At 73.7% G+C, this 57,052-nt stretch carries 48 protein-coding genes and 1 pseudogene (1 of these 49 cut by a window edge); 25 read left to right on the forward strand and 24 right to left on the reverse strand.

Going from position 1 to position 57,052, the window contains the following annotated elements:
• Positions 1 to 450 precede the first annotated feature (450 nt).
• A complete protein-coding gene (locus tag ACL02U_RS21250) occupies positions 451 to 984 on the reverse strand; it encodes a DUF4232 domain-containing protein (protein ID WP_412792459.1) in 534 nt (177 codons plus the stop codon).
• 103 nt (positions 985 to 1,087) lie between these two features.
• Positions 1,088 to 1,735, reverse strand: a complete 648-nt coding sequence (locus ACL02U_RS21255) for an HD domain-containing protein (protein ID WP_412792460.1) — start codon at positions 1,733 to 1,735, stop codon at positions 1,088 to 1,090.
• Between the two features lie 211 nt (positions 1,736 to 1,946).
• Here ACL02U_RS21255 and ACL02U_RS21260 point away from each other — a divergent pair, with 211 nt between their 5' ends.
• A complete protein-coding gene (locus ACL02U_RS21260; RefSeq protein ID WP_412792461.1) occupies positions 1,947 to 2,978 on the forward strand; it encodes a GlxA family transcriptional regulator in 1,032 nt (343 codons plus the stop codon).
• A 156-nt stretch (positions 2,979 to 3,134) separates the two neighbouring features.
• On the opposite strand, the gene nirD is transcribed toward ACL02U_RS21260, so the two are convergent.
• From nirD to ACL02U_RS21290, 6 genes are all read right to left on the reverse strand, one after another.
• Positions 3,135 to 3,584 (reverse strand): nitrite reductase small subunit NirD, encoded by a 450-nt coding sequence (gene nirD / locus ACL02U_RS21265; protein WP_412792462.1) that lies wholly within the window; start codon positions 3,582 to 3,584, stop codon positions 3,135 to 3,137.
• A complete protein-coding gene (gene nirB / locus ACL02U_RS21270) occupies positions 3,581 to 6,247 on the reverse strand; it encodes a nitrite reductase large subunit NirB (protein ID WP_412792463.1) in 2,667 nt (888 codons plus the stop codon). Before nirB ends, nirD begins: the two co-directional genes overlap by 4 nt.
• A complete protein-coding gene (locus ACL02U_RS21275) occupies positions 6,247 to 7,461 on the reverse strand; it encodes an NAD(P)/FAD-dependent oxidoreductase (RefSeq protein ID WP_412792464.1) in 1,215 nt (404 codons plus the stop codon). The genes nirB and ACL02U_RS21275 overlap by 1 nt, the downstream gene beginning before the upstream one ends.
• A 435-nt stretch (positions 7,462 to 7,896) precedes the next feature.
• Positions 7,897 to 8,562, reverse strand: coding sequence for a class F sortase (locus ACL02U_RS21280; RefSeq protein WP_412792465.1), 666 nt, complete (start codon positions 8,560 to 8,562; stop codon positions 7,897 to 7,899).
• A gap of 118 nt (positions 8,563 to 8,680) precedes the next feature.
• Positions 8,681 to 9,214 carry a hypothetical protein gene (locus ACL02U_RS21285; protein WP_412792466.1) on the reverse strand — a complete coding sequence of 178 codons (534 nt, stop codon included), beginning with the start codon at positions 9,212 to 9,214 and terminating at the stop codon, positions 8,681 to 8,683.
• Positions 9,215 to 9,804: 590 nt separating this feature from the next.
• A complete protein-coding gene (locus ACL02U_RS21290; protein ID WP_412792467.1) occupies positions 9,805 to 11,460 on the reverse strand; it encodes a M4 family metallopeptidase in 1,656 nt (551 codons plus the stop codon).
• A 134-nt stretch (positions 11,461 to 11,594) separates the two neighbouring features.
• Here ACL02U_RS21290 and ACL02U_RS21295 point away from each other — a divergent pair, with 134 nt between their 5' ends.
• On the forward strand, positions 11,595 to 12,026 hold the full coding sequence (locus ACL02U_RS21295) for a gamma-glutamylcyclotransferase family protein (RefSeq protein WP_412792468.1): 432 nt from the start codon (positions 11,595 to 11,597) through the stop codon (positions 12,024 to 12,026).
• 143 nt (positions 12,027 to 12,169) lie between these two features.
• On the opposite strand, the gene ACL02U_RS21300 is transcribed toward ACL02U_RS21295, so the two are convergent.
• From ACL02U_RS21300 to sigJ, 3 genes are all read right to left on the reverse strand, one after another.
• Positions 12,170 to 14,392: a molybdopterin oxidoreductase family protein gene (locus ACL02U_RS21300; RefSeq protein WP_412792469.1), complete on the reverse strand. Its 2,223-nt coding sequence runs from the start codon at positions 14,390 to 14,392 to the stop codon at positions 12,170 to 12,172.
• A 101-nt stretch (positions 14,393 to 14,493) separates the two neighbouring features.
• Entirely contained in the window at positions 14,494 to 15,105 is a 612-nt protein-coding gene (locus ACL02U_RS21305; RefSeq protein WP_412792470.1) for a vancomycin high temperature exclusion protein, read from the reverse strand.
• 321 nt (positions 15,106 to 15,426) lie between these two features.
• Positions 15,427 to 16,311, reverse strand: coding sequence for an RNA polymerase sigma factor SigJ (sigJ, locus tag ACL02U_RS21310; RefSeq protein ID WP_412792471.1), 885 nt, complete (start codon positions 16,309 to 16,311; stop codon positions 15,427 to 15,429).
• A 70-nt stretch (positions 16,312 to 16,381) separates the two neighbouring features.
• On the opposite strand from sigJ, the gene ACL02U_RS21315 reads away from it, so the two are divergent.
• Positions 16,382 to 16,858, forward strand: coding sequence for a carboxymuconolactone decarboxylase family protein (locus ACL02U_RS21315; RefSeq protein WP_412792472.1), 477 nt, complete (start codon positions 16,382 to 16,384; stop codon positions 16,856 to 16,858).
• A 187-nt stretch (positions 16,859 to 17,045) separates the two neighbouring features.
• Here the strand turns inward: ACL02U_RS21315 and ACL02U_RS21320 are convergent, their stop codons facing one another.
• Positions 17,046 to 17,255, reverse strand: a complete 210-nt coding sequence (locus tag ACL02U_RS21320) for a DUF397 domain-containing protein (protein ID WP_412792473.1) — start codon at positions 17,253 to 17,255, stop codon at positions 17,046 to 17,048.
• Positions 17,252 to 18,079, reverse strand: a complete 828-nt coding sequence (locus tag ACL02U_RS21325; protein ID WP_412792474.1) for a helix-turn-helix domain-containing protein — start codon at positions 18,077 to 18,079, stop codon at positions 17,252 to 17,254. The genes ACL02U_RS21320 and ACL02U_RS21325 overlap by 4 nt, the downstream gene beginning before the upstream one ends.
• Positions 18,080 to 18,184: 105 nt before the next feature.
• Between ACL02U_RS21325 and ACL02U_RS21330 the strand changes: the two are divergent.
• From ACL02U_RS21330 to ACL02U_RS21365, 8 genes and pseudogenes are all read left to right on the forward strand, one after another.
• Positions 18,185 to 18,436: pseudogene (locus ACL02U_RS21330) on the forward strand (hypothetical protein); the annotation flags it as partial.
• 505 nt (positions 18,437 to 18,941) lie between these two features.
• On the forward strand, positions 18,942 to 19,808 hold the full coding sequence (locus ACL02U_RS21335) for a radical SAM protein (RefSeq protein WP_412792475.1): 867 nt from the start codon (positions 18,942 to 18,944) through the stop codon (positions 19,806 to 19,808).
• Between the two features lie 18 nt (positions 19,809 to 19,826).
• Positions 19,827 to 20,972 (forward strand): methyltransferase domain-containing protein, encoded by a 1,146-nt coding sequence (locus tag ACL02U_RS21340; RefSeq protein ID WP_412792476.1) that lies wholly within the window; start codon positions 19,827 to 19,829, stop codon positions 20,970 to 20,972.
• A gap of 128 nt (positions 20,973 to 21,100) precedes the next feature.
• Positions 21,101 to 21,997: a sirohydrochlorin chelatase gene (locus tag ACL02U_RS21345; RefSeq protein WP_412792477.1), complete on the forward strand. Its 897-nt coding sequence runs from the start codon at positions 21,101 to 21,103 to the stop codon at positions 21,995 to 21,997.
• A gap of 83 nt (positions 21,998 to 22,080) precedes the next feature.
• Positions 22,081 to 23,484: a deoxyguanosinetriphosphate triphosphohydrolase gene (locus ACL02U_RS21350; RefSeq protein WP_412792478.1), complete on the forward strand. Its 1,404-nt coding sequence runs from the start codon at positions 22,081 to 22,083 to the stop codon at positions 23,482 to 23,484.
• Between the two features lie 157 nt (positions 23,485 to 23,641).
• Positions 23,642 to 24,907 (forward strand): NAD(P)/FAD-dependent oxidoreductase, encoded by a 1,266-nt coding sequence (locus ACL02U_RS21355; RefSeq protein WP_412792479.1) that lies wholly within the window; start codon positions 23,642 to 23,644, stop codon positions 24,905 to 24,907.
• A 29-nt stretch (positions 24,908 to 24,936) separates the two neighbouring features.
• Positions 24,937 to 26,835 carry a DNA primase gene (dnaG, locus tag ACL02U_RS21360; RefSeq protein WP_412792480.1) on the forward strand — a complete coding sequence of 633 codons (1,899 nt, stop codon included), beginning with the start codon at positions 24,937 to 24,939 and terminating at the stop codon, positions 26,833 to 26,835.
• A 218-nt stretch (positions 26,836 to 27,053) separates the two neighbouring features.
• Positions 27,054 to 28,460, forward strand: coding sequence for an RNA polymerase sigma factor (locus ACL02U_RS21365; protein WP_412792481.1), 1,407 nt, complete (start codon positions 27,054 to 27,056; stop codon positions 28,458 to 28,460).
• A 47-nt stretch (positions 28,461 to 28,507) separates the two neighbouring features.
• On the opposite strand, the gene ACL02U_RS21370 is transcribed toward ACL02U_RS21365, so the two are convergent.
• The 3 genes from ACL02U_RS21370 to ACL02U_RS21380 all read right to left on the reverse strand — a co-directional run bounded on the left by ACL02U_RS21370 (position 28,508) and on the right by ACL02U_RS21380 (position 33,978).
• Complete coding sequence (locus ACL02U_RS21370) at positions 28,508 to 30,436, reverse strand: ABC transporter ATP-binding protein (protein WP_412792482.1); 1,929 nt, start codon at positions 30,434 to 30,436, stop codon at positions 28,508 to 28,510.
• Positions 30,436 to 32,169 carry an ABC transporter ATP-binding protein gene (locus tag ACL02U_RS21375; RefSeq protein WP_412792483.1) on the reverse strand — a complete coding sequence of 578 codons (1,734 nt, stop codon included), beginning with the start codon at positions 32,167 to 32,169 and terminating at the stop codon, positions 30,436 to 30,438. Before ACL02U_RS21375 ends, ACL02U_RS21370 begins: the two co-directional genes overlap by 1 nt.
• A 354-nt stretch (positions 32,170 to 32,523) precedes the next feature.
• The gene (locus ACL02U_RS21380) at positions 32,524 to 33,978 is read right to left on the reverse strand and encodes an FGGY family carbohydrate kinase (protein ID WP_412792484.1); all 1,455 of its coding nucleotides are present in this window, start codon (positions 33,976 to 33,978) and stop codon (positions 32,524 to 32,526) included.
• A gap of 587 nt (positions 33,979 to 34,565) precedes the next feature.
• Between ACL02U_RS21380 and ACL02U_RS21385 the strand changes: the two genes are divergently transcribed.
• The 5 genes from ACL02U_RS21385 (at position 34,566) to ACL02U_RS21405 (ending at position 41,504) form a co-directional block, all read left to right on the forward strand.
• Positions 34,566 to 36,464, forward strand: a complete 1,899-nt coding sequence (locus ACL02U_RS21385; protein WP_412792485.1) for an AMP-dependent synthetase/ligase — start codon at positions 34,566 to 34,568, stop codon at positions 36,462 to 36,464.
• A 194-nt stretch (positions 36,465 to 36,658) separates the two neighbouring features.
• The gene (locus ACL02U_RS21390) at positions 36,659 to 37,090 is read left to right on the forward strand and encodes an ATP-binding protein (RefSeq protein WP_412792486.1); all 432 of its coding nucleotides are present in this window, start codon (positions 36,659 to 36,661) and stop codon (positions 37,088 to 37,090) included.
• A 108-nt stretch (positions 37,091 to 37,198) separates the two neighbouring features.
• The gene (locus ACL02U_RS21395; protein ID WP_412792487.1) at positions 37,199 to 37,585 is read left to right on the forward strand and encodes an STAS domain-containing protein; all 387 of its coding nucleotides are present in this window, start codon (positions 37,199 to 37,201) and stop codon (positions 37,583 to 37,585) included.
• Between the two features lie 209 nt (positions 37,586 to 37,794).
• Positions 37,795 to 39,168, forward strand: a complete 1,374-nt coding sequence (locus ACL02U_RS21400) for an NAD(P)/FAD-dependent oxidoreductase (RefSeq protein WP_412792488.1) — start codon at positions 37,795 to 37,797, stop codon at positions 39,166 to 39,168.
• A gap of 83 nt (positions 39,169 to 39,251) precedes the next feature.
• A complete protein-coding gene (locus ACL02U_RS21405; protein ID WP_412792489.1) occupies positions 39,252 to 41,504 on the forward strand; it encodes an FUSC family protein in 2,253 nt (750 codons plus the stop codon).
• 186 nt (positions 41,505 to 41,690) lie between these two features.
• On the opposite strand, the gene ACL02U_RS21410 is transcribed toward ACL02U_RS21405, so the two are convergent.
• The 3 genes from ACL02U_RS21410 to ACL02U_RS21420 form a co-directional block, all read right to left on the reverse strand.
• The gene (locus ACL02U_RS21410; RefSeq protein ID WP_412792490.1) at positions 41,691 to 42,122 is read right to left on the reverse strand and encodes a hypothetical protein; all 432 of its coding nucleotides are present in this window, start codon (positions 42,120 to 42,122) and stop codon (positions 41,691 to 41,693) included.
• Positions 42,123 to 42,260: 138 nt separating this feature from the next.
• Entirely contained in the window at positions 42,261 to 43,091 is an 831-nt protein-coding gene (locus ACL02U_RS21415) for a SigB/SigF/SigG family RNA polymerase sigma factor (protein ID WP_412792491.1), read from the reverse strand.
• A 175-nt stretch (positions 43,092 to 43,266) separates the two neighbouring features.
• Positions 43,267 to 43,704 (reverse strand): ATP-binding protein, encoded by a 438-nt coding sequence (locus ACL02U_RS21420; RefSeq protein WP_412792492.1) that lies wholly within the window; start codon positions 43,702 to 43,704, stop codon positions 43,267 to 43,269.
• Positions 43,705 to 43,905: 201 nt separating this feature from the next.
• On the opposite strand from ACL02U_RS21420, the gene ACL02U_RS21425 reads away from it, so the two are divergent.
• Positions 43,906 to 44,103: a hypothetical protein gene (locus ACL02U_RS21425; RefSeq protein WP_412792493.1), complete on the forward strand. Its 198-nt coding sequence runs from the start codon at positions 43,906 to 43,908 to the stop codon at positions 44,101 to 44,103.
• A gap of 398 nt (positions 44,104 to 44,501) precedes the next feature.
• A complete protein-coding gene (locus tag ACL02U_RS21430; protein ID WP_412792494.1) occupies positions 44,502 to 44,954 on the forward strand; it encodes a cyclic nucleotide-binding domain-containing protein in 453 nt (150 codons plus the stop codon).
• A 14-nt stretch (positions 44,955 to 44,968) separates the two neighbouring features.
• On the opposite strand, the gene ACL02U_RS21435 is transcribed toward ACL02U_RS21430, so the two are convergent.
• Together ACL02U_RS21435 and ACL02U_RS21440 are read right to left on the reverse strand one after the other, a co-directional pair.
• A complete protein-coding gene (locus tag ACL02U_RS21435) occupies positions 44,969 to 46,486 on the reverse strand; it encodes an MFS transporter (protein ID WP_412792495.1) in 1,518 nt (505 codons plus the stop codon).
• Between the two features lie 78 nt (positions 46,487 to 46,564).
• Positions 46,565 to 47,176 carry a LysE/ArgO family amino acid transporter gene (locus ACL02U_RS21440; RefSeq protein WP_412792496.1) on the reverse strand — a complete coding sequence of 204 codons (612 nt, stop codon included), beginning with the start codon at positions 47,174 to 47,176 and terminating at the stop codon, positions 46,565 to 46,567.
• 77 nt (positions 47,177 to 47,253) lie between these two features.
• Between ACL02U_RS21440 and ACL02U_RS21445 the strand changes: the two genes are divergently transcribed.
• Positions 47,254 to 48,219, forward strand: a complete 966-nt coding sequence (locus ACL02U_RS21445; RefSeq protein ID WP_412792497.1) for a LysR family transcriptional regulator ArgP — start codon at positions 47,254 to 47,256, stop codon at positions 48,217 to 48,219.
• Positions 48,216 to 48,566, forward strand: a complete 351-nt coding sequence (locus tag ACL02U_RS21450) for a DUF488 domain-containing protein (protein WP_412792498.1) — start codon at positions 48,216 to 48,218, stop codon at positions 48,564 to 48,566. Before ACL02U_RS21445 ends, ACL02U_RS21450 begins: the two co-directional genes overlap by 4 nt.
• Positions 48,567 to 48,695: 129 nt before the next feature.
• Here ACL02U_RS21450 and ACL02U_RS21455 read toward each other — a convergent pair whose 3' ends face one another.
• Entirely contained in the window at positions 48,696 to 50,369 is a 1,674-nt protein-coding gene (locus tag ACL02U_RS21455) for an FAD-binding dehydrogenase (protein WP_412792499.1), read from the reverse strand.
• A 13-nt stretch (positions 50,370 to 50,382) separates the two neighbouring features.
• Positions 50,383 to 51,012 carry a TetR/AcrR family transcriptional regulator gene (locus ACL02U_RS21460; RefSeq protein ID WP_412792500.1) on the reverse strand — a complete coding sequence of 210 codons (630 nt, stop codon included), beginning with the start codon at positions 51,010 to 51,012 and terminating at the stop codon, positions 50,383 to 50,385.
• A gap of 152 nt (positions 51,013 to 51,164) precedes the next feature.
• Between ACL02U_RS21460 and ACL02U_RS21465 the strand changes: the two genes are divergently transcribed.
• From ACL02U_RS21465 to ACL02U_RS21475, 3 genes are all read left to right on the forward strand, one after another.
• The gene (locus ACL02U_RS21465; RefSeq protein WP_412792501.1) at positions 51,165 to 51,791 is read left to right on the forward strand and encodes an alpha-ketoglutarate-dependent dioxygenase AlkB; all 627 of its coding nucleotides are present in this window, start codon (positions 51,165 to 51,167) and stop codon (positions 51,789 to 51,791) included.
• Positions 51,792 to 51,885: 94 nt separating this feature from the next.
• Entirely contained in the window at positions 51,886 to 52,632 is a 747-nt protein-coding gene (locus tag ACL02U_RS21470; protein ID WP_412792502.1) for an MBL fold metallo-hydrolase, read from the forward strand.
• Between the two features lie 72 nt (positions 52,633 to 52,704).
• Positions 52,705 to 53,940: a DUF4032 domain-containing protein gene (locus ACL02U_RS21475; protein ID WP_412792503.1), complete on the forward strand. Its 1,236-nt coding sequence runs from the start codon at positions 52,705 to 52,707 to the stop codon at positions 53,938 to 53,940.
• Between the two features lie 4 nt (positions 53,941 to 53,944).
• Here the strand turns inward: ACL02U_RS21475 and ACL02U_RS21480 are convergent, their stop codons facing one another.
• Positions 53,945 to 54,817 carry a universal stress protein gene (locus ACL02U_RS21480; RefSeq protein ID WP_412792504.1) on the reverse strand — a complete coding sequence of 291 codons (873 nt, stop codon included), beginning with the start codon at positions 54,815 to 54,817 and terminating at the stop codon, positions 53,945 to 53,947.
• A 214-nt stretch (positions 54,818 to 55,031) separates the two neighbouring features.
• On the opposite strand from ACL02U_RS21480, the gene ACL02U_RS21485 reads away from it, so the two are divergent.
• Together ACL02U_RS21485 and ACL02U_RS21490 are read left to right on the forward strand one after the other, a co-directional pair.
• Positions 55,032 to 56,708 (forward strand): FAD-dependent oxidoreductase, encoded by a 1,677-nt coding sequence (locus ACL02U_RS21485; protein WP_412792505.1) that lies wholly within the window; start codon positions 55,032 to 55,034, stop codon positions 56,706 to 56,708.
• Positions 56,705 to 57,052: the 5' end (the start) of an ATP-binding protein gene (locus ACL02U_RS21490; protein ID WP_412792506.1), read on the forward strand. 1,116 nt of this gene lie beyond the right edge of the window; only the first 348 of its 1,464 coding nucleotides appear in the window; the start codon lies at positions 56,705 to 56,707; the stop codon falls past the right edge of the window. Before ACL02U_RS21485 ends, ACL02U_RS21490 begins: the two co-directional genes overlap by 4 nt.

Here is a 57,052-nt window from a genome sequence, read left to right on the forward strand (position 1 = left end):
CCTGCGTTCCGTGTAATTCAGTGTCCTAGAGTCACGAATCTGGGGTCTGACCTGCGCGGACATGGGTGAGGGCGCCTGAGAGGCGTTTCTCTAGGCGCTGGTGTTCGTGCTGGTCAGCGGGGTGTGGGTTCGAGCGCGATGATCTGCTTCGGTGCGGGGATGTTGAGCTTGGCCAGCAGGTCGGTCTGGGGCTTGGTGAGGGTGGTGACCTGGCGGAACAGGCCGGTGGGGCCGGTGAACGTGCCGAGGTGGAGCCGGTCGAGCTCGCGGCGGACGGCCGTCCAGGTCGCGCCGGTGGTGGTCTCGGTGATGCGGATCAGTAGGAGGGCGAGCCAGCAGATCTCATTCTGAACGCGCGGCCCGGTGCGGCCGGCTTCCCGCCGAGAAAGCCGGCCGTACGTCCTGTGCGGGGCGCTGCCCTGCTTTGCCGATGCGTGCCGGCTTCCGCTGTCAGAACGCCCCGTGGGTGTTGACCGGGCCGACGTCGAAGATGCCGGAGCAGGCCTTGAAGGAGGCCGGGACGAGGACCGCGGTGCGGGAGGCCGGCGGGTAGACCCGGAGGTAGCTGCCGGTGCGCTCGCAGGCTCCGCCGACCGGGCCGTTCGCGGTGCGCACCACCGCGGAGGCGGACTCGGCGGGCCGCAGGACGACGGTGGAGTAGGAACGGCCGCTGCGGTCGGCGGCCGGGCCGATCTGCCGGTGCGCGGTGTCCAGGACGCTGACGCCCGGGTACCCGCGGAGGGCGCAGTCGTGGGTGGCGGTGTTGGTGAAGCGCAGGGTCTGGTAGAGGGAGCCCGCGGCGGCCTGCTTGCCGCCGAGGGAGACGTACAGGTCACCCACGGTGCAGGTGGGCGTACCGCTCGACGGGTCGGCCGAGGCCGGGGCCGCGCCCCAGGCGCCCGCGGCGGCGGCCAGCCCGGCGAGAGCGGCGGTGAGCGACGCGGTCACGGTGCGCCGCGTGCGGTGCTTCGTGTTCAGGAGCATGAAGAATTCGCCTCCAAGGGGGCGAAAGGGTTCCTGTGGTCACTTTGTTGGATGGGTTCCCGGAGCGGATGGTTGTAGGCGCCCTCCATATATTTTTCCGGGATCACACCCCCCAGCGGGACGACGCGGCCGCTGTCTCCAGCGTCGTCGGGGTGCCGTGCGGTCCCCGTTCGCGGGCGAGTTCCCCGGCGATGGTGAAGCGGGGGGCGTTCTGCGGAGCGCGTGCGGCGTGCCGGACGATGTCGTCGACCAGTGCGCTGACCATGTTCAGCCGGGGGTGGTGCCGGTGCGCGGCCTCGCCCTGGGCCTCCGTCACGAAGTCCGCCGCGATCCCGAAGTCGGCGACCACGCCACCGCGGGTGAGGCGGGCCAGCGCGCTCCGGCGCTCGGCGATGCCCGGCGAGGAGTGCAGGGTGATCGCCTCCCAGACCTGGTCGACGTCCGCGGCGGCGCAGCCGTGGGTGGTGAGGAAGTCGGCGGCCATGTCGGCGCCTTCGACCTCGAACCGCTGCCGGCCGGGAGCCGAGGGCGAGGTGCCGAGGTCGTGCAGGACGCAGGCGTGGAAGAGGAGGTCGGGGTCGAAGTCGGCGCCGGCCGCCAGGCCTTCGTGCTCGGCGAGCAGCACGGCGAACAGGTAGCTGCGGATGCTGTGGTTGGCGACGGGCTCGCTCTCGTGCCGGCGGGCGTGTGCGAGGGTGCGGCGGGCCGCGGGGGTGTCGGGCAGTGCGGGGAGGAGCTGCGAAGTGGTCACGGTGCGAGACGCTAGGTGCCGGGGCCGGCCCGCGGGCAGTGGCATGGATGCCATGCAACCGTAGGATCGTGCCATGTCCGCCGTGCCCCGTCGCCCGCAGCCCGATGCCAGCGGAACCCGCGCCGGAAGCGGAACCCGCACCGGAACCCGATCAGGATCCGGATCCGGCACCGGATCCGGCGCCGGGTGCGGATCAGGGAGCCGGCACCGGGTGGTCGTGGTCGCCCTTCCGGACGTGCTCCCGCTCGACCTGGGTATTCCTCTGCAGGTCTTCGGCAGCTGGCCCGAGGGCCCCTACGGGCTGACGGTGTGCACCGAGAACCCGGGACCCGTCCGGGTGCACGGCTCTCCGTCGCTGTCCGTCGAAGACGGGCTGGAATGCCTGGAGGCGGCCGACACCGTCGTCGTACCCGGGCAGTCCGTTCCCGGGCAGCCCTCGGCCGAGCTGTGCGCCGCGCTGACCGGGGCGGCTGCGCGCGGTGCTCGGATGGTGTCGATCTGCACCGGCGCGTTCGTCCTCGCCGCGGCCGGTCTGCTCGACGGGCGGCGGGCCACCACGCACTGGCAGTACGCGGCGGCTCTGGCCGAGGGGTATCCCCGGGTGGAGGTCGAGCCGAGGGCGCTGTACGTCGACGAGGGGGAGGTCCTCACCTCCGCCGGTGTGGCCGCGGGACTGGACCTGTGCCTGCATCTCATTCGGAGGGACCACGGAGCCCACCTGGCCAACCGGCGCGCGCGGGCACTGGTGGCGGCTCCCCACCGCGACGGGGGCCAGGCCCAGTACATCGACCTCCCGGTGCGGACGGGCCGTTCCGGTGGTGGGCCGGCACAGGTGCAGGAGTGGGCGCTGCTCAACCTGCACCGCCCGCTCACCGTCGACCGGTTGGCGCAGCGGGCCGGGGTGTCCCGCCGGACGTTGATCCGGCGCTTCCACGCCGAGACGGGGCAGCCGCCCATGCGATGGCTGCTGGCGGCCCGGATCAGCCGGGCGCGGGAGCTGCTGGAGTCCACCGAGCTGACGGTGGAGAGTGTGGCGCGGCACTGCGGCCTCGGCACACCGGCGAACCTGCGCACCCTGTTCAAGGAGCACGTGGGCGTCACCCCCAGCGACTACCGCCGCACGTTCCGCGGCACCGCGGACGGCGACCGTGCCCCGGCCGACCGGCCTTCCGTCGGGAGTGGGGTGCCGGTCCCGGAGGGGCTCGCAGGGCCGGACCTGCTCGGACCGGACGAGCTGGGGTAGGGCACAGGGTGCGGAGCACGGGGCGTACCCGCCGGGGCGGGGGCGGCAGGCCGCGCACGCGCGGCCCCCGCCCCCGCCCACCGCGACCCCCGTCGCGGCCGCTCCCCCGCGACGGCCGCCCCCGTCCGCCGAGGCCGGGACTGAGACCGCCCCGCCTCAGGCGGTGCGCACCTCGTACGTCGCCACCCGCACCGAGGCGTCGTCCAGGCACTCCCCGGTGCGCAGGTCGAAGCGCTGCTTGAGCAGCGGGGAGGCGACGAAGGGGCGGCCGCGGTGGGTGCCGGTCAGGCCGCGGGAGAGGACGGCGGCGCCGGTGAACGGGTCCCGGTTGTCGACGGCGTACAGCTCGCCGTCCCGGCCGCGGAACAGGGCGGCCTGGCGGCCGTCGGGCAGCAGCGCGGCCACGCCCCGGCCGGGCGCCAGCCGGTGCAGCTCGCACACGGTGAGCCAGCCGGCCTCCCCCTCCTGCCCGCGCTGCCCGCCGGACGCCCCGCGTCGCCCCTCGGGGCGTCCGGCGGGCCGCGCCCCGGGTCCCTCGGGGGCTTCGGACTGCTCGTCCAGCCGGAGCTGGACCCTCAGGTCGGTCGTCTCGGGTGCCAGGGTCATCGCGGGGCGCTTCCTTCCAGGGCGGCTTCCTCGGATTCGGCGGAGCCCGCACCGTTCGGGGCGTCCGCGGGCCGCAGGCCGATGGCCAGCAGCGGCAGGTCGGGCTTGATCTGCTCGCGTTCGGGGACGAAGCCGACGACCGGGTCCGGGGTGTCGGGGGCGTTGACGAAGGAGACGAACCGGGCGAGTTTCTCCGGGTCGTTGATGGTCTCGGCCCACTCGTCGCGGTAGTGCGCCACGTGGTCCCGCATCAGCCGCTCCAGCTCCTCGCAGATGCCGAGGGAGTCGTGGACGACGACGTCGCGTACGTGGTCCAGGCCGCCCGGGATCCGCTCCAGCCAGGTCGAGGTGCGCTCCAGGCGGTCGGCGGTGCGGATGTAGAACATCAGGAACCGGTCGATCAGGCGGACCAGTTCGGCGTCCGACAGGTCCTGCCCGAGCAGGTCCGCGTGGCGGGGGGTGGCGCCGCCGTTGCCGCCGACGTACAGGTTCCAGCCGTGCGAGGTGGCGATCACGCCGAAGTCCTTCGACTGGGCCTCCGCGCACTCGCGGGCGCAGCCGGAGACCGCCGACTTCAGCTTGTGCGGCGAGCGCAGGCCTCGGTAGCGCAGCTCCAGGTCGATCGCCATGCGGACGGAGTCCTGGACGCCGTACCGGCACCAGGTCTGGCCGACGCAGGACTTCACGGTGCGCAGCGCCTTGCCGTAGGCGTGGCCGGACTCGAAGCCCGCGTCCACCAGGCGGGTCCAGATCAGCGGGAGCTGCTCGACCCGGGCGCCGAACATGTCGATCCGCTGACCGCCGGTGATCTTCGTGTAGAGGCCGAAGTCGCGGGCGATCTCGCCGATCACGATGAGTTTCTCCGGGGTGATCTCACCGCCGGGGATGCGCGGGACGACGGAGTACGAGCCGTTGCGCTGCAGGTTGGCGAGGAAGTGGTCGTTGGAGTCCTGCAGGGTGGCCTGCTCGCCGTCCAGGACGTAGCCGCTGGCGCCGATCGTGGGGGCGAGGGAGGCGATGACGGAGGCGACGGCCGGTTTGCAGACCTCGCAGCCGTCGCCGCCGCGCGCGTCCTCCCGGCCGAAGCGGTCCAGGAGTTCCCGGTAGGAGGTGATGCGCAGGGCGAGGACGATCTCGTACAGCTCCTCGCGGGTCTGCGCGAAGCAGCCGCACAGGCCCTTGTCGACCTCGATCCCGTTCGCCTCCAGCTCGGCGTCGACGAGTTGGCCGAGCACCTTCACGCAACTGCCGCAGCCGGTACCGGCCTTGGTGCACTTCTTCACCGCGGGCACGCTGGTGCAGGAGTGCTCGGTCACCGCGCCGCGGATGGTGCCCTTGGTGACGTTGTGGCAGGAGCAGATGACCGCGTCGTCCGGCAGCGCGGACGGGCCGAGCTGCGCGGACTCCCCGGCGCCGGCCGGCAGTACCAGCGATTCGGGTGCCACCGGCGGGACGGAGCCGGTCAGTGCGCGCAGCGTGCCGTAGGCCTCCGCGTCGCCGACCAGGATTCCGCCGAGCAGGGTGCCGTCGCGGCCGACGACGAGCTTCTTGTACAGGCCGGCACGGGAGTCGGAGTAGACGACGTCCAGGCAGTCCTCGGCGGTGCCGTGCGCGTCGCCGAACGAGGCCACGTCCACGCCGAGCAGTTTCAGCTTGGTGGACAGGTCGGCGCCGGTGAACGCCGACCGGTCCGCCTCGTCGTCGGCGATCGCCGCGGCGGCCGCCACGGCCTGCTCGTAGCCGGGCGCGACCAGTCCGTACACCCGGCCGTCGACGGCCTGCGCGCACTCGCCGATGGCGAACACGTGCGGGTCGGTGACCGTGCGGCAGTGCGCGTCGACGGTGATGCCGCCGCGTTCGCCGACCGCGAGGCCCGACTCGCGGGCGAGCTGGTCGCGGGGGCGGACGCCGGCGGAGAACACCACCATGTCGGTGGCGACTTCGGACCCGTCGGACAGCTTCATGCCGGTGACCGCACCGGAGGCGCCGGTGACGATCTCCTGGGTGCCGGTGCCGGTGTGCACGGTCAGGCCCATGCCCTCGATGGTGCGCAGGAGCGCGGCGCCGCCTCCGTCGTCGACCTGGACCGGCATCAGCCGCGGCGCGAACTCCACGATGTGCGTGGCCAGTCCGAGGCCCTTCAGGGCGCCCGCCGCCTCCAGGCCGAGCAGTCCGCCGCCGACCACCGCACCCGTGGTGGCGTGCGCCTTCGCGTACTCCTCGATGGCGAGGAGGTCCTCGATGGTGCGGTAGACGAAGCAGCCGGCGGCGTCCTTGCCGGGCACCGGCGGTACGAACGGGTAGGAGCCGGTGGCCAGGACGAGGACGTCGTAGCCGACGGTGCGTCCGGAGCGGCAGGTCACCGTGCGGGCCTCGCGGTCGACGCTTTCGGCCGGGTCGTCGAGGTGCAGCTCGATACCGTGCTCGCGCAGGAACTCCGGTTCCGACAGGGACAGTTCGTCGGGGGTGCGGCCGGAGAAGTACGAGGTGAGCTGGACGCGGTCGTAGGCCGGGCGCGGCTCCTCGGCGAGCACCACGACGCGGTGCGTGGCGGTCAGGCCGCGCTCGGCGAGCGCTTCGAGGAAGCGCTGGCCGACCATGCCGTGGCCGACGAGCACGAGCGTGGGGCGGGGCGGGTCCCCCGCAGGTGCGGTCGTGGACATCAGGAGCCTCCATCGTTGGTGAGCAGGTGGAGCAGGGGGCCGCCGTCCGCGGGGAGCGGCTCTGCTCCCTCCCAGGCCCGGGCGAGCGTGCCGACGGTGCCGAGCGCGCCGACGAGGACCCCGCCGACCAGCCGGTCGTCGCGGACGACGACCTTGCGGTAGGTGCCACGGGTGGCGTCGGCGAGCTGCACGACGTCGTCGCCCGGCAGGGGGACGGTCTCCCCGAACGCGGCGAGGTCGAGGGAGTCCTGCCCGGCGAGCGTGAGCCGGGTCAGGGCACGGGTGCCGGTGTAGCGGGCGGCCGGGTCGCCGGCCAGCAGCGCGGCGAGCGCGTCGGCCTGTTCCAGGGCGGGCGCCGCCAGGCCGTACACGGTGCCGTCGTGCTGGGCGCAGTCGCCGATCGCCCGGATGTGCGGGTCGCTGGTGCGCAGTTCGTCGTCGACGAGGACGCCCTTGCGGACGGCGAGCCCGGCGTCCTCGGCGAGACCGGCCCGGGGACGGACCCCGCAGGCCAGCACGACGAGGTCGGCGTCGAGGGCGTAGCCGTCGGCCAGTTCCACGCTGCGGACCGCGCCTTCGACGCACCGCACGTCGCGGACCCGGCACTCGGTGTGGACCTCGACGCCCAGGTCGGCCAGGTGGCGCCGGACCAGCGCGGAGGCGTCCGGGTCGAGCTGGCGCTCCATGAGCCGCTCGGACTGCTGGGCGAGGACGACCTGCGCGCCGCGCCGGGCGAGGGCGCGGGCGGCGGACACCCCGAGCAGGCCGCCGCCGATGACGACCGCCTTCGCCCCGGGGCGCACCGCCTCGGACAGGCCGAGGCAGTCGTCCATGGTGCGGAAGGCGTGCACCCCCTCGGGCAGCACGCGGTCCGGGGTGAACAGCCCGCGCAGCGGCGGCAGCACCGGGTTGGATCCGGTGGCCAGCACCAGCGTGCCGTAGGGGATCCGGGTGCCGTCGGCGCAGTGCAGCGTCCGCTCCCGGCGGTCGATGCCGGTCACCCGGGCCCGGACCAGTCCGGACGGAGCCGGGAGGGCGATGACGTCGGGGCTGTAGCGGCCGGCCAGTACCTCGGCGAGCAGCACCCGGTTGTACGGGCGGTGTTCCTCCTCGCCGAGGAGCAGTGCGGGCACGCCCAGCTCACCCAGCCGCCGGGCGAGACGTACGCCCGCGAGGCCGGCGCCGATCACCACCACACGCGTATTCGAGGTCATGTCCCTGAGCGTGCGGTGCCGGTGTTACCCGGTGGGATCACCTCTGTTTCCCGGGAGGAACGCTGCCCTCAGCGGCCGCGCGCGGCGGATGTGAGGCTCCCGGCCAGGCGGCGGGGGCCGCCGGTGAGGTCGGGCGGGGGCGCCGCGCGGTCGTGGCGGCGGCGGGGCGGGCCGGACCTTCGGGACACGTGCGGACGCCATCGTCTACGAAGCGGGGCCGGGGCCGGGGCCGAAACCGGGCGCGGCGGGGCCGGTGTCCTGGTTCCCGCAGGTCGCCCGGGCGCCGGCGGCGGTGTCCCGGAGCCGGCAGGTCACCGGGGCGGTGTCCCGGAGCCGGCAGGCCACCGGGGTGGTGGCGCGGGGCCGAGCCGGGGTGGTGGCGTGGGGCCGAGCCGGGGTGGTGGCGCGGGGCCGAGCCGGGGTGGTGGCGCGGGGTCAGCGGCTGCCGGTGAGGTGGGCGAAGACGACGACGTTGCCGCGGTAGCCGGTGGCGGGCGAGTAGCCGCCGCCGCAGGTGATGACCCGCAGTTCGGGGCGGTCGGCCGGACCGTAGACCTTCTCGTCGGGGAAGGCGGCGGCGTCGTACTCCTCGACCGCGTCGACGGTGAACAGGGCCGTCGTCCCGTCGCGCCGGTCCACGTCGATCGCGGCGCCCTTGGTCAGTGCGCCCAGGGCGTAGAAGACGGCGGGGCCGTCGGCGTTGTCGACGTGGCCGGCGACGATCGCGGTGCCCGTCTCGCCGGGGGTGGTGCCGGCCCGGTACCAGCCGGCCAGGTTCGGCTGCCCCGCCGGCGGTACGTCCAGGCTGCCGGCGGGGGTGAGCCCGAGCCCGGTGAGCGGGGCGTCCACACCGATCGCGGGGATGCGGATCCGGTCGGGCGGCGAGGGCGGCAGTGCGGGTGCCGGTGAGGCCTCGGAGGCGGGCGCGGAGGCGGTTCCGGTGTGCGGGGCGGCGGCCGCCTCGGCGGGGGAGGGCTGCGGTGGGGCGTGCGTGGCGGTGCCGCTGTGCAGCAGCCACGCGCCCGTGCACAGCGCGGTCACGGTGACCGCGGCTATCGCCCGGTTGGCGGGCCGGCGGCCGCGGGACGCGCTCACGTTCATGAGGGAACCCCTCTCCTGCTCCTGACGGGCGGCCCCGTGCCCCTCCGGGCCGCGAGGGGCGTCGGACCCGGAGGGGAGGGATGTGCGGTACCTGTGGACGGGCAGCGGAGGGTGCCCGTCAGATCCCGCCGCCTCTCGCCCGGCGGTGCAGGAGCCAGGTACCGCCCGCGGCGGCGACGGCGAGAGCCGCCACGCCCGCCGCGGTCTGCACGGGGTCGGGGCCCAGTGCGCCGCCGACCCCCGTCTTGACGCTTCCTCGGGGGCGCACCTGCTCGCGGGGCCGGGTCAGCGCCACCACCAGGTCGCCGCGTACCTCCCGGCCCGCCCGGGCGCACCGTGCGACGATCTCGTACGTGCCCGGCTGCGCGCTCGGCGGCACCCGGAACCGTCCGGCGGCCCCGTCCTCGCGGTCCGGCGCGAGCGGGAACCGGCCGGCGCCCACCGCGCTGGCGTCGCCGGCCGCGGTGTCGCCGTCCCCGCATCCCGCCATGCTGACGGTGACGTCGTCGCCGGGGATCGCGGTGGACGGGTACACCTCCAGGCCACTGCTCGTCAGGCCGCTGCTCGTGCCGCCGTACACGGGTGCCGCGGCGCCGCCCAGTGCTGCGGCGGCCAGAGCGGTACCGGCCAGCAGCCCGGCGGTGCGTCGCATCGGTGCTCCCTCGAGCCGTCGTCGGTCGTCGGTCGTCGGTCGTCGGCGGGAGCATGCCCGCGGCGCCCACCGGCGCAGGCGTTCGCGGTCCCCGCCCCTCCGAGGTAAGCGGCAGGCGGACCGGCGCGCTTCCTGATCCCGCGTCAGAATTGCGGTGAACGGGTGGCGCCGGTTCCGCGCCCCGCCTCGCAAGGGCGGCGTTCAAGCAGGTCACCGGGGCGATGCGGGTGTGCCCGGCGGGAAACCCGAAGGGCGGAAGCCGCGCGGGTGAACGGGTGAACGGGTGAGCGGGTGATCCGGCGTGCGGATGCGGCCCGCGACCCGGGGAGCGGGGCCGGGCAGGCCGTGGCCGACCGGGCAGTCGGGGCCGGCCGCGGGCGTCCGGGCCGGGCTCAGGGCGCGGAGCGGCCCAGGGAGGCCTGGTGCGGGCGCCACGGGACGGGGACCCGGACGGCGTCGCGGGCCGCCCCGGTGCGCTCGGCACCGGGGCGGCTGTCGCGGGAGGGTGCCTCAGTGCACGTCGGCCTCAGTGCACGTTTACCTCAGTACACGTCGGCCTCAGTGCACGTCGGTCTCAAAGCACGTCGGCATCAGTGCACGTTGACCGCGTTCCACGCGGCTCCGACCGCCGCGTACTCCGTGCTGCCGGTGCCGTACAGGTCCTTCGCCGCGGCGAGCGTCGCGGTGCGCGCGCCCGCGTAGTTCGTCGACGAGGTCATGTAGACGGTCAGCGCCCGGTACCAGATGTCGCCCACCTTGTCCCGGCCGATCCCCTGGACCGTGGAGCCGTCGTAGGTGGGCGAGTCGTAGCTGACGCCGTTGATGGTCTTCGGGCCGCTTCCCTCCGCCAGCAGGTAGGCGAAGTGGTTGGCGACGCCGGACGAGTAGTGGACGTCCAGGTTGCCCACCGAACTGCTCCAGTAGTCGGCGGAGTTGCCGTCCCGGGACGGCTTGTCCATGAAGCGGAGGGCGGCCTGGCCGAAGCCGGAGCGGACGATCTTCTCGCCGATCAGGTAGTCGCCCGGGTCGGAGGGGTTGGCGGCGTACCACTCGACCATGGTGCCGAGGATGTCGGACGTCGCCTCGTTCAGGCCGCCGGACTCGCCCGAGTAGTTCAGCGCGGCGGTCTTCGACGTCACGCCGTGCGTCATCTCGTGCCCGGCCACGTCGAGCGCCACCAGCGGGCCGAAGGTGGAGCCGTCGCCGTCCCCGTAGGTCATGCAGAAGCAGCTGTCGTCCCAGAAGGCGTTGTTGTAGCCGTTGCCGTAGTGGACGCGGTTGTACGAGCCCTTGCCGTCGCCGGCGATGCCGTTGCGGCCGTGGACGTTCTTGTAGTAGTCCCAGGTCTCGTTGGTGCCGTACTGCGCGTCGACGGCGGCCGAGGCGCGGTCCGCGGAGGTCCCGGAGCCCCAGTGGTCGTCCGCGTCGGTGAACAGCGTGGCGGGCGCCCGGACGAAGCAGATGCCGAAGAAGCACAGGTCCGTCTTGTTCTCGGCGTCACCGGTGTAGGTGCTGCCGCGGGTCGGGTCCTTGAGCTGGTACGTCGATCCCGAGACGGTCGTCTCCAGGGCCACCTTGCCGCTGTAGAGCGACTGCCCGTCGCCGGTGGCGGTCTCGATGGAGTCCCAGGCGTCGATGCGGGCGCCGGTGGTGGCGTCCGTGAGGACCGTCCGGGCGACCGGGTTGCCCTGGCTGTCCCGGGCCACGGCGTTGGTGCGCCAGGCCAGGCGCGGGGCGCCGTGCAGGGCGTCGACGACGAGCTGCGGCTTGGCGGTGATCTGCTTCAGGGTCTGGCCCGGGTGGGCGGTGCGCAGCGCGTGCACGGCGAGGCCGGCCGCCTTCGGGGCGGGCAGCGCGGGCGTGGTGCTCGGCAGGGAGAGGGCGCTCGTGGTGGCGCGCGAGGCGCTGCGGTAGGTGCCGTCGGGCGCCAGGTGGACGACGAAGTCGCCGCCCAGGACGGGGAGTCCGCGGTAGGTGCGGTCGTAGCGCACGTGCTGGGCGCCGTCCGCGTCGACGATCACGTCCCGGACCTCGGCGCGCTGTGCGGAGGTCAGGCCGAGCGCCTGCGCGCGGGCGGACAGGACGGAGGTCGCGTGGTCGATCGCGGTGGCCCGGGTCGGCCCGTCGGCGGCGTCCGCGGTGGGGGTCAGGACGGCGGCCAGCAGGGCGGCGGTGGCGGTGGCCACACCGGCGGCGGCGAGGCGGGAGTGACGGGAACCTCGGACGTGCTGCCGTATCGGTCTCATCAGTCTCCTCTGGGGAGGCGCCCTGGGTGGGGGCGCGTGGGGGGTCGAGCTGATGTCCCCTCTGTTTTTAAAGGTTCATGTCAAGTCGGTCCATAGCGCAATCGGGTGGTCCGTGAGGGGTCAGAATCGGTTCCGTGAGTCTTCCGTTCTTCGTCTACGGCACACTCCGCCCCGGCGGACGCCACCACGACCGGTTCCTGCACGGCCGCACCCTGCGCGAGGAACCGGCCCGCACCACCGGGTTGTTGCTGTACGAGGGGCCCGGCTTCCCCTACGCGGTCGAGCAGCCGCCCGGCGGCCCCCGGGCGACCGTCCGCGGCGACCTGGTCACCGCGGCACCGCAGGCCTACGACGAGCTCCTCGCCGCCCTCGACCGCCTGGAGGACTTCACCCCGGGCGACCCCCGCAACCTCTACGACCGCGTCACCCGCGACGTGGAGCGGGACGCCGACGGCACCGCCGTCCAAGCCTGGGTGTACGTCGCCGCCCCCGCCGTCGCCGCGCGCCTGCGGGCGAGCGGCACCCCCGTCGCGGGCGGGGACTGGCCGGCGCGCCCGCGCCCTTGACGCCGGTACGGGTCAGTCCGGTGGGCCGGCGTCCCGTCGGGCGGCGGGGCAGTCCGGTAGGCCGGCGTCCCGTCGGGCGGCGGGGCAGTCCGGTAGGCCGGCGTCCCGTCGGGCGGCGTCCCGTTCCACGACCCCGGTACGGGTCAGCCAGCCCGGCCGGCGTCCCGTCGGGCGGCGTCCTGCTCCACCTTCTCCACCCGCACCGCGCACACCTTGAACTCCGGCATCCGCGACGTCGGGTCCAGCGCCGGGTTGGTGAGCGTGTTCGCGCGTCCCGCGCCCGGCCAGTGGAAGGGCATGAAGACGGTGTCGGGGCGGATGGCGGTGGTGACGCGGGCCGCGGCGACCGCACGCCCCCGCCGCGACTCCACGGCCAGCAGGTCGCCCTCGGCGGCCCCCAGCCGGTCCGCGAGCCTCGGGTGCAGCTCCACGAACGGGCCCGGCGCGGCCCGGTTCAGCTCCGGCACCCGGCGGGTCTGCGCGCCGGACTGGTACTGCGACACCACGCGGCCGGTGGTCAGCAGCACCGGGTAGGCGTCGTCGGGCTCCTCGGCGACCGGGCGGTGCGCCACGGGCACGAACCGGGCCCGGCCGTCCGGGGTGGCGAAGCGGTCCAGGAACAGGCGGGGGGTGCCGGGATGCGGGTCGGGCGGCGTTCCGTCCCGGGCGGGGTCGTCGTCGGGCAGCGGGGCGCCGTCCAGGGCCGCGTCCTCGCCGTCCTGCACGCCGGCAGCGGGCGCCGGGCAGGGCCAGAAGACGCCGTCGCCCTCGGCCAGCCGCCGGTAGCTGATCCCGGAGTAGTCCGCGGGACCGCCCGCGCTGGCCCGGCGCAGCTCCTCGAAGACCTCCTCCGGGTCCGTCGGGAACTTCTTCTCCAGGCCCTCCCGTTCGCCGAGCCGGGCGGCCAGTTCGTGCATCACCCGCAGGTCGCTGCGGACGCCGTCCGGCGGGGTGATCGCCTGCCGGCGCAGCACCACCCGGCCCTCCAGGTTCGTCGTCGTGCCGGTCTCCTCCGCCCACTGCGTCACCGGCAGGACGACGTCCGCGAGGGCCGCCGTCTCCGACAGCACCACGTCGCAGACCGCCAGGAAGTCCAGGGACCGGATGCGCTCCTCCACGTGCGCGGCGCGCGGCGCGGACACCACCGGGTTGGAGGCCATCAGCAGCAGCGCCCGCACGTCCCCGCCCAGCGCGTCGAGGAGCTCGTAGGCGCTGCGGCCCGGCCCCGGCAGCGAGTCCGGGTCCACCCCCCACACCTCCGCCACGTGCCGCCGCGCCGCCGGGTCGTCGAGCTTGCGGTACCCGGGCAGCTGGTCGGCCTTCTGGCCGTGCTCCCGCCCGCCCTGCCCGTTGCCCTGCCCGGTCAGGCAGCCGTAGCCGGACAGCGGGCGCCCCGGACGGCCCGTCGCCAGGCACAGGTTGATCCACGCGCCCACCGTGTCCGTGCCCTTGGACTGCTGCTCCGGCCCGCGGGCCGTCAGCACCATCGCCGACTCCGCCGCGCAGAACATCCGCACCACCTCCCGCAGCTGCGGCACCGGCACACCGGTGATCCGCTCCACGTACTCCGGCCAGTGCGCCATCGCCGCCGCCCGCGCCTCCTCCCAGCCGGTGGTGCGCTCCCGCACGTACTCCTCGTCCACCCGGCCCTCGGACACCACCAGGTGCAGCAGTCCCAGGGCGAGCGCCAGATCGGTGCCCGGGCGGGGCGCCAGGTGCAGGTCGGCGTGGTCGGCGGTGCGCGTGCGGCGCGGGTCGACGACGATCAGCTTGCCGCCGTTCTCCCGCAGCTCGGTGAAGTAGCGCAGCGCCGGCGGCATGGTCTCCGCCGGGTTCGAGCCGACCAGGATCACGCAGCCGGTGCGGGGCACGTCCTCCAGCGGGAACGGCAGGCCCCGGTCCACACCGAACGCCTTGATGCCCGCCGCCGCGGCCGACGACATGCAGAACCGCCCGTTGTAGTCGATCTCCGAGGTGCCGAGCACGATCCGCGCGAACTTGCCCAGCGCGTACGCCTTCTCGTTGGTCAGCCCGCCGCCCCCGAACACGCCCACCGCGTCCGCACCGTGTGCCGCGCGCACCGAACCCAGGCCCGCCGTGATCCGCTCCAGCGCCTCCTCCCAGGTGGCCGGCACCAGCTCGCCGCCGTCCGACCGCACCAGCGGCGACGTCAGCCGCACCCCGGACGACAGCAGCTCCGGCGCCGTACGACCCTTCCCGCACAGTGCGCCCCGGTTCACCGGGAAGTCCGCGCGCTCCGTCAGCTCGACCGTGGGCCCGGCCGTCCCGGCGGGGGCGGGCGTCAGGTTCATCCCGCACTGCAGGGCGCAGTACGGGCAGTGCGTGGGCGTCGCGGTGCTCTCCATGCCCCCAGCGTGCGGCGCCGGTGTTACACGGCAGGTCGGCGCCTGTTACACGGCCGGGACACCGACCTCCCCGCGCGGGTGCGGGCACCGTGAGGATCCGGTCATCCGGCCGCCGCCAGCGCCCGCGCCACGCCCGGCTCCCTCGGGCCGAGGAAGTGCGGATCGGGCCGGAACACCGCCTCCAGGGCCGCCTTGTCCGCGGCGAACACCTCCCGGACGGCGCCGTAGTACCAGGTCGCGTCGTGCCGGTCGGGAACCCCGACCCCGTAGGACCGCACGCCCGCCGCCTCGCACAGCGCCACCGCCCGCCGGATGTGGAAGCCCTGACTGATCAGGACGGCCCGCTCCACGCCGAACACCTTCTTCGCCCGGACACACGAGTCCCAGGTGTCGAAGCCCGCGAAGTCCCTGACCACACGGGCCGCGGGCACACCGCTGCGGACCAGGTAGGCCCGCATCGCGTCCGGCTCGTCGTAGTCGCGCCGGCTGTTGTCGCCGGTGACGAGGACCACCTCGATGCGGCCCGCCCGGTACAGCGCGGCCGCCGCGTCCAGCCGGTGCGCCAGGTACGGCGACGGCTCCCCGTCCCACAGCCCCGCCCCGAAGACCACGGCGACCTCGGTACGCGGCACGTCGCCGGGCGCGCGCAGCCGGCTCCCGGTCGCCGTGAACAGCCACGCCGACGGCAGCAGGGCCAGCACGCACCCCGCCATCACAGCCTGCACCAGCCGCCGCCGGCCCCGCCGGGTGCGCGGCAGACGGAGGCGGGGCAGACGGCTGCCGGGTAGGGAGAAGCGGGGTGCCTGCGGACGTGGCGGGCGGAGGCCGGTCAGGCGGGGGAGGGGCGGGCGGAAACGGCGTGGTCGCGGGCGGCGCATCGGTCGGATCCTCACGGTCGGTGTCGTCCGTCAAGGACGCGGCACGGGGGCGGTCCGGTTCGCGGGGTGGTCCGCGATCCGGTTCGTGGGGCGGAGGACCGGCGCCCCGGTCCGTGCCCGGCCGGACCGCCCCGGTTCGTACGGGCCGCCCGGCGGTCAGACGGTCATACGGAGTGAGGCGAGCCGGTCGGGGTCGGTGAGGATGTCGAGCGCGGTGATGCGGCCGTCCCGGATGGTGAACGACATGACGGAGAGCGGCCGGCCGTCGGTGAAGGAGACGACGCCTGGGGTGCCGTTGACCAGGACGAGGTGTGCGTCCGCCGCGTAGCGGGCGAAGGTGATCGCCTGGGAGGCCACGTCGTCGGCCCCGCGTCGCAGGATGCTCGGGACGAGCGTGCCGCCGTCGGAGCGGGCGACCACGTCGGGCGCGAGGACGGCCAGGAGCGCCTCGAAGTCGCCGCCGCGAGAGGCGGCCAGGAAGGCGTCCACGACATCGCGCTTGCGGGTAGGGTCCGTGTCCGCCGCCGGGGCGGCACCCTGAACCCGGCGGCGGGCGCGGCTGGCGAGCTGCCGCGTCGCGACCGCGGTCCGGCCGAGGACGGGGGCGATGTCGTCGAAGGGCACGTCGAACATGTCGTGCAGGACGAAGGCGAGTCGCTCGGCCGGGGAGAGAGTGTCCAGAACGACCATGAGCGCGATGCCCACCGAGTCCGCGATCAGAACCTGCTGCTCGGGGTCGACGCGGGCCGACGCGGTGACCACCGGGTCCGGCAGCCGGACCGACCCATCCCGCTCGGGCAGCGGCTCCTCGCGTCGCGACGTCCGCGAGCGCAGCATGTCCAGGCAGATCCGACCCACGACCGTGGTGAGCCACGCCCCCAGGTTCCTCACCTCGTCCACATCGGTGCGGCCGAGTTTGAACCACGCTTCCTGAACGGCGTCCTCCGCCTCGGCGAGCGACCCCAGCATCCGGTACGCCACCGCCCGCAGCCCCGCCCGCTCGGCCTCGAAACGGTCGGCCAGAGAAGAACTCCCGCTCACCTGTCACACCCCCGTATCCGGATCCGTCGATCCGGTGACAGACACTAACGGAGCACCAGGAGAGCATCGGATGAACCCCGCGACCGCCACCACCGCCCGGATGAAGAACCCCGCTCTCGTCCTGCCGGACGCCATGAAGGGCATCCAGAACATCTACCAGGCCATGTACCAGGGAGGCGTCTCCCCGCAGACCCTGGAACTGGTCCACCTGCGGGCCAGCCAGATCAACGGCTGCAGCGCCTGCGTGTTCGCCGGCGTCGCCGGCGCGAAGAAGCACGGGGAGAGCGAGGAACGACTCCACGCCGTGGCCGCCTGGCGCGAGGCCCCCTTCTTCACCGACGAGGAGCGCGCCGCCCTGGCCCTGACCGAGTCCGCCACCCGGATCGCCGACCGCTCCGGCAAGGCCGTCCCCGACGACGTCTGGAACGAGGCCGCCGACCACTTCGACCAGGAGCAGCTCTCCGCGATCATCCTGATGATCAGCCTGACCAACTTCTTCAACCGCATCAACACCACCATCGAGGAGCCCGCCGGCACCACCTGGTGACCAGTGCACCGCGCCCCTCGCCCCGCGCCCCTCGCCGGGCAACCGGGGCTCCGGGCGCGCAACCCGCCGGGCACGACGGTGCCGGTGGCCGCGGAACTCCGCCACCGGCACCGGCCAGGAGACACATCCTCACCGTGCCGGCCGCGACGAGGCTGCCGCGAGCGGGTGCTGCGCGGGGGCCGACTCGTCAGAAGCCGCCGAACTCCCCACCCCTGACGCCCGCCACGAAGAAGGCGAACGACTCGGCGGGGAGGCCCAGCACGGGGCCGGCCGGATTCTTGGAGTCACGGACGGGGACCACGCCACGGGACGCGGCGAGGTTGATGGCGACCTCGACGCACTGGCCGCCGTTGCCGCTGTAGGAGGACGTGACCCAACGGGGCGATTCGGTCGTCACGGAGTGCCCTTTCGAAGCTCTTCGATCATGGCTACGGACGCCGCTTGCGACAGCGCTTCGGCTTGCAGTTGATGGTAGGCCGCCAGTATCGGAAGTACGAACGTGCTTTCCCGTTCGAGATGGCCCCGATGGGTGGACTCGGCATAGGAGACCAGCGAGCGGTCCGGCATCGTGAGAACCGTGACGGGCAGGCTGAACGGTCTGCGTGCTCCCATGGAGAACGGTGCGACCTGCAACATCGTGTTGGGCTGCTCGGCGAAGTCCAGCAAGCGGGCGAACTGGGCATCCATGGTCGAGGGGGCTCCCATCGGACGGCGGATGCAACTTTCGTCAAGTACCGCGGTGATCAAGGGGGACGGCGACCGATCGAGGCTGTTCTGCCGCTGCGCCACCAGTTCAACCCGCTCGTCGGCCTGCTCACAGGTGATCGCTTCCCGCCGTACCGCGTCGGCTTCCAATGCCGCCGCGTACTCGAGTGTCTGCAGAAGCCCAGGGACGACGCCCACTTCGTACAGCCGAATCTCCGCCGCCCGCGCCTCGAGCGAAACGTACTCCGGGAACCCCTCGATGAGAGCGGTATGACGAGCGGCCCGACTCTGTCGCTCGAACATGTCTCCGGCGCCGAGTGCTCTGTCAAGACTTGCCGCAAATCGACGAGTTGGAGGGCGACGACCGGTTTCCACAGCGGAAATGTGCGCCCCGGAGCATCCGACACGCGTCGCCAGCTCATCCTGCGTCCATCCTCTCTGATCCCGCAGTGTGCGAAGTAGCTTCCCGAACCGCGCGCTTGGTGATGCCTCGGGGTCCAGCTCTTTCCGGTTCACCGGTCACCGCCCAACTCAACAAGCAGGTCTCGTAAGTTGAAGACAACCCGACTCTAGGTCACGCTGAATCCCTTGGTAGTGGAACCACTACGGAGAGGAATGATGGTGTCCGGAGAGAACGTTCCCGCGGAGCGGCAGGAACCCCCACCTGCTCCGGCTCTCGGCACGCTGATGGTGGACGCGCAGGAGCGGGTGGGAGAGTTCCGGGGCGCGTGGTGCGGAGCCTGGTCCCTCCGCCCCGTGACCGGCGGTGCCGAATGGACTGTTGATCCTCGGGAAGTGCGGCCCGCGGACTCGGCGGAGCGCCTGCGCGCCGAGACGGCCCGCGTCAACGCGCGCAGCCGGGGTGAGCGGCTGGTGGCAGCCTCGGCCCGCCGCAGGTTCGCCTTCGTCGACTGGACGCTGCGGCCCGATCGCGACGATGACGCCCCGCCGCTGACGTACGCGTTCCGGTGCCTCGCGCTCACCGGGGACGACACCGGTTGCGGTGCCAGGTCTCCCGTGAGCGAGGACCCGACCGCACCGCAGACCTGGGCGTTCGCCCACATGCGCGAGCACCCCGAACACACCGGCTATGCGGAGGTGATCGAACGCCCGTGGGTCATGTGGCGGGGCCGGCCGTCATGAACAGCGGGCAGGAGTCAGGCGGGCAGTGCGATGCGCGCGACACCTCAGGGACAGGCGGACGGTTGCCCACCTTGCATCCACGCTGATGCCCCGTAGACATGGCGTCTTGAAACCTCGCCCCCGTACACGACCAGGCCCGCGGCCCGACTCCGTTCTCTGCTCGTCTGCGACGGCTCCATCGATCCCGCCCATCCCCGCGTACTCCGAACCCCCAAAACCGAAAGGCCCCCACACCGTGACTGCCCTTCTTGAACCGCCCGCCGGAAGTCCTTTCGCCGGTATCCGCTCCCTGGAACTGGAGATCACCGGCAAGTGCCCGCTCGCCTGCACCCACTGCCTGTCCGAGTCCGGCCCGCAATCGAGTCACGGCACGATGGCACCCGCGGACTGGCACCGTGCCATCACGGATGCTGCCGCGCTCGGCGTCCGCACCGTGCAGCTCATCGGCGGTGAGCCGACCGTCCACCCGTACTGGCGGGACTTGACCGAGCAGGCGCTCTCTCTCGGGCTGCACGTGGAGATCTACAGCAACCTGTTCCATGTCGCCCCCTCCTGGTGGGACGTGTTCACCCGCGCGGGTGTGACTCTCGCGACGAGCTACTACAGCGACGACCCCGCCGAACACGACAGAATCACGGGGCGCGCGGGCAGCCACGTCCGCACCCGGTGCAACATTCGGGCAGCCGTCGACCGCGGGATCGTGCTCCGGGCCGGAATCGTGGACATCCTGCCGGGGCAGCGCGTCGCCCCCGCACGCGCCGAGCTGGAATCCATGGGTGTGAAGCACATCAACACGGACCGTGTACGCGCCGTAGGGCGTGCCCTGCTGCCAGGGCAGACCCCGACCTGGGACGAGATGTGCGGCAGGTGTACCCGCGGACGCGCCGCCGTCCTTTCGAACGGGGACGTGGTCGGGTGCGTCCTCTCGCGGAACTTCCCGGCGGGAAACGTGCGGGAAACCCCACTCGCCGAGCTGTTCAAATCCACGGCGTGGGCGGAACTCCGCGCGAGGGTGCCACCGTTGCGCGTGAACGCCTGTCCGCCCAACGATTCCGGCGACTGCGACCCGGCCAACACGGAAGCCTGCGACCCCGCGTACTGACCTGGAAGGCTCGGCAACATGGAATGGCGCACGAGAGCGGCACGACTCGCGGACCAGGTGACCGACCCTGACTCACGATGGCTCGCCCCAGTGGCGCAGGTCGCCCGACACACGCTGGTGCCCCGCTGGTGGGACACGGACGGCACGGGCCGATGGGTGGTCCGTGACGGGCCGAGCAACCCGCAGGCATGGAGTGACGCCGCCTACGCGGACCGGTCCCTGATCACACGGGTGGGCACACTGCACGCCGACCACGCCGATCCCGGAGACCAGCCCGAGGGACTTCCCACGTCGTCCGCGACGATGCCGAGCCTGGTGGTGCGGATGCTCCGACACGCGCGACCGGGGGACGGACTGACCCTGCTGGATCTGGGCACCGGAGCCGGCGGGCTCACCGCGTATGCCTGCCACCGACTCGGGGACGACCACGTGACGAGTCTCGACGTGGACCCGTACCTGGTCGGTGCGGCGCGGGACCGGCTCGCGGGCATGGGGTACCGACCCAGGATGGTGACGGCGGACGCCACCGAGAACGTGCCGGGCTCGTATGACCGCATCGTGTGTACAGTCGCGCTCGCCCCCGGTCCGGGACTCCGTGCGGTGCTCGCCGCCCTGGAACCCGGCGGACGCATCGCGACGACCTTGGCACGCACCTCCCTGATCATCACCGGTTGGAAGGACCGGGACGGGGATGTGGTGGGCACGGTCGCGCGGGACATGGCGGGGTTCATGCTCGCCCGGTCCGCTGAGGCCTACCCGCCCGCCCCCACCGGACTTTTCGCCCTCGCCCGTGAGGCGGACGGGGACGTGGCGGGCACGGGCCGCTATCCCGTGGTGGACGTGGCGAACGCCTGGGAACTCCGGTCCATGCTGGAAGTCACCACGCCGGGCGTGGAACTGGGATACGAGGCCAGGGGGCGGACACGAACCGCCTACCTGGTGCACCCGGACGGATCATGGGCACGCGCGTCCGCCGAGTGGACCGACCCGCCGACCGTGCACCAGGGCGGTCCGCAACGCCTGTGGGAAGCCCTGGAACGGATTCGCAACCGGTTGAACGCGGAGGGCTCGCTGCCGCTGCTGGGAGCCCGCGTGCGCATCACACCCGACGGGGTGTGTCATCTGAGCCGCGGTCGGTGGCGTGCCTCGTTGGGAGTCCAGTAGCTCCGCGACGCCGGTCCGCCGGGAGCGCTCGCCCCCTCACACCCCCCGCACCCCCCGCGTGAATCCCCGGAAAACGCCCGTCACGGTCACGCAACGGGCGCGCAACCTTCTTCCGGCAGGCTCTGTCCATGACGGCGTCGAACCACTCGCGCGACGAGTCCCTCCCGTGCCCCGGCCGTCCGGCCGGTGCTCCTCTCGACAGTACGGCGCACCTCATGGACCGGATCCGCACCCAGCTCGCCGGCCAGCTCAGCCTGGTCACCCCCGACGGCCGCCGCCGTCCGGGCCCGCCCGCACTGGTGCTGGTGGCGCACGGCAGCCGCGACCCGCGCGCCCTGGACACCGCGCACAGCCTGCTGGAGCGGATCCGGGAACTGCGCCCCGCGCTGCCGGTCCGCCTCGGGCACATCGAGCTGAACGAGCCGCTGCTGACGGACACCCTCGCGGGCCTGGGCAGCGCCCCCGCCGTCCTGGTGCCGCTGCTGCTGGCCCGCGGCCACCACGTCAAGCGGGACATCCCGCGGGCGGCCGCCGCGTCCCGGGTGCGCGCCCGGCTGGCGGCCCCGCTGGGCCCGCACCCACTGCTGGTGGAGACGCTGTACGCGCGGCTGGTGGAGGCCGGCTGGCGCACCCGTACCAGTGAGGCCGAGCGCCGGGCGAGCGCGGTGGTGCTGGCCGCCGCGGGCTCCCGCGACCCCGACTCGGCCGCAGACACCCGCCGTACCGCCCGCCTGCTCGCCGAACGCCTCGGGGTGCCCGTCCGGCCGGCGTACGCCTCCGCCGCCACGCCCACCGTCGACGCCGCGGTACGCGCCCTGGCCGCCCGCGGCCGGCACCGTGTCGCCGTCGCCTCCTGCTTCGCCGCGCCGGGCCGGTTCGCCACCCAGTGCGCCAAGGCCGCACCCGGGATCGCCGCCGCCCCGCTGGGCGACCACCCGGCGATGGCCCGCCTGGTGCTGCACCGCTACGACCAGGCCCTGGCCCACCCGGAAACGGCGGCGGAACCGGCGCTGGCGTCGGCCTGAACCCTGCGTCGCCCCGCCGGTCCCAGCCCGGTGTCCCGCCCGGCGCACCCCGCCGACCAGCGGCGGCGTCTACTGTTCGGGGCATGGAAGGGACCGCCCCGCAGGCCTACGAGAACCACATCCCGCCCTCCGGCTACACCGCGGCCGACGTCGAGCGCTGGGTCGCCGAGCCGGACAAGCGGCCCGGCCGCACCGCCTTCCAGCGCGACCGCGCCCGCGTGCTGCACTCCGCCGCGCTGCGCCGCCTGGCCGGGAAGACGCAGGTGGTCACGCCCGGCAGCATGGGCCAGGCCTGGGACGCGAGCCCGCGTACCCGGCTCACCCACTCCCTGGAGTGCGCCCAGGTCGGCCGGGAGCTCGGCGCCGCGCTCGGCTGCGACGCGGACCTGGTCGAGGCGGCCTGCCTCTCCCACGACCTGGGCCACCCCCCGTTCGGCCACAACGGCGAGCAGGCGCTGAACGAGTTCGCCGAGGACTGCGGCGGCTTCGAGGGCAACGCCCAGTCGCTGCGGCTGCTGACCCGGATCGAGCCCAAACGGTTCACCGCCGAGCGTTCCGTCGGCCTCAACCTCACCCGGGCCGTCCTCGACGCCGCCACCAAGTACCCCTGGCCGCGCGGCGGGCACCCCACCGACCCGGCGTCGGCGAAGTTCGGCGTGTACGAGGACGACCGCCCCGTCTTCGACTGGGTCCGCAAGGAGGCACCCGGCACCCGCGCCTGCTTCGAGGCGCAGGTCATGGACTGGGCCGACGACGTGGCGTACTCGGTGCACGACGTGGAGGACGGCCTGCACGCCGGGCACATCGACCCCAACTGCCTGCACGCCGCGCCCGAGCGGCAGGAGGTCTTCGCGGTCGCCGCCGACCGGTACGCCCCGCCCGGCACCGACCCCGCCGAACTCGACGCCGCCCTCGACCGGCTCCAGGACCAGGACTGGTGGCCGCACGGCTACGACGGCACCGCGGCCGCGCAGGCCCGGCTGAAGGACGCCACCAGCCAGCTCATCGGCCGCTTCTGCCTCGCCGCAGAGGGCGCCACCCGCGCCGCCTGGGGCCCCCGCCCGGGCAGCCGGGGCGGCGGGGGAGCCGGGGGAGCCCGGGAGGCCGGAACAGCCCGGTGGGTCGGGGGAGCCGAGGGGACCACGGGGTCCGGCGCGACCGCCGGGCGGCTCACCCGGTACGCCGCCGAACTGGTCGTGCCCCGTGAGACCCGGCTGGAGTGCGCGGTCCTCAAGGCGGTCGCCGACCGGTACGTGATGCAGCGCGCCGAGCAGGAGCGGTTGCGGGCCGACCAGCGGATCGTCGTCGCCGAGCTGGCAGAGGCGCTCACCGCCCGCGCCCCGGACGGGCTGGACCCCCAGTTCCGCGCCCTGTTCGACGCCGCCGGCGACGACCGCGCCCGCAAACGGGTGATCGTCGATCAGATCGCCTCGCTCACCGACGCCTCGGCGCGTTCCCTGCACGCCCGGCTGACCGCGCATCGGTGACACCGCGGTGGGCATGTATGCCCGGAAACCGCCCGAACCGGAGCAGGAACGAACCCGAACGTGACCCTCCGTGGCCTGATCGGGCCACTCCCCCTTCCCCCATCACCCTGCGTGCGGGACGCTCCCATGTGGCGGCACCGTAAAGAGGAGGCATCAAGTGGTCGACGCGGATCAGACATTCGTCATCGTCGGAGGCGGCCTGGCCGGCGCGAAGGCGGCCGAGACGCTCCGCGCGGAGGGGTTCAACGGGCGCGTGATACTGATCTGCGACGAACGCGACCACCCGTACGAGCGCCCTCCGCTGTCCAAGGGCTACCTGCTCGGCAAGGAGGAACGCGACAGCGTCTTCGTGCACGAGCCCGCCTGGTACGCCCGCAACGACGTCGAGCTGCACCTCGGCCAGACCGTCGACACCGTCGACCGCGCCGCGAAGACGGTCCGCTTCGGCGAGGACGGCGGCACCGTCCGCTACGACAGGCTGCTGCTCGCCACCGGCGCCGAACCCCGGCGCCTGGACATCCCGGGCACCGACCTGGCCGGCGTGCACCACCTGCGCCGCCTCTCGCACGCCGAACGGCTCAAGGGCGTGCTCGCCTCCCTCGGCCGGGACAACGGCCACCTCGTGATCGCGGGCGCCGGCTGGATCGGCCTGGAGGTCGCGGCGGCGGCCCGCGAGTACGGCGCCGAGGTCACCGTCGTCGAACCCGAGCCGACCCCCCTGCACGGCGTGCTCGGCCCCGAGCTCGGCGGGCTCTTCGGGGAACTGCACCGCGAGCGCGGCGTCCGCTTCCACTTCGGCGCCCGGCTGACCGAGATCGCCGGCCAGGACGGCATGGTGCTGGCCGCCCGCACCGACGACGGCGAGGAGCACCCCGCGCACGCGGTCCTCGCCGCGATCGGCGCCGCCCCGCGCACCGGCCTCGCCGAGGCGGCCGGACTGGAGATCGCCGACCGCGCCCACGGCGGCGGCATCGCCGTCGACGAGCGGCTGCGCACCTCCGACCCCGACATCTTCGCCGCGGGCGACGTGGCGTCCTTCCCGCACGCCCTGTTCGACACCCGGCTGCGCGTCGAGCACTGGGCCAACGCCCTCAACGGCGGCCCGGCCGCCGCCCGCGCCATGCTCGGGCTGGACGTCGTCTACGACCGCGTGCCCTACTTCTTCTCCGACCAGTACGACCTCGGCATGGAGTACTCCGGCTGGGCGCCCCCCGGCACCTACGACGAGGTGGTCATCCGCGGGGACGCCGGGAAACGCGAGTTCGTCGCCTTCTGGGTGAAGGAGAACCGGGTGCTCGCCGGGATGAACGTCAACGTCTGGGACGTCACCGAGCCGATCCAGCGGCTGATCCGCTCCGGCGCCCCGGTCGACACCGAGGCACTGGCGGACCCGCACGTTCCGCTGGACGGGCTCGTCCCGTAGCTGTCGTCCTGCCCCCGTAGACTTCACGCGTGGCAGGACGGATCAACGACGAGGACGTGAAGGCGGTCAGGGACGCGGTCCCGATCGACGCCGTGGTGTCCGAGTACCTCCAGCTGCGCAACGCGGGCGGCGGCAACCTCAAGGGCCTGTGCCCCTTCCACGACGAGAAGTCACCGTCCTTCCAGGTCAGCCCCAGCAAGGGACTCTTCCACTGCTTCGGCTGCCAGGAGGGCGGCGACACCATCACGTTCGTGATGAAGGTCGACCACCTCTCCTTCTCGGAGTCCGTCGAGCGCCTCGCCGCCCAGGCCGGCATCACCCTGCGCTACGAGGAGGGCGGCTACAACCCGGCCCACCAGCGCGGTGAGCGCATCCGCCTGGTCGAGGCCCACAAGATCGCCGCCGAGTGGTACGCCGAGCAGCTCGCCACCTCCCCCGAGGCGGAGACCGGCCGCGTCTTCCTCGCCGAACGCGGCTTCGACCAGGCGTCCGCCGTGCACTTCGGCGTCGGCTACAGCCCCCAGGGCTGGGACCACCTCACCCGCTACCTGCGCGGCAAGGGCTTCTCCGACAAGGAACTGGTGCTGTCCGGCCTCGCCCAGGAGGGCCGCCGCGGCCCCATCGACCGCTTCCGCGGCCGGCTGATGTGGCCGATCCGCGACATCGGCGGCGACGTCGTCGGCTTCGGCGCCCGCAAGCTCTACGAGGCCGACAACGGCCCCAAGTACCTCAACACCCCCGAGACCGCGATCTACCGCAAGTCCCAGGTCCTCTACGGCATCGACCTGGCCAAGAAAGACATCGCGAAGAGCAGCCGCGCGGTCGTCGTCGAGGGCTACACCGACGTCATGGCCTGCCACCTCGCCGGCGTCACCACCGCCATCGCCACCTGCGGCACCGCCTTCGGCGGCGACCACATCAAGATCCTCCGCCGGCTCCTGATGGACAACGGCTCGGCCCGCGTCATCTTCACCTTCGACGGCGACGCGGCAGGCCAGAAGGCTGCCCTGCGCGCCTTCGAGGACGACCAGAAGTTCGCCGCCGAGACCTACATCGCCGTCGCCCCGGACGGCATGGACCCCTGCGAGCTGCGCCTCGCCAAGGGCGACGAGGCCGTCGCCGACCTGGCCGAACCCCGCACCCCGCTGTTCGAGTTCGCGCTGCGGCAGATCGTCGCCCGCTACGACCTCGACACCCCGGCCGGGCGGGCGTCCGCGCTCGACGAGGCCGCGCCGGTCGTCGCGCGGATCAAGAACAGCGGCGCCCAGCACGAGGTCGCCGTCCAGCTCGCCGGCATGCTCGGCATCCTCGACACCCAGTTCGTCGTCCGGCGGGTGGCCCAGCTCGCCCGCTGGGCGCGCGAGCGCGGCGGCCGCGCCCCCCAGCAGGCCGCCCCCCGCGAGCAGTGGGCCGCCCCCGCCGCGGCGGCTCCCCGCGGCCCCGCCCTCAACCTCCGCAACCCCGTCTTCGCCACCGAGCGCGAGCTGCTCAAGCTCGCCCTCCAGCGCCCCGAACTGGTCTCCCCGGCCTTCGACGCGTACGGCGTCGACGAGTTCACCGCGCCGCCCTACGCCGCCGTACGGCAGGCCGTCCTGGAGGCCGGGGGCGCCGAGTGGGGCGTGCAGGACCCGCAGGAGTACCTGATCCGGGTCCGGGAGGCCGCCCCCGACGACGCGGTGCGGGCGATGGTGACCGAGCTGGCGGTGGAGGCGATCCTGCGCCGGACCGTCGACGAGAACTACGCGGGCGAGCAACTGGTCACCGTGCGCCGGCGGGCCGTGGAACGCCGGGTCCGCGACATCCAGGGCCGGCTCACCCGCCTCGGCACCGTCGACGACCCGGCCGAACTGGCCGCCGTGCAGAACGAGCTGTGGGTCCTCCAGCAGTACGACCAGGCACTGCGGGAGCACGGCGCGACCGCGCTGTGAGCACCCCCTCCGGCTGACCCCGGCCACCGGGTGCACTGCCCGCTCCGGACCGGGGCCGCCGCCCCCGGCCGGGACGACCACCCGGGCGCACGGCCCGTTCGGGACCGCGCCGCGGCCGCCGCCTCCCGGCCGGGATAACCACCGGGTCACGAACCGGATGCAAAAAGTCACCGCACGCCCCTCGTTTCGGCGATGTGTCGTACTCCACACTGGGTCCGGTGCCTGAGTCCTCGGAGCGCGGCCGGCCCGTCTCCCACGGGCCGCACACCCCCGCGGTTCCGCTCATCGCGTACGGGACGGACAGCGGCGAGGCCGCCGACTCCGCTCCCGAAGTACCGCTGCCGCACCCTTACGCAGCGATCACCCTGGAGGTCGCCCCCGTGCAGACCCGGACCCTCGCCCAGACCGACGCGCGTACCGCCCTCGCCCCGGACGGCCCGGCGCCGGACGCCGACAGCGACGTCCTGCTCACCGTGCCCCCGCAGGGCCGGACCGCACCCCGGCCCGCGGCCCCCGCCGGCCCGCAGGCCGCCCCGGACGCCGTGGAGCCGCCCGCCGGAACCGCGGACGCCTCCGCGGCCGCCGAGCCCGCCGCCCCGGCCGCCGAGTCAGTGGAGCCGGCCGCCGCCCCGGCCGCCGAGTCAGTGGAGCCGGCCGCCGCCCCGGCCGTGGAGCCCGCCGAGCCGCCGCGCCCCGCCCGTGCCGACACCGGCGGCCCCTCCTCGGACCTGTTCCGGCAGTACCTCCGCGAGATCGGCCGCATCCCGCTGCTCACCGCGGCCGAGGAGGTCGACCTCGCCCGCCGGGTCGAGGCGGGCCTGTTCGCCGAGGAGAAACTGGGCGGCGCCGCCGACCTGGACAGCCGGCTCGCCCTCGACCTGGACCGCCTGGTCGTCATGGGCCGCCTCGCCAAACGCCGCCTCATCGAGGCGAACCTGCGGCTCGTGGTGTCCGTGGCGAAGCGGTACGTCGGCCGCGGACTGACCATGCTCGACCTGGTCCAGGAGGGAAACCTCGGCCTGATCCGGGCCGTCGAGAAGTTCGACTACGCGCGCGGCTACAAGTTCTCCACCTACGCCACCTGGTGGATCCGCCAGGCCATGTCGCGGGCGCTGGCCGACCAGGCCCGCACCATCCGCGTCCCGGTGCACGTGGTGGAACTGATCAACCGGGTGGTCCGGGTGCAGCGCCGGATGCTCCAGGAACGCGGCTACGAGCCCACCCCGCAGGAGGTCGCCGCCCAGCTCGACCTGCCGCCCGAGCGGGTCGGGGAGGTCCTGCGCCTGGCCCAGGAACCCGTCTCGCTGCACGCCCCGGTCGGCGAGGAGGAGGACGTCGCCCTCGGCGACCTCATCGAGGACGGCGACGCCACCTCGCCGGTGGAGTCGGCGGCGTTCCTGCTGCTGCGCGAGCACCTGGACGCGGTGCTCTCCACCCTCGGCGAACGCGAACGCAGGGTCGTCCAGCTCCGGTACGGCCTCGTCGACGGACGCCCGCGGACCCTGGAGGAGATCGGCCGCATCTTCGGCGTGACCCGGGAGCGGATACGGCAGATCGAGTCCAAGACCCTCAACAAGCTCCGCGACCACGCCTTCGCCGACCAGCTCCGCGGCTACCTGGACTGACCCGGAGGCCGCTCCCCGCGGGGAGCGCCCTCCGGCCCGCGGTCCGGTCAGTCCACCTCGGCGACCGCCTGCGCGAACTGCGCCCGGTACAACCGGGCGTAGGCCCCGCCCGCGGCCAGCAGCTCCTCGTGCGCACCCTGCTCCACGATCGACCCGTTCTCCATCACGAGGATCGTGTCCGCGTCCCGGATCGTCGACAGCCGGTGCGCGATGACGAACGAGGTGCGCCCGTGCGCCAGCTTCGCCATCGCCTTCTGGATCAGCACCTCGGTCCGGGTGTCGACGGAGCTGGTCGCCTCGTCCAGGACCAGGATCGCCGGATCGGACAGGAACGCCCGCGCGATGGTGATGAGCTGCTTCTCACCCGCGCTGACGCCCGCGCCCTCGTCGTCGATGACGGTGTCGTAGCCGTCCGGCAGGGTGCGGATGAACCGGTCCGCGTGCGCGGCCCGCGCCGCCTCCTCGACCTCTCCGCGGGTGACGTCCCGGGAGGCGCCGTAGGCGATGTTCTCCGCGATGGTGCCGCCGAACAGCCAGGTGTCCTGCAGCACCATGCCGATCCCGGCGCGCAGGTCGTCCCGGGTCATCCGCGCCACGTCGGTGCCGTCCAGGGTGATCCGGCCGCCGGACACCTCGTAGAACCGCATCAGCAGGTTCACCAGGGTGGTCTTGCCGGCGCCGGTCGGGCCGACGATGGCCACCGTGTGCCCCGGCTCCGCCTTCAGCGACAGGTCCTCGATCAGCGGCTTGTCCGGGTCGTAGCGGAAGGAGATCTTCTCCAGCTCCACCCGCCCGAGCAGTTCGTCCGGCTTCTCGCCCGGCACCGGGTCCGCCTCCTGCTCCGGCGCGTCCAGGAGTTCGAAGACGCGTTCCGCCGAGGCGACACCGGACTGCACCAGGTTCGCCATCGACGCCACCTGCGTCAGCGGCATCGAGAACTGGCGCGAGTACTGGATGAAGGCCTGCACGTCGCCGATGGACAGCGCGCCGGTGGCGACCCGCAGACCGCCGACCACCGCGACCAGCACGTAGTTGAGGTTCGACACGAACATCATCAGCGGCTGCATGATCCCGCTGTTGAACTGCGCCCGGAACCCGGCCTCGTACAGCGCCTCGTTCTGCTCGGCGAACTGCGCGGCGGACTCGTCCTGCCGGCCGAACACCTTCACCAGGGTGTGCCCGGTGTACATCTCCTCGATGTGCGCGTTCAGCGCGCCCGTCGACCGCCACTGCTGCACGAAGTGCGGCTGCGACCGCTTGCCCACCCGGGTGGCGACCACGAACGACAGCGGCACCGTCACCAGCGCGACCAGCGCGAGGATCCACGACACGTAGAACATCATCGCCAGCACGCCGATGATCGTCAGCATCGCGTTGATCAGCTGGCCCATCGACTGCTGCAGCGTCTGCCCGATGTTGTCGATGTCGTTGGTGGCCCGCGACAGCACCTCGCCGCGCTGCCGCTTGTCGAAGTACGACAGCGGCAGCCGCGACAGCTTGCCCTGCACGTCCTCCCGCATCCGGTACATGGTGCGGTTGACGGCCCGGTTGACCAGCCGGGTCGCGACCGCCATCAGCAGGCCCGCGGTGACGAAGGTGCACAGCGCCAGCAGCAGCACCTGCCCCACGGCGCCGAAGTCGATGCCCTCGCCCGGTGTGAAGTCCGTGCCGCTGAGCATGTCGGCGACGCCGCCCTGACCGTGCTGCCGCATCGAGTCGAGGACCTGCTCCTTCGACTGGCCGGCCGGCGTGCTCCGGCCGACGATGCCGCCGAAGACCAGGTCGGTGGCGCGGCCGAGGATCTTCGGCCCGATCACGTTCAGTCCGACGCTGAACACCACGCAGGCCAGCAGCGTGACGATCGTGGCCCGTTCCGGCGCGAACCGGGTGACGAGCCGCCGGCCCGACACCTTGAAGTCCATCGAGCGGTTGTCCGGGCCGCCCCCGGCCATCATCCGCCCCATCGGCCCGGCCATCAGGCAGCCTCCGCTTCCGTGAGCTGGGAGAGCACGATCTCCCGGTAGGTCTCGTTGCCCGCCATCAGTTCGTGGTGCCGGCCGGTGCCGACGACCCGGCCCTCGTCCAGCACCATGATCCGGTCGGCGTCCCGGATGGTCGACACCCGCTGGGCGACGATCACCACGGTCGACTCGGCGGTCTCCTCGGTGAGCGCCGTCCGCAGCGCCGCGTCGGTGGCGTAGTCGAGGGCGGAGAAGGAGTCGTCGAAGAGGTAGATCTCCGGACGCTGCACCAGCGTGCGGGCGATCGCGAGGCGCTGCCGCTGACCGCCGGAGACGTTGGTGCCGCCCTGTGAGATCGGCGCGTCGAGCCCGCCGTCCAACTGCTCCACGAAGTCCCTGGCCTGAGCCACCTCCAGGGCCTGCCACAGCTCCGCGTCGGTGGCGTCCGGATTGCCGTAGCGCAGGTTGGTGGCGACCGTGCCGGCGAACAGGTAGGGCTTCTGCGGCACCAGTCCGACCGTCCGCGCCAGCACCTGCGGGTCGATCTCCGCGACCGGTACGCCGTCGACGAGCACCTCCCCGTCGGTCGCGTCGAACAGCCGCGGCACCAGGCCCAGCAGGGTCGACTTTCCGCTGCCGGTGGAGCCGATCACCGCCGTCACCTCGCCCGGCCGGGCGGTCAGGCCGATCGACTTGAGCACCGGCTCCTCGGCACCCGGGTAGCGGAACCCGGCGTCCCGGATCTCCAGGTGGCCGTGCCGGCGCAGCTCGGTCACCGGCGCCGACGGCGGCACCACGCTCGACTCAGTGCCCAGCACCTCCTGGATGCGTTCGGCGCAGACCTCCGCACGCGGCACCATCATGAACATGAAGGTGGCCATCATCACGGACATCACGATCTGCATCAGATAGGCGAGGAAGGCGGTCAGATCACCGATCTGCATCCCGCCGCTGTCGATGCGGTGCGCACCGAACCACACCACCGCGATGGACGACACGTTCACCGTCGTCATCACCATCGGGAACATCAGTGCGAGGAGGTTGCCGGTGGCGAGGGCCTTGTCGGTGAGGTCGGCGTTGGCCTTCCCGAACCGACGCTGCTCGTACTCGTCGCGGACGAAGGCGCGGATCACCCGGTTGCCGGTGATCTGCTCGCGCAGCACCCGGTTCACCGTGTCCAGCCGCTTCTGCATGGACCGGAACAGCGGACGCAGCCGCCGCACGATCAGCGTCACGCAGATCCCCAGCACCGGCACCACCGCGACCAGCACCCCGGACAGCGGGACGTCCAGCCCCAGGGCCATCACGATGCCGCCCACGCACATGATGGGCGCCGACACCATCAGGGTGAACGACATCAGGGCCAGCATCTGGACCTGCTGCACGTCGTTGGTGGTGCGGGTGATCAGCGAGGGCGCGCCGAAGTGACCGACCTCACGCGAGGAGAACGACTGCACCCGGTCGAAGACGGCGGTCCGCACGTCCCGGCCGAGCGCCGACGCGGTACGCGCGCCGAAGTACACGGCGCCGATGTTGCACACGACCTGCGCCAGCGAGATGCCGATCATCAGGCCGCCGTAGGACAGGATGTAGCCGCTGTCGCCGTTGACGACCCCGTTGTCGATGATGTCGGCGTTCAGGGTGGGCAGGTAGAGAGTGGCGCAGGTCTGCAGGAACTGCAGCGCCACCAGCAGGGCGATGGGTTTCTTGTAGGGCCTGAGATAGGTCCGCAGTAGTCGTATGAGCACGCTGGGTCTCTCGGAGTCGGCATCGTGGGGGGGTGGACGATCGCCCCTGGCCCCTATCGTCGGGCACTCCACCGGTGTTACCTCAACCGATTAACCCATCGGACTGCCGTTTCGCACCCACGGGCGGATTCGGGCCCGCGGGCGGTTTCACCCCCACGGGGCGGATTCGCACCGGCGGTCGGGATCGCGCCCGCAGTCGGGACCTCGCCTGCGGCCGGGACCTCGCCTGCGGTCGGGATCGCGCCTGCGGTCGGGATCGCGCCTGTGGCCGGGACCGCGCCGGCAGTCGGATTCGTGCGGTGGGCCGGATCCTCGCTCGCAGCGCGGAACCGCGCCTGCAGCGCGGAACCGTACCTACGGGCGGAACGCTCCGGGATGGGTCTGCTCGCGCACCGACACGTACTGCTGCCGTACCGCCTGCCCCACCGCCAGCTCCTCGCCCGGCTCCAGGACCTGCGCCGCCGCGCCCTGCCAGGGAGGCGGGGTGTGCGGGTCCAGGGCGCCCCGGGACGCGCCGAGCGCCCACGCGGCCTGCCGGGCGGCGCCGATCGCCGTGTAGTCCGCCGGCTGCGGGACGACGACCGGCACCCCGAACAGCGCGGGCGCCGCCGCCTGCACGGCGGGCAGCTCGGCGGCCGCACCGAGCAGGAAGATCCGCCGCACCTCCACGCCCCGGCCGCGCAGCACGTCCAACGCGTCCGCGAGCCCGCACAGCATGCCCTCGAACGCGGCCCGCGCCAGATGCTCCGGCTTCATCGACTCCCGCCGCAGCCCGGCCAGGGTGCCGGCGGTGTGCGGAAGCTGCGGAGTGCGCTCGCCCTCCAGATAGGGGAGCAGCACCAGCCCGTGCGCGCCCGGTGTCGACTTCATCGCCAGCTCCGACAGGCCCTCCAGATCGGGCAGCCCCAGCAGCTCGGCGGTTCCCCGCAGGGCGCGCACCGCGTTGGAGGTGGTCACCACCGGCAGGTGCATACCGGTCGCGTCGGCCAGCGAGGTGATCATCCCGGTGCTGTCGACGAGCGCCTCGGGGTGGACCGCCATCACCGACCCGGAGGCGCCCAGCGACACCACCGCGTCGCCGCGAGAGATCCCGAGCCCGAACGCGGCCGCCATGGTCTCGCCGGTCCCGGCGGAGATCAGCAGCCCCTCCGGCGTCGTACCGGCCGCCTCGGACGGGCCGATCACCTCCGGCAGCAGGACCTGGTGACCGAGCGCCAGCTCGACCAGATCGGGCCGGTAGGCCCCGGTCGCCGCCGACCAGTAGCCGGTGCCGGACGCCCCGCCCCGGTCCGTCGTCCGCCGGGCCGGCCGCCCCAGCAACTGCCACACCAGCCAGTCGTGCGCCTGCAGCAGCACCGCGACACGGGCCGCGTTCTCCGGCTCGGCGCGGGCCAGCCAGCGCAGCTTGGTCACCGGCTGCGCGGCCGCCGGCACGCTGCCCACCGCCTGCGCCCAGGCCTCCCGCCCGCCGAGCGCGTCGATCAGGTCGGCCGCGGCGACCTGCGCCCGCCGGTCCCCGCCGACCAGCGCCGGACGTACGGTGCCGCCCTGGGCGTCCAGCGGCACGACCGCGTTCTGCTGCGCCGACACGCCGATGGCCTGAACGGCCTCCAGCAGCCCTCCGCCCGCCGCCTCGCCCAGGGAGAGCAGCCAGGCCTGCGGATCGACGTCGCTGGGACGCCTCCCGCCCTCCGGGCTCTCCAGCGGATGCGGCGCGTATCCCTGACGCAGCACGGCACCCGTGTCCGCGTCGCAGACCACGATGCGAGTGAAATCGGGCGAGCTGTCCAAGCCGGCGACTATCCCCATGCCGGTGATTCTGCCGTAGCGCCCCGCCGGAGCGGAGCGATGGTCGCCGTTCGCCGTGCCCGGCCCGCCCGGCGGGAGCGCACACCCCCGGCGCAACGCCGCGGGGGGGGGGGGGGGGGGGGGGGGGGGGGGGGGGGGGGGGGGGGGGGGGGGGGGGGGGGGGGGGGGGGGGGGGGGGGGGGGGGGGGGGGGGGGGGGGGGGGGGGGGGGGGGGGGACGCCCCCCTCCCCCCCCCCCCCCCCCCCTCCCCGCCGTCACGGCAGCGCGCCGCGCAGGGGGGCCGTGCGGACCCCGGGCACCCGGTGCGGCGGTCGGCCGCGGGCACGCGGCGCTCGCGGCCGCCCCCCGGCCGCGCTGAGGGAGGGGCGGGGGTCCGCCGTGCGGGCCGGGCGTGGTGCGCCCGGGGCCGGCGCCGGCGGTGGCGCCGGCGGTGGCGCGTTCCCTCCGGCCTCGCGGGACGCCGAGGTCACCAAGCGGAAACGCGTTCCCCGTTCCCGTTACCGGCGGGCATTTCCTGGGCTACATTCGACCACCGCCGACCGCGCAGCCCATCGGCGGTACCGCCCCGTCCACCCCAGGAGCAGCGCATGCCCGAGTCCGCCCTCGCTCCCCCGGCCGTGCCGCCCCTGACCTGCGGGCTGGCGGACAGCGTGTTCGAGACCGCGGACCGCGAACCCACCCTCCCGATGCTCGCCCGCCGCACCGCGGCCGGCGCCTGGGAGGAGGTCGCCGCGATCGAGGTGCGGGACGAGGTGGCCGACCTGGCGAAGGGGCTGGTCGCCTGCGGGATCTCACCGGGCGACCGGGTGGCGATCATGTCGCGTACCCGCTACGAGTGGACGGTCCTCTGCTACGCGCTGTGGGCGGCGGGCGCCGAGGTCGTGCCGATCCATCCGGCGTCCGCACGCGACCAGGTGGAGTTCATCCTCCGGGACGCCGGCTGCGTGGGCGTGGTCGCCGAGGACGAGCCGGGTGTGATGACGGTGGGCTCGGTGTGCGCCTCGCTGCCGCTGCTGCGGCACGTGTGGCAGCTGGACGCGGGAGCGCTGCCGCAGCTCGTGGCGCAGGGCGACCCGGTGCCGCTGACCACGGTGGAGTCGTTGCGCCGGATCGTCCTGCCGGACTCCACCGCGGCCGTCGTGTACACCTCCGGCACCTCCGGCCGGCCGCTGGGCTGCGCGCTCAGCCACCGGGCGCTGGCGAGCCCGTGCGACGTGCTGATGGCAGGTTGGGGGCACACCGCGGCACCGCCCGGTGAGCAGCCCTCGGTGCTGGCGTTCCTGCCCTTCTCGCACGTCTACGGGCTGATGGTGCAGGGGATGTGCCTGCGGGGCGGTGTGCTCATGGGCCACGAGCCGGAGCTCAGCGAGTCGGCGCTGTCGGCGGCGCTGCGGTCCTTCCGGCCGACCTACCTCTTCGCCGTGCCGTCGGTGTTCGAGAAGATCTACAAGAACTTCCTCCGCACGGCCCAGCAGGCGGGCCGCGGTGCCCTGTTCGAGCGGGCGGCGCGGACCGCGCGGGACTTCGCCGCGGCGGTGGAGCGGCAGCGGCTGGGACGGGGCTCGGGGCCCGGCCTCGATCTGCGCGTCCAGCACGCGCTGTACGAGCGGACGGTGTACCGGCGGCTGCGTGCCTCACTGGGCGGCCGGGTGCGCCGGGCCACGTCGGGGGGCTCGTCGCTGCACCCCGAACTGTCCCTGTTCTTCGAGGGCATCGGCATCTTCGTGAACGACGGGTACGGGCTCACCGAGGCCGGCGGCGGACTCACGGTGCAGCCGCTCGGCCGGGAGAAGTCGGGGACCGTCGGGCAGGCGCTGCCCGGAACCGAGATCCGGGTCGCGGGCGACGGGGAGATCCTGGTCCGCGGGCCCTCGGTGTTCCAGGGCTATGTGAACGAGGAGAACGCGACGCGGACCGCGCTGCGCGGCGGCTGGCTGGCCACCGGCGATCTCGGCCACCTGGACGCGGAGGGCTATCTCGCCATCACCGGCCGCAAGAAGGACGTCATCGTCACCAGCGGGGGCATCAGCGTCGCCCCGGCTCCGCTGGAGCAGCGGCTGCGGATGCACCCGCTGATCGGGCAGGCGGTGGTGGTCGGTGACGGGCGGCCGTGCGTGGGCGCGCTGATCACCCTCGACCCGGAGTTCCTGGCGCACTGGCGGGGCGGTCTGGCCGTGCAGGGCGGCCCCGTGAGCCGGGAGGACCGTGAGGAGAACGCGCTGCGGGAGGAGATACGTCGCGCGGTGGCCACGGCCAACAGCGCGGTCTCGCGCGCCGAGTGCGTCCGGGTCTTCCGGATCCTGCCCAAGCCGTTCGACCAGGCGAACGGCCTGCTGACGCCGTCGATGAAGCTTCGCCGGGACGCGATCGTGCGGCACTGCGCGGCCGAGATCGAGGCGATGTACGAGGCCCGTTCGCGGCAGGCGTGGCAGGGCGTGCCGGAGGAGGTGCTCGGCTGGGACGACCGGGACGATGTGTTCCGGTGACGTTCGCCGGGCAGGGGTGGCCCAGTGCCGCGGCGGAGCGCAGGGCTCGACGGCGGGCGGCGCAGGGGCCCTGGGGGATCGGTGCCGCGGGCGACGCAGCAGGGGGCGTATCCCGACGGTGAACGGGAACCCGGGGGCCGGACACGCACGAGAGGGTGTGACGACTCTGCTGACGCCCGGGCAGGAAAGAAGACATGGCAGACGAGCCGCGCGGAGACGAGTCGCTGGCGTTCCACGGGATCCCGAGCAGGGCCGCGGCCTTCCCGGGTGAGCCGCAGGACGTGACCGGGGCCCGGCTGGCCGCCGAGGAGTTCCTCGACGACCTGGCCCGGGTCGAACCGCCCGCTGCGTCGGAGTGCTGGCACGACATCGTGCTGATCGTGGCCGAACTGGCTGCCAACGCCGTGCAGTACGCGCCGGGGCCGTTCGAACTGCGGATGCGCCGCACGTTCGACGGGGTGCACGTGACGCTGCACGACACCAGCACGACGGCCCCCGCGCCGCGCCCGTTCCACCCGAGCGGCAGCGGCGGCATCGGCTGGTACCTCGTGGAGACGTTGTGCACCCAGGTGAGCGTGGTCACGGACGCGCGCGGGAAGGACGTGCACGTGTTCCTGCCCTGGTAGGCCGTCGTGCCCCGGCGGCGGTTCGGCATGGCGCGGGGTTTCGGGGGTAAGCGGGGAGGCGCTGTGAGATCGAAGCGCCGGCCGCCCGTGCCCCCGCCGGAGGTAGAGATGCCGCTTGCCCAGAACCCCTTGTCCGTGCAGGTCTCCCGGGTCCGTGACGACGTCGCCCTGGTCACCGTGGCCGGTCACCTGGACTTCGACACGGCGTCGGAGTTCCAGCAGCGGCTGCTGGAGCAGCTCCGCGAGGGCCGTCGGCATCTGCTCCTCGAGCTGTCCTCGGTGCCGTTCATGGACTCCTCCGGTATGAACGCCGTCCTCCGCGTCCACCACGAGGCGGCCGAGCGGTCGGGCAGCGTGCACGTCATGGCGCCCGCCGCGGCCGTCCGCCGGGTCCTGGACCTGACCGGCGTGAGCACCATGGTGCCGGTGTCGGACGGCGTCGACGCCGCTCTGGCGCTGGTGGACGGGCCGGCTTCACGGCGCCGGGAGGCGTGAGGGCGGGTCCGGCCGCCGGTACGCGGCGCGGGTCGCGCACAGGACGAAGCAGGGGAAAGCGGGCAGACTGGGGCTGCGCGCGTACCTCCGCCCGACGTGCTCGACTGGCGGGACGGCCGCGGACGCGGTGGGATCGACGAGACGCGCGGCAGCGTTCCGACGGGCCCCGGCGACGTCGTGGCGGGCCGCCGCACATCTCCGCAGAAGGGATGGACATCGTGACACGACCCAGGATCCTGGTGGTCGGCGCGGGTTTCGCGGGAGTGGAGTGCGTGCGGCGACTGGAGCGCCGGCTCTCCCCCGGCGAGGCCGACCTGACACTGGTGACGCCGTTCTCCTACCAGCTCTACCTGCCGCTGCTGCCCCAGGTCGCCTCCGGTGTGCTGACGCCGCAGTCGATCGCGCTGTCCCTGCGCCGCAGCGGCAAGTACCGCACCCGGATCATCCCGGGTGGCGCGATCGGCGTGGACCTGAAGGCCAAGGTGTGCGTGATCCGCACGATCACCGACGAGGTCGTCGACGAACGGTACGACTACATCGTGCTTGCCCCGGGCAGCGTGACCCGCACCTTCGACATCCCCGGGCTGGTCGACCACGCGTTCGGCATGAAGACGCTCGCGGAGGCCGCCTACATCCGCGACCACGTCATCTCCCAGCTCGACCTCGCCGACGCCAGCAAGGACCCGGCCGAACGCGCGGCACGGCTGCAGTTCGTGGTCGTGGGCGCCGGGTACGCGGGCACCGAGACCGCGGCCTGCCTGCAGAGGCTGACCCACGGCGCGGTCCGCCGCTATCCCCGGCTGGATCCCCGGCTGATCAGGTGGCATCTGATCGACATCGCGCCGAAGCTGATGCCGGAGCTGGGCGAGAAGCTCGGCCGCAGCGCCCAGGAGATCCTCCGCCGGCGCGGCATCGAGATCTCGCTGGGGGTGTCGATCGCCAAGGCGGGACCGGAGGAGGTCACCTTCACCGACGGCCGGGTGGTCCCGACGCACACGCTGATCTGGACCGCCGGAGTGGTGGCGAGCCCGCTGATCGCCACCCTCGGCGCCGAGACCGTGCGCGGACGCCTCGCGGTCACACCCGAGCTGGTCCTGCCCCGCGAGGACGGGGTGTTCGCGCTCGGCGACGCCGCCGCCGTGCCCGATCTGGCGGGCGAGAACGGTTCGGTGTGCCCGCCGACGGCCCAGCACGCCTCCCGGCAGGGCAGGACGGCGGCCGACAACGTCATCGCCACGCTCCGGGGGCAGCCGCTGAGCCCGTACGAGCACGGCGACCTCGGGCTGGTGGTCGACCTCGGCGGCCGGGACGCGGTGTCCAAACCGCTGGGCGTCGAACTGCACGGCCTGCCCGCCCAGTTCGCGGCCCGCGGCTACCACTGGTGGGCGATGCGCACCAATGTCGCCAAGGTGCGGGTGGCGACGAACTGGACGCTGAACGCGGTCGCGGGCGACGACTTCGTCCGCACCGGTTTCCAGGCCCGCCGGCCGGCCAAGCTGAAGGACTTCGAGTACACCCACACCTACCTGGCACCGGAACAGGTGCGGGCCCATGTCGAGGAGGGCCGCCCGGTCGGCGGGTGAGCCGCCGCGGGCCGAGCGGGCGCACCGTGCCATGCTGGGCACGCGACCACGACGTGAGCCGGAGGCGGGAGTGACACTGCGCCGTGAGGGGAGCTGAGCGTTCGGGCCGGGCCCGGCTGCGGGATCTGATCGCGGCGTTCGACCCGGGACTCCTGCGGCTCGTCGCCGGGCTCCGGACGGCCGGCTCGATGTTCCTGACCGTCACCGTGCTGAGTCTGCTGGGCGCCCCGGTCACCCATCTGGTGGCCGGGGCGATCACGGCGATGGTGGCCACCTTCGCCATCCGGGAGAAGCAGCGCTCCCGGCAGGCCGTCACGCTGGCCGCGGCACTGCCGGTGGCGCTCACCTCGCTGTCGCTGGGTGCCGTGCTGAACAGCCGGGTGGCGGTCGGCGACGCCTTCTTCGTGGTGTTGATCTTCTTCGCCGTCTACGGCCGCCGGTTCGGTGACCGGGGCACGGCCCTGGGGCTGATCGGCTTCCAGGTGTACTTCGTGTCGCTGTTCGTCGGCGCCACCGTCTCCTCGCTGCCCTCGCTGTGCGGCTCCGTCGCGGTCGCGATCGGCTGCTGTGCGCTGATGCGGTTCGCCGTTGTTCCGGTGACGCCGGCGGGCGTCCTGGAGCGGCTGCGGCTGGCGTTCCGGGCCCGGCTGGCCCGGTTGCTGGCCGCGCAGGAGGAGTTGCTGGACGCGGGGCCCGACGAGGCGGCGAAGGCGCTGGCGGAGGTGCGCGAGTGCAACGCCCGGCTGCACGAGACGGCGCTGATGATCCAGGCGCGGCTGTCCGAGGGCACCGCCGACGAGTCGACGGCCCGTCTGGTGCAGCGGCGTGTCGCGGATGCCGAGATCGCCGCCGAGCGGCTGGGGCTGCTGCTGCTCACCGCGCGCGGCACCGAACGCGCCGACACGCTGACACTGCACCTGCCGGGGGCGCCGGTACCGGCGGGCGGGAGCCTTCAGGTACGGGACGCGGCGATCGACGGCCTGCGGCGCGATCTGCCGGCGCTGCGGCTGCTGGTCCTGGAACCGGCCGCCCGGCGGAGCGCCGCACTCGCCCAGGTGCGCAACCGGCTGCTCGGCTATCGCGACGAGGAGAACCTGCCGGCCGCCGCACCGGCGGTGCAGGACGTCTACCGGGGCATCGGGGAGGCCGCCCGCGCGGTGCTGGGCCTGCGCACGGCACTGGAGGGACCGCAGGACGAGTCCGACGACTCCCCCGCCACCACCCGCTCGCGGGAGGAACTCGACGCCGAGGACGCCGCGATCGGCGGAGCGGAGGAGGTCGAGCTCGAGAGCCAGGAGCAGCTCACCGGACTGCGCCGGCCCACCACGCGGGCGGCGGTGCAGGTGACGGTGGGCTCCGCTCTCGCCATCGCCGGCGGGGAACTGCTCTCCACGCAGCGCTGGTACTGGGCGGTGCTGACCTGCTGGATCGTGTTCATCAACACCTCGTCCACCGGCGAGATCCTGGTGAAGGGGTACCGGCGGTTGCTGGGCACGGTGCTCGGCGTGGTCGCGGGCATCCTGCTGGCCGGCCTGGTCGGGAACCACACCTGGACGGCGTTCGCACTGGTGCTGGTCTTCGTGTTCGCCATGTTCTACACGGCTCCGCTGTCGTACACGGCGATGTCGTTCTTCGTCACCGCGGCACTGGGGCTGCTGTACACGCTGCTGCACACCTACAGCCTGTCCGTGCTGCTGCTGCGGGTGGAGGAGACGGCGCTGGGTGCGGCGTGCGGGGTGTTCGCGGCGGCCGTGGTGCTTCCGGTGCCGACCCACCAGCGCACCCAGGACCTGCTGGGCACCGCTCTGGTGCGGCTGGCAGAGGTCACCGAGGCGGCGGTCGAGCAGCTCAGCGGCGGGCCGGCGGCGGATCTGCTGGACCGGGCCCGGAGTCTGGACCAGGCGCTGGCGGATCTGAGAGCGGCGGTGCAGCCGCTGACGCATCCGGCGAGCCCGCTGCGCACCCGGCGCACCGGTGCCCGGTACGTGGTGGCGCTGCTGGAGACCTGCGCCTACCACGCGCGGTCGCTGGCGGCGATGGCGGAGCTGCTGCCGACCCATCCCTCGATCGCGGCCGATCCCCGGCTGCGCGGTGCCGGGCGCCGCATCGTGGACAACATCGGGGCGCTCTCCGCACGGGTCGCCGACGAGCACAGCCGGATCCCCGTCGTCACCGGCCGCAGTATCGCCGCGCTGCTGGCCCCCGGGAACGCGGAGGCGCCCCGCTACGGGCGGATCACCGACCGCGTGCTGCGGCATCTGCAGCGGTTGGACGAGGCCGTGGTGGGCCTGGCCCGCCCGCTGGACGTGCCGCGCACCTCACCGGCCGACGGCTGACTCCCGTACCGGCCGCGAGCCGCCGCCCGTACCGGCCGGGGGCTCACGGCCGCCCGGGCCCCGGGTGGTCGCCGCCGACCCGGACCGCCACCGGGTCCGCACTCCCCGCCCGGGAGCCGGTCCGCGTCCGGGCGCCTGGGTCTGCGGCCCCTGCGCGTCCGGGCGGGGCGGGGCGGCCTGCGGTCTTCAGAAGTCCGTGGGCAGTCCGCTGGCCTCGGCGATGCCGCGCAGTTCCTCGTTTTGCCGGCGGCGGGCGCGCAGGTAGTCGGCGATGCGGTCGCGGCTCTCCGGGTCGGACGCGGTGTCCGCGTCGGTGACCACCCGGACCGGCTCGGAGTCCTCCACCTTGATCTCGATCACCTGGTTGTCCAGCCGGCCGGTCACGGCGGCGGCGATGACCAGCGCGGCCTCGTCGCGGATCTCCTGGGGCAGTTCGTCGGTGCCCCCGCCGTCCAGGACCAGGTCGATACCCGCGGTGCGTTGTTCGTCGATCGCCTGCAGGACCGGTTCGACGAGGCCCAGCAGCACCTGGAAGTCCTCGGCGTCCATCTTCACCCGCAGCAGACCGAGGTAGACGTCGACGGGACGTTCCTCCGGGGGGAGCTCTGATTCGTCCATTTTCTTCGTGTTCCCGTACGGCGTGCGGTCAGACCTCCTTCCGGGCCGTTCGGCCCCGAAGGAGGTAAGGCACCTGCACCCGGCGGCGCCCGGCCGCCCCTCCCGGCCGTGCTCCGGGAGGGGCGGCCGGGTGGCGGCTCAGGCCGCGCCGACGGCCCGGTGCGCTCCCAGCGCCTCGTCCCGGATGCGGGCGCAGCTGCGGTTGATCAGGCGCGAGACGTGCATCTGGGAGATACCGAGCCGGTCGGCGATGCGGCTCTGGGTCATGTCCTCGAAGAAGCGCATGTAGAGGATGGCGCGCTCGCGTTCGGGCAGCCTGCGCAGGCCTTCCTTGGCGGACTCCCGGTCGACGACCACCTCGTAGGAGGCGTCGGCGGCGCCCAGGGTGTCCGCGAGGCTGTATCCGTCGTCCTGGGAGGACACCTCGGCGTCCAGGGAGAGCGTGCTGAAGCTGTCCAGTGCCTCCAGGCCCGTGTGCACCTCCTCCTCCGTCAGCCCGCAGTGCGCGGCGATGTCGGCCGCGGAGGGCTCGGGTGTACCCGGGTGCTGGGTGAGGTCGCGCCGGGCGAGCCGCACCTTGTTGCGCAGCTCCTGCACCCGGCGCGGTACCCGCAGCGCCCACATCCGGTCCCGGAAGTGGCGCTTGACCTCACCGGTGACGGTCGGCACGGCGTAGCTCTCGAAGGCCCCGCGGGCGGGGTCGTAGCGGTCGACGGCCTTGACCAGGCCCAGGGCAGCCACCTGGCGCAGGTCCTCCAGGGACTCCCCGCGGTCGCGGAACCGGCCGGCGATGCGGTGCGCCATGGGGAGCCAGGCGGTGACCAGTTCGTCGCGGAGGGCTTCGCGTTCGGGGCCGTCGTCCAGGGCGGCGAGCCGGGCGAACAGGGTCGCGGTGTCGGGGGTGTCGTCGTGCGGCCGGACCGGCCGCGGGGCCGTGGCCGGGCTGCTCGTCGACATGTCGGTGCGCATGCGGATCGCTCCTGAACGGGGTCTCAGGGAATGATCACGGGAGTTGCCGCGGCCGCCCGGACCATGGGGCCGGACGGCCTGAAGCCGCTCCCGCTGGCGCGCCTCCGGTCCGAAGCACGGCTCGTCGAGTGCCCTCCCGCTCCGGGCGCAAACACCACCGGGCCGGAGAGGATTCTCAGAACACGTGCACCCGGGCGGTGACGCACTTGCCGCCGGCCGGGAGAGCCGCCACCCGCACGTCCCGCGAGAGGTGGCGGACGATCGGCCAGCCCCGCCCGCCGGCACGCCGGCGACCCGCGGAATCGACGGGCGGCGCCTCTACGGGGGGCAGGTCGCTACGGTCGCAGACGGAGACGCGCACCGTCCGCTCCTCCATCCCGATGCGCACGTCCGTGACGCCCCCGCCGTGCAGGATGGCGTTGGAGGTCAGCTCGGAGGCGACGAGCAGCGCGTCGGAGAGGGCTTCCTCGTCACAGGCGGACCCGGTCTCCCGGCACCTGCGGTGCACGGCGCGGCGCACGGCCCGGCGGACGTCCGCCGGACGCCAGGCGGCCGGGCGGACGGTCGCGGGCGGTTCTGCGGGAATGTCGGTCCGGTGCTGCGGTGCGCGCATCCTTTCGCTCCCTGGCTGCTGCGGTGTGGCGGGCCGGCTCTGCTGGGGGCGGCCGGGAGGGGGCGTGGTGCCACCGGCGGCCGCCGCGGTGTGCGGTGTCGTGTGCCTCGCAGTTCGGCTGACCGGGCTGCGGCGCGTCAAACCCCGCAGTGGGCAGCGGGCGGTGGCGGTCGGCCGACCGGATGGGGGTACGCGTAAGGGATGGCGGACGTGGTGCATTCGGACGAGCTGGTACGCCGCTTGCAGCGGGCCCGGGCCTGTGCCGAGCGGGAGGCGCACTCCTGGCGGGAACGCAGCGGTCCGGGACTGGACGAGGCGACGGTGCGCGCGACGGCGTACGAGGCGGTGCTGCGGGTGCTGGACGAGGTCCTCACCCCCGGCGGCCACCGGCAGGGCTGACGGCCGGCCCGGCGGGGCGTGCTCCGGCCTGCCCGGCGGGGCGTGCTCCGGCCTGCCCGGCGGGGCGTGCTCCGGACGCTCCGGGCTCCCGGGTGGGGCCCGAGTGAAACCGGTCACGTGACCCGGTTCCGATTACCGGCGGCACCGGCAGATGGTTTATCGTTCACACATAAGTGGTGACGGGGTCGACCGTGACCGTCCTCCGTGCACCACCGTTTACGGCCCTGGCTGGTTTCCCCCGTCCAGCCAGGGCTTCTTCATGCCCGGACGCGGGCTGCCGGGCAGCGCCGCGGAGCGCCCCGGTCTCCGCCGAGGTGCCCGAGGGGCGATCAGCGGCTGAAATGGGCATAAGCCCCACGAGGTTCCGGCACCGATCGCACGTCGAGGAGTCCCGCGCCATGACGAAAGCGACGAAACTCCTGACCGCCCTTCCCCCGCCGCAGCGGGCACGCCTGATGGAACTCGCCGAGGAGGTCTCCTTCCCCGAGGACGCCCGGATCTTCGAGGCCGGCGGCCCGGCCGACCGCTTCTGGGTCATCCGGTCGGGCTCCGTCTCCCTCACCCAGCAGGTGACGGAGATCCAGCGCATCACGGTCGCCAGCCTCGGCGCGGGCGACCTGCTCGGCTGGTCCTGGCTGTTCCCGCCCTACCTGTGGGACTTCGGGGCGGAGGCCTTCAGCCCGGTGCGCGCCTACGCCTTCGAGGCCCGGCCGGTGCTGCGGCTGTGCGAGGAGGACCCGGCCCTCGGCGTGTCCCTGATGCGGATCGTGGCCGAGATCCTCGCCCACCGGCTGGAGGCGACCCGCAACAAGCTGATGGAGCAGTACCACCTGCACCGCCACACGTACTGAGCGGCCCGGCCGGGTCAGATCCGGTAGCGCCGCAGGGCGGGCACCGCCGCCGCGAGGGCCAGCATCACGACCACGACGAGCAGGCCGCCGCCGGCCGCGGCCGCCCGGGGTCCGAAGACCGAGCCCGCGGTGCCGTGCAGCACGTCGGCCAGGCGCGGGCCGCCGGCGACGACCACCGTGAAGACCCCCTGCATGCGGCCGCGCATCTCGTCGGTGGCGGCGGACAGCAGGATCGCACCGCGGAAGACCATCGAGACCATGTCCGCGACACCGCCGGCGGCCAGGAACGCCACCGCCACCCACAGGCTGTCGCTCAGCCCGAACCCGGTGACGGCGGCCCCCCACGCGACGACGGCGCCGATGACCATCCAGCCGTGCCGGCGCGCTCTGGAGAACGTCCCGGAGAGCAGGCCGCCGAGCACCGCTCCGATGGGGATCGCCGCGAACAGCAGACCGAGCGCGAGTCCCTGCCCGTAGGGGGCGAAGGTCTCGGCGGCCAGCTGCGGGAACAGGGCGCGGGGCATGCCGAGGACCATCGCGACGACATCGGCGAGGAAGGACAGCAGCAGCACCCTGTGCCCGGAGATGTACCGGAAGCCCTCGGCGACCTGCCGCAGTCCGGCCCGCCGCACCGCCCGTCCGTCCAGCGGAGGGAGGGGCGGCAGCCGCAGTACCGCCCACACCGTGACGCACAGGGCCAGGGCGTCGATCAGGTACAGCTCCGGCAGGCCGATCACCGGGATCAGCACACCGGCCAGCAGCGGTCCGACGACCAGCCCGGTCTGCATCACCGTCGAGCCGAGGGCGCCCGCCGCGGCGAGTTCCCCGGCGGGGACCAGGCGGGCGATGGAGGCGTTGCGAGCGGGTGAGTTCAGTCCGAAGAACGCCTGCTGCACGGCGAGCAGCACCATGAGCACGGCCACCGACTCCAGTCCCCCGGCCGCCTGGAGCCAGAACAGCACGGAGGTGACCGCGATGCCGCTGTTGGTGACGAGGAGCAGCCGGCGGCGGTCCACGGTGTCGGCGACCGCCCCGCCCCACAGCGCGAACACCACCATGGGCACCAGACCGGCCAGGCTGGCGTAGCCGACCCAGGCCGAGGATCCGGTGATGTCGTAGATCTGCTTGGGCACGGCTACGGCGGTGAGCTGGCTGCCGACCGCGGTGACGATGGTGGAGGACCACAGGCGCCGGAACGCGGGCCGGCGCAGCGGCCGGGTGTCCATGGCCCAGCGGCGCCAGCCCCGCCCGTTCTCCCGCTCCGGAGCCTCCGCGGCCGACTCCCGTTCCCCGGCACCCCCAAAGCCACCTCGCGCGGCCGCACGGTCGGCCCGGTCCGCGCGTCCGGTCCCGGCGTTCTCCCCGCTCCCGGCGTTCTCGCCGCTCCCGCCGCTTTCCCGACTCCCGGGGTTCTCGCGGTTCTGGCCGAGAAGGCCGGTCCTGCCGGCGCCCGGCCCGCCGGCGCCGCTCGTCTCGCCGAGGCCGCCGGCCTCTCCGATGTCGCTCGGCTCGCTGATGTCGCTGCTGTCCACGGGGCCCCTGGCTGGTCGTTACATCTTTCGTGCGAGGTTCACTATCGCAGCGCCGGCGGAGGGATCGCACACATGTGCTCAGGTTCCGGCGATGAGCGTCGAGCCGAGAGTGATCATCGTGGCGGCGACCAGGCCGTCCAGCACCCGCCAGGCCGCGGGGCGCGCCAGCGGACCGCTCAGCATCCGGGCACCGAATCCCAGCGTGGCGAACCAGCACAGGCTCGCCAGGACGGCGCCCAGACCGAACGTCCAGCGCAGCGCACCGCGGTCGGCGGCGACCGAGCCGAGGAGGAACACGGTGTCCAGGTAGACGTGCGGATTCAGCCAGGTCATCGCCAGACAGGTCAGCACGGCACGCCGCCGCGATCCCGCCGCCTCGCCCTCCGCGCTCAGCGCGCCGGGCCGGAGCACGCGGCGGGCGGCGAGGGCCCCGTAGCAGAGCAGGAAGGCGCCGCCCGCCCAGCCGACCGCGGTGAGCGCGCCCGGCCAGGCCACCACCAGCGCCCCCACGCCGCCCACCCCGAGAGCGATCAGGACGGCGTCCGACAGGGCGCAGATGCCGACGACGGCGAGGACCGCGTGCCGGCGGATCCCCTGGCGCAGGACGAAGGCGTTCTGGGCGCCGATGGCGACGATGAGCGACAGACCGGTACCGAAACCGGCCGCCGCGGCGGCGAGTGCGCTGGACATGGGCACGACGGTACGGAAGCGATCACCCGGCGTACAGCTAAGGATTCTTACGTAACATTAGCTCTCGTGATGTCGCCATGAGGGAAGACCTGCCGCTGGACCAGGTGCGGACGCTGCTGGCCGTGGTGGACGAGGGCACCTTCGAGGCGGCGGCGGTCACGCTGCACCTGACGCCCTCGGCGGTCAGCCAGCGGGTGAAGGCGCTGGAGGAGCGCACCGGCCGGGTGCTGCTGCTGCGCACCAAACCGGTCCGGCCCACCGAGTCGGGCTCGGTACTGGTGCGGCTGGCCCGCCAGGTGGCACGGCTGGAGCAGGACGCCCGGACCGAACTGGGCCTGAGCGGGGCGGGCGAGCCGACGCGGGTCTCGGTGGCGGTGAACGCGGACTCGCTGGCGACCTGGTTCCTCGGCGCCCTCACCCGCGTTCCGCCGGCCCTGCGGCTCTGCTTCGAGCTGCGCCGGGAGGACGAGGACCACACGGCGGCGCTGCTGCGGGAGGGGCTGGTGATGGCGGCGGTGACCTCGTCACCGGATCCGGTGCCGGGCTGCTCGGTGCGCGTGCTGGGGCGGATGCGCTACCTGCCCGTCGCCGCGCCGGCGTTCGCCGAGCAGCGGCTGGCCGGACGGCTGCGGGACGCGCTCCCGGAGGCTCCGGTGGTGGTCTTCGACCGGCGGGACGACTTCCAGGACGGGTTCGTGCGCGGCCTCGGGCAGCGGCGGGGAGCCGCCCGCGAGCGCCACCATGTGCCGACCTCGGAGGGCTTCGTCACCGCGGTCGCGGCAGGACTGGGCTGGGGCATGGTGCCCGAGGTCCAGGCGGAGCCGCTGCTGCGCGCCGGACGCCTCGTGGACCTGGCGCCGGACCGGCCCGTCGACGTCACGCTGCACTGGCAGCAGTGGAAGCTGGACTCCCCCGCGCTGGTGGCCGTGGCCGAGGCGGTGGCGGCGGTGGCCGCGCGGTCCCTGCGGGGCGGCGCGGCCCCGTCCCCGGAACTAGGCTCGACAGGGTCGGGGCAGGGTCGTCTCGGAGGTGGTCCTCCATGAGCGTGCGGGTACGCCGGGTGTACGAACCGGCCGAGCCGGACGACGGGGTGCGCGTCCTGGTCGACCGGCTGTGGCCGCGCGGACTGACCAAGGACGCCGCTCGGGTGGACGAGTGGCCGAAGGGGGTCACCCCGTCGACCGAACTGCGCCGCTGGTACCACGCGGACCGGGCGTCGTTCGAGGACTTCCGCTCCCGCTACCGGGCCGAGCTCGCCGCTCCCGACTCGGTCGAACTGCTCGGGAGCCTGCGGGAACTGGCCCGCAGGGGGCCGGTGACACTGCTGACGGCGTCCCGGGACCCCGAGCACAGCCACGCGGCGGTGCTGGCCGGCCTGCTCCACGACTGAGGGACGGGCGCGGGTCCGCCACGGGCGGGCCCGCCCACCCCGCCGAGCCTGCCCGACGGGTCGGCCGCGCCCGGCCCACCGGGTTCGGCCGACCGGTCCCAACGGGCCGAGCCCGCCCCGCCCGCCGGTTCAGTCCACCTGGCGCGCCGCGGCCCGGCCGGCCGCGCGCCCCGAGAACAGGCAGCCGCCGAGGAAGGTGCCCTCCAGCGCGTTGTAGCCGTGCACACCGCCCCCGCCGAACCCGGCGACCTCCCCGGCGGCGTAGAGGCCGTCGACGGGGGTGCCGTCGGAGCCCAGCGCACGCGAGTCGAGGTCGGTCTGGATCCCGCCGAGGGTCTTGCGGGTGAGGATGTGCAGCTTGACTCCGATCAGCGGGCCCGCGTCGGGGTCGAGGAGACGGTGCGGGGCGGCGACCCGGCCGAGGCGGTCGCCGAGGTAGCGGCGGGCGTTGCGGATGCCCTGCACCTGGGAGTCCTTGGCGTAGGGGTTGGCGAGCTGCAGGTCGCGGGCCTCGATCTGGCGGCGCACCTCGGCGGCGTCCAGCAGCGGTTCGGCGGTGAGGCCGTTCATCTTCTCGACCAGCCGTTCCAGGGTGTCGGCGACCACGAAGTCCGCGCCGTGCCGGAGGAAGTCGGCGACCGGGGCGGGCGCGCCCTTTCCCAGCAGCCGGTCGCGCAGCACGGCCTTGCGGTCCTTGGCGGTGATGTCCGGGTTCTGCTCCGAGCCGGACAGCGCGAACTCCTTCTCGACGATCTTCCGGGTGAGGATGAACCAGGAGTGGTCGTGTCCCGCGAGGTCCTCGGTGGTGCGCAGGTGCCTGAGGGTGCCCAGGGTGTCGTAGCCGGGCAGGCAGGGGTCGGGCAGGCGGCGGCCGAGGGCGTCGAACCACAGGGAGGACGGGCCGGGCAGGATGCGGATGCCGTGGCCGGGCCAGACGGGGTTCCAGTTCTGCAGGCCCTCGGTGTAGTGCCACATGCGGTCGCGGTTGACCAGCCGTACGCCCGCCTCGGCGCTGATGTCGAGCATCCGCCCGTCGACGTAGGCGGGGACGCCGGTGACCATCTCGGCGGGCGGGGTGCCCAGGCGGGCGGGCCAGTGGCGGCGGACCAGGTCGTGGTCGGCGCCGATACCGCCGGAGGTGACGATCACGGCCTGGGCGGTGAGGTGGAAGTCGGCCGTCTCCTCCCGGTTGGACGCCACGCCGCGGGGCGAGTCGTCGGCGGCGAGGACCTTCCCCCGGACGCCTCGCGCCCCGCCGTCCTCCAGCACCAGGGCGTCGACCCGGTGCCGGTGGTGGAAGGTGAGCAGCCCGTCCCGGGCGGCCTGCCGAGCGTGGGCGGTGAAGGGTTCGACGACTCCGGTGCCGGTGCCCCAGGCGATGTGGAAGCGGGGCACGGAGTTGCCGTGCCCGTCCGCGCGGAGGTCTCCGCGCTCGGCCCAGCCGACCGTGGGCAGCAGCCGGATGCCGTGCCCGGCGAGCCAGGAGCGCTTCTCCCCCGCCGCCCACTCGACGTAGGACCGCGCCCAGCGCACCGCCCAGGAGTCCTCGTCCTCCTGCCGGTCGAACCGCGCACTGCCCTGCCAGTCGGTCCAGGCCAGGTCGAGGGAGTCGCTGATGCCCAGGCGCCGCTGCTCGGGCGAGTCGACGAGGAACAGCCCGCCGAGGGACCAGAAGGCCTGGCCGCCGAGGTTGGCGGCGTTCTCCTGGTCGACCAGCGCGACCCGGCGGCCCCGGCTGGTCAGTTCGTGCGCGGCGACCAGCCCGGCGAGGCCGGCTCCGACGACGATGACGTCCGCGTCCATGCGATCGTTCCCTTCAGTGTTCGACGGTGCCGCCGCCGCTCGTGAGCAGCGCGGTGAGCAGTTGTTTCAGCCAGGCGCGCGCGTGTGCGACGTCCTTGTCGAGCAGGAGCTGGGTGGTGACGCCGTCGTAGGCGGCGACCACGGCGTGCGCCGCGCCGTCCGCGTCGCCGAGCACGGCGGGCAGCGCCCGGCCCCGTGCGGAGCGGGCGAGCCGCTCCGCGATCGCGCGGCGCAGTCGCTCCCGGTGTTCCAGCAGGGTGCGGGCGACCTCGGGGGCACGGGCGGCGCGGACCAGGAAGTCCGTCTTGACCAGAAGCCAGTCCACGTCGAGCAGCAGCACATCGGTGACGCGGTCCACGGACGCCGGCACGTCGAGCTCGGGGCCGTCCAGCGCGAGGGCTCCGGCGACCTGGTCGGCGATGAGGTCGGCGCGCTCGCGGTAGAGCGCGAAGAACAGTTCGTCGAGGGTGGCGAAGTTGGAGTAGAAGGCACCGCGGCTGTAACCGGCGGCCTCGCAGACCTCCTCGATGGAGACCCGGCCGAACCCCTTGGCCGCGAAGACGGTGAAGGCCGCGTCGAGCAGCTGCGCCCGGGTCCGCGCGCGGCGCCGGGTGACCCGCCTGGCCGGCTGCTGTTCGCTCATGTCCCGCCCTCCTTTTCGATACGTGAACGTATCCGATACATCGATGTATCGAAAGGGGCCGGGCGGCACGTGGAGAGTCGGGGGACGGCGGGGTCCGGCCACCCCACCCCACACAGGGGAACACATTTTCGAATAGGGCGTATCCTGGAGCCATGACCGTGCACCTCCAGGGCTCCCTCTTCGACCAGACCGACGAGGTCCGGCTCGGACCGCTCGGGGGTGCCCGGCGGACCGAGCTGGGCTCCGGAGCCTGGATCGACGCGCTCCCCGGCTGGCTGAGCGGTTCCGGCGCGCTCTTCGACCGGCTGGCCGCCGAGGTGCCGTGGCGGGCCGAGCGCCGGGCGATGTACGAGCGGGTCGTGGACGTACCCCGGCTGCTGGCGTTCTACGGCCCGGACGACCCGCTGCCGCACCCGGTGCTCCGCGAGGCGCGCGAGGCACTGTCCGCGCACTACGCCGCGGAGCTCGGCGAGCCGTTCGCCACGGCCGGCCTGTGCCACTACCGGGACGGGCGGGACAGCGTCGCCTGGCACGGCGACCGCATCGGCCGCGGCGCCCGCGAGGACACCATGGTCGCGATCCTCTCCGTGGGCACACCCCGGGACCTGCTGCTGCGCCCGGTGGGCGGGGGGCCGGCGGTACGCCGTCCGCTGGGGCACGGCGACCTGATCGTGATGGGCGGCTCCTGCCAGCGCACCTGGGAGCACTGCGTACCGAAGTCCGCCCGGGTCACCGGCCCGCGCATCAGCGTGCAGTTCCGCCCCCGCGGCGTCCGCTGAGACCCCGGGGAGGCGGCGCCCCGCCGGCGGCCGCGGCGCGCCGGTCTGCTTTCCTGTGTCCGTCGGTTACGGAACCTCACCGAACGGGACGGACATGCGGGCAGACGTGCGGCAAGTCGCCGACGGCACCTACCTGGTGCACGGCTCCCACACCAACTGGGTGATCCTCACCGAGGGGGAGGCCGCCACCCTGGTCGACACCGGCTACCCCGGGGACCGGGAACTCCTGCTGGACTCACTGACCGCGGTGGGCAGTTCACCCGAGGCGCTGGTGGCGGTCCTGATCTCCCACGCGCACACCGACCACCTGGGCTCGGCCGAGTACCTGAGCGCCGCACACGGCACGCCGGTGCGCCTGCACCAGGCGGAAGTCCCGCACGCCCGCCGGGAGTTCCTGCACCAGGTGTCGGTCGGCACGGTGCTGGCCAACGGCTGGCGGCCGGGCGTGCTGCCCTGGGCGGTGCGCGCGATCCGCTCCGGCGGCACCGCGCACGTGCCGGTCGAGGCGCCCGAGGCGTTCGCCACCGGCGCACCGCTGGACCTCCCCGGCCGCCCGACCCCGGTGCACACACCGGGCCACACCCTCGGCCACTGCGCCTTCCACCTCCCGCACGCCGGGGTGCTGGTCTCCGGCGACGCCCTGGTCAGCGGCCACCCGACGTCCCGCAGGGAGGGCCCGCAGCTGCTGCCCCGGATGTTCCACCACGAGCGGACCGCCGCTCTCGCCTCCCTCGACACCCTCGAACGGCTCGACGCGGACGTGCTGCTGCCCGGCCACGGGCCCGCGCACCGGGGGCCGACGCGGTCGGCGGTACGGCAGGCACGCGAACGGGTCACCTGAGCCCGGCACGGCAGCGGGGCGGCGGCCGGGCCGCCGCGGCCGCACCCCCGACGCAGGCCTTAGGCTCTGGCCATGGCCCTGCAGATCGACGCCACCAATCCGGAGCACCCCGCGCTGCTGCTGGAACTGCCCTGGCAGCTGCCGCTGGAGGAGTGGCCCGAGCACCACCTCGTACCGCTGCCCCGCGGCATCTCCCGGCACGTCGTACGCTACGCCCGTGCCGGCACCGAGGTGGTCGCCGTGAAGGAGCTCGCCGAGCGGCCCGCGCAGCGCGAGTACACGCTCCTGCGCGACCTCGACCGGCTCGGCATCCCCGCCGTCGACGCGCTCGCCGTGGTCACCGGCCGCAGCGACGCCGCAGGTGCCCCGCTGGAACCGGTGCTGATCACCCGGCACCTGCGCGGGTCGCAGCCGTACCGCTCGATGTTCGAGACCACGATGCGCCCCGCGACCATGCACCGCCTGATGGACGCCCTGGCGGTGCTGCTGGTGCGGCTGCACCTGGCCGGGTTCGCCTGGGGGGACTGCTCCCTGTCCAACACCCTCTTCCGCCGGGACGCGGGCGCCTACGCCGCGTACCTGGTGGACGCCGAGACCGGCGAGCTGCACCCGCGGCTGAGCCCCGGGCAGCGGGACTACGACCTCGACCTGGCCCGGGTGAACATCAGCGGGGAGCTGCTGGACCTGGAGGCGTCGGGGGCGCTGCACCCGTCGGTGGACCCGGTCGAGTTCGGCACCGAGATCTGCGCCCGCTACCGCGACCTGTGGCAGGAGCTGACCCGCACCTCGGTGTACCCGGCGGGCAAGTACCACTACATCGAGCGCCGGATACGCCGCCTGAACGACCTCGGCTTCGACGTGGCCGAGATGCAGATCGGGCACTCCACCGCCGGGGACACGGTCACCTTCGTGCCCAAGGTCGTCGACGCCGGGCACCACCAGCGCCAGCTCCTGCGCCTGACCGGCCTGGACGCCGAGGAGAACCAGGCCCGCCGGCTGCTGAACGACCTGGAGAGCTGGATGGCCACCCAGGAGGACCACGCCCCGGGAGACCCGCTCGCGGCCCGCCCCGAGGTGCTGGCGCACCGCTGGGTGCGGGACGTGTTCCGCCCCATGGTGCGCTCCGTGCCGACCGGGCTGCGCGGCTCCATGGACCCGGCGGAGATCTACCACGAACTCCTCGAACACCGCTGGTACCTGTCGGAGCGCGCACAGCACGACATCGGCCTGGAGACGGCGGTCGCGGACTACATCGCGCACATCCTGCCCCGTGCCCGCGACTCGCTCGCGCCGCCGGTCCCCGAGTGACGGCTCAGGTGTGCGGGACCACGGCGACCGGGCAGGCGGCGTGGTGCAGCACACCGTGCGCCACCGAACCGACACGGGCGCCGACGGCGGTCCGGTGGGCCCGGCGGCCCACCACCATCAGCTGGGCCCGCCCGGCCACCGACAGCAGCACCTGCCCGGCGCTTCCCATCTCGACGTGCTCGACCACCCGCACCTGCGGGAACTGCTCCCGCCACGGCTGGAGGGCCGTCGACAGGGCCTTGCTCTCGTACGGTTCCAGACCGCCCGCGTCGTCCAGCAACTGCATCGAGGCGGGGCTGTAGGCGAACACCGGCGGCAGCGTCCAGGCCCGCACGACGCGGAGGGTGGCGCCGCGTGCGGCGGCCGCCTCGAAGGCGAACCGCAGGGTGTCGGCGCTGTCCTCCGGCTCGCCCTGCTGTCCGACGACGATCTCCCTGCCGCCCGCCTCCGCCCCGGCGTCGTCGCCGGCGCGCACCAGCACCACGGGGCCCGTCGCCTCGGCGATCACCTGCCGGCCGACGGAGCCGAGCAGGAACCCCACGAGCGGTCCGTGCCCGCGCGAGCCCAGCACCAGCATGCCGGCGTCGGCTTCCGCCCGCAGCAGCACCTCCACGGCGGGGCCCTCCAGCACGTCCGCCGACACCTCCAGCTCCGGGTGGCGGGTGGACACCTCCCGCACCGCCTCCCCGACCGCGTCGCGCACCCACCGTTCCTGGCTGACCCGGTCGGCCACGTCGGCCGCGGTGTGCGGCTCGAACTCCCAGGCGTGCACCACACGCAGCGCCGTACCGCGCCGCACCGCCTCCCTGGCCGCCCAGGCCAGCGCGGCGAGGCTCTCGTCCGTTCCGTCGATCCCCACCGTGATCGGGCCTGTCATCCGGCTGCCTCCCTCATGTCGTCCCCGTCGTCTTCAGGGTCGAGTCTTCCGCACGCGCCGCGGAGCGGAGCGGGCGCCCCGGACCCTGAGCGGGCGCCCCGGACCCTGAGCGGGGATCGTGGATCGAACATACGATGGGCGTCGAGCCGGTGCGACGGCCGCGACTGCCGCGGTCGGCCGTGCCGCGACACCGACCGCACGGGGTGGGAGTTCCATGGCACAGGCCGCCGACACGACGCGGACCGTGATCCTGACCGTGGACGACGATCCGGGGGTGTCCCGCGCCGTCGCCCGCGACCTCAGACGCCGGTACGGCGAGTCGTACCGGATCGTGCGCGCGGAGTCCGGCGAGTCGGCGCTCCAGGCCCTCGGCGAGCTGAAGCTGCGCGGCGACCCGGTGGCGGTGATCCTGGCCGACTACCGCATGCCGCAGATGAACGGCATCGAGTTCCTCGAACGGGCGATGGACGTCTACCCGGGCGCCCGGCGGGTGCTGCTGACCGCGTACGCGGACACCGGCGCGGCCATCGACGCGATCAACGTCGTCGACCTGGACCACTACCTGCTCAAGCCGTGGGACCCCCCGGAGGAGAAGCTCTACCCGGTCCTCGACGACCTGCTGCACGCCTGGCGGTGCAGCGACTTCCGGCCGGTGCCCAGCACCAAGGTGGTCGGGCACCGCTGGTCGGCACGCTCCTCGCAGGTGCGGGAGTTCCTGGCCCGCAACCAGGTGCCCTACCGCTGGTACTCGGCGGAGGAACCCGAGGGCCGGCGGCTGCTGGAGGCGGCCGGGCAGGACGGGCGGCGGCTGCCGCTCGTCGTCACCCCCGGGGGCGACCCGCTGGTCGAACCCGACACGCCCGAACTCGCCGCCCGCGTCGGCCTGGCGACGACGCCCGCCGCGGACTTCTACGACCTGGTCGTCGTCGGCGGCGGGCCGGCGGGGCTCGGCGCGGCGGTCTACGGGGCGTCCGAGGGCCTGCGCACGGTCCTGGTGGAGCGGTCGGCCACCGGCGGCCAGGCCGGTCAGAGCTCCCGCATCGAGAACTACCTGGGCTTTCCCGACGGCGTCTCCGGCGCGCAGCTCACCGACCGGGCCAGGCGGCAGGCGACGAGGTTCGGCGCCGAGATCCTCACCGCCCGCGAGGTGACCGGCCTGGAGGTCGGCGGCGCGGCCCGCACGGTGCGCTTCTCCGACGGCTCGGCGGTCATGGCGCACTGCGTGATCCTGGCGACGGGTGTGCAGTACCGGCAGTTGCGGGCACCGGGCTGCGACGAGCTGACGGGCTGCGGCGTCTTCTACGGCTCGGCGCTCACCGAGGCGGCGTCCTGCCAGGACCAGGACGTCTACATCGTCGGCGGCGCGAACTCCGCGGGGCAGGCGGCGATGTACCTCTCCCGGGGGGCGAAGTCGGTCACGCTGCTGGTGCGCGGCGAGTCGCTGTCGTCGTCGATGTCGCACTACCTGGTCCGGCAGATCGAGGAAGCCCCCAACATCTCGGTCCGCGGCGGCACCGTCGTGGAGTCCGCGCACGGCACCGGTCGTCTGGAGCGGTTGACGCTGCGGGACGTGGCGACCGGCCGCACCGAGCAGGTCGACGCGGGCTGGCTGTTCGTGTTCATCGGCGCCGCCCCGCTGACCGACTGGCTGGACGGCACGGTGCTGCGCGACGAGCGCGGCTTCCTCCTCGCCGGGCCCGATCTCACGGCGGACGGCCGGCCGCCCGAGGGCTGGGAACTGGACCGGCCGCCCTACCACCTGGAGACCAACGTGCCCGGCGTGTTCGTGGCCGGCGACGCGCGGGCGGAGTCCGCGAAGCGCGTCGCCTCCGCCGTCGGGGAGGGAGCCATGGCCGTGATGCTGGTCCACCGCTACCTGGAGCAGTCGTGAGCGGCCGGCTCCTGCCCTGCAGCCCGCAGGAGATCGGGTCCCTGTTCCTGTTCGAGGAACTCGCCCCGGAGCAGCTCGGCCGGCTGTGCGCCGAAGGCCGGGTGGAGGGCTTCGACGCGGGCCCGGTGTACGCCGAGGGCGACCCGGCGACCTGCTTCTACGTGATGATCGAGGGGACGGTGGTGCTGTCGCGGCGGGTCGGCGGCGACGACATCGAGGTGACGCGTACCGCCCAGCGGGGCGTGTACGCGGGAGCCGTCCAGGCCTACCTCGGCGACGGGGTGCGGCAGGTGTACAACAACTCGCTGCGGGTGACCGAACCGACCCGCTTCTTCGTGCTGCCG

The sequence above is a fragment of the Streptomyces sp. MS06 genome (assembly GCF_047200655.1).
Lineage (GTDB): Bacteria > Actinomycetota > Actinomycetes > Streptomycetales > Streptomycetaceae > Streptomyces.

Coding starts and splice junctions, on each gene's coding strand:
- ACL02U_RS21315 (WP_412792472.1), top strand. CDS start 16,382: ATGAACCCCGCGACCGCCACCACCGCCCGGATGAAGAACCCCGCTCTC.
- ACL02U_RS21280 (WP_412792465.1), bottom strand. CDS start 8,562: ATGAACGTGAGCGCGTCCCGCGGCCGCCGGCCCGCCAACCGGGCGATA.
- ACL02U_RS21390 (WP_412792486.1), top strand. CDS start 36,659: ATGGCAGACGAGCCGCGCGGAGACGAGTCGCTGGCGTTCCACGGGATC.
- ACL02U_RS21425 (WP_412792493.1), top strand. CDS start 43,906: ATGGCGGACGTGGTGCATTCGGACGAGCTGGTACGCCGCTTGCAGCGG.
- ACL02U_RS21350 (WP_412792478.1), top strand. CDS start 22,081: ATGGAAGGGACCGCCCCGCAGGCCTACGAGAACCACATCCCGCCCTCC.
- ACL02U_RS21455 (WP_412792499.1), bottom strand. CDS start 50,369: ATGGACGCGGACGTCATCGTCGTCGGAGCCGGCCTCGCCGGGCTGGTC.
- ACL02U_RS21400 (WP_412792488.1), top strand. CDS start 37,795: ATGGACATCGTGACACGACCCAGGATCCTGGTGGTCGGCGCGGGTTTC.
- ACL02U_RS21385 (WP_412792485.1), top strand. CDS start 34,566: ATGCCCGAGTCCGCCCTCGCTCCCCCGGCCGTGCCGCCCCTGACCTGC.
- ACL02U_RS21340 (WP_412792476.1), top strand. CDS start 19,827: ATGGAATGGCGCACGAGAGCGGCACGACTCGCGGACCAGGTGACCGAC.
- ACL02U_RS21480 (WP_412792504.1), bottom strand. CDS start 54,817: ATGACAGGCCCGATCACGGTGGGGATCGACGGAACGGACGAGAGCCTC.
- ACL02U_RS21415 (WP_412792491.1), bottom strand. CDS start 43,091: ATGCGCACCGACATGTCGACGAGCAGCCCGGCCACGGCCCCGCGGCCG.
- ACL02U_RS21345 (WP_412792477.1), top strand. CDS start 21,101: ATGACGGCGTCGAACCACTCGCGCGACGAGTCCCTCCCGTGCCCCGGC.
- ACL02U_RS21410 (WP_412792490.1), bottom strand. CDS start 42,122: ATGGACGAATCAGAGCTCCCCCCGGAGGAACGTCCCGTCGACGTCTAC.
- ACL02U_RS21420 (WP_412792492.1), bottom strand. CDS start 43,704: ATGCGCGCACCGCAGCACCGGACCGACATTCCCGCAGAACCGCCCGCG.
- ACL02U_RS21290 (WP_412792467.1), bottom strand. CDS start 11,460: ATGAGACCGATACGGCAGCACGTCCGAGGTTCCCGTCACTCCCGCCTC.
- ACL02U_RS21275 (WP_412792464.1), bottom strand. CDS start 7,461: ATGACCTCGAATACGCGTGTGGTGGTGATCGGCGCCGGCCTCGCGGGC.
- ACL02U_RS21460 (WP_412792500.1), bottom strand. CDS start 51,012: ATGAGCGAACAGCAGCCGGCCAGGCGGGTCACCCGGCGCCGCGCGCGG.
- ACL02U_RS21465 (WP_412792501.1), top strand. CDS start 51,165: ATGACCGTGCACCTCCAGGGCTCCCTCTTCGACCAGACCGACGAGGTC.
- ACL02U_RS21430 (WP_412792494.1), top strand. CDS start 44,502: ATGACGAAAGCGACGAAACTCCTGACCGCCCTTCCCCCGCCGCAGCGG.
- ACL02U_RS21440 (WP_412792496.1), bottom strand. CDS start 47,176: ATGTCCAGCGCACTCGCCGCCGCGGCGGCCGGTTTCGGTACCGGTCTG.
- ACL02U_RS21445 (WP_412792497.1), top strand. CDS start 47,254: ATGAGGGAAGACCTGCCGCTGGACCAGGTGCGGACGCTGCTGGCCGTG.
- ACL02U_RS21395 (WP_412792487.1), top strand. CDS start 37,199: ATGCCGCTTGCCCAGAACCCCTTGTCCGTGCAGGTCTCCCGGGTCCGT.
- ACL02U_RS21305 (WP_412792470.1), bottom strand. CDS start 15,105: ATGGCGGGGTGCGTGCTGGCCCTGCTGCCGTCGGCGTGGCTGTTCACG.
- ACL02U_RS21475 (WP_412792503.1), top strand. CDS start 52,705: ATGGCCCTGCAGATCGACGCCACCAATCCGGAGCACCCCGCGCTGCTG.
- ACL02U_RS21300 (WP_412792469.1), bottom strand. CDS start 14,392: ATGGAGAGCACCGCGACGCCCACGCACTGCCCGTACTGCGCCCTGCAG.
- nirD (WP_412792462.1), bottom strand. CDS start 3,584: ATGACCCTGGCACCCGAGACGACCGACCTGAGGGTCCAGCTCCGGCTG.
- ACL02U_RS21285 (WP_412792466.1), bottom strand. CDS start 9,214: ATGCGACGCACCGCCGGGCTGCTGGCCGGTACCGCTCTGGCCGCCGCA.
- ACL02U_RS21485 (WP_412792505.1), top strand. CDS start 55,032: ATGGCACAGGCCGCCGACACGACGCGGACCGTGATCCTGACCGTGGAC.
- ACL02U_RS21370 (WP_412792482.1), bottom strand. CDS start 30,436: ATGGCCGGGCCGATGGGGCGGATGATGGCCGGGGGCGGCCCGGACAAC.
- ACL02U_RS21470 (WP_412792502.1), top strand. CDS start 51,886: ATGCGGGCAGACGTGCGGCAAGTCGCCGACGGCACCTACCTGGTGCAC.
- ACL02U_RS21380 (WP_412792484.1), bottom strand. CDS start 33,978: ATGGGGATAGTCGCCGGCTTGGACAGCTCGCCCGATTTCACTCGCATC.
- ACL02U_RS21250 (WP_412792459.1), bottom strand. CDS start 984: ATGCTCCTGAACACGAAGCACCGCACGCGGCGCACCGTGACCGCGTCG.
- nirB (WP_412792463.1), bottom strand. CDS start 6,247: ATGTCCACGACCGCACCTGCGGGGGACCCGCCCCGCCCCACGCTCGTG.
- ACL02U_RS21450 (WP_412792498.1), top strand. CDS start 48,216: ATGAGCGTGCGGGTACGCCGGGTGTACGAACCGGCCGAGCCGGACGAC.